General features: G+C 61.8%; 48 protein-coding genes. 27 read left to right on the top strand and 21 right to left on the bottom strand.

Going from position 1 to position 56,339, the window contains the following annotated elements; genetic code table 11:
* Positions 1 to 179: 179 nt before the first annotated feature.
* The 8 genes from HX855_RS24670 (at position 180) to HX855_RS24635 (ending at position 10,550) form a co-directional block, all read left to right on the top strand.
* A complete protein-coding gene (locus tag HX855_RS24670; RefSeq protein WP_177089148.1) occupies positions 180 to 785 on the top strand; it encodes an RNA polymerase sigma factor in 606 nt (201 codons plus the stop codon).
* A gap of 519 nt (positions 786 to 1,304) precedes the next feature.
* On the top strand, positions 1,305 to 2,615 hold the full coding sequence (gene tig / locus HX855_RS24665) for a trigger factor (protein WP_177089106.1): 1,311 nt from the start codon (positions 1,305 to 1,307) through the stop codon (positions 2,613 to 2,615).
* A gap of 92 nt (positions 2,616 to 2,707) precedes the next feature.
* Entirely contained in the window at positions 2,708 to 3,343 is a 636-nt protein-coding gene (clpP, locus tag HX855_RS24660) for an ATP-dependent Clp endopeptidase proteolytic subunit ClpP (protein WP_003174822.1), read from the top strand.
* Positions 3,344 to 3,455: 112 nt separating this feature from the next.
* The gene (clpX, locus tag HX855_RS24655) at positions 3,456 to 4,739 is read left to right on the top strand and encodes an ATP-dependent Clp protease ATP-binding subunit ClpX (RefSeq protein ID WP_003207856.1); all 1,284 of its coding nucleotides are present in this window, start codon (positions 3,456 to 3,458) and stop codon (positions 4,737 to 4,739) included.
* Between the two features lie 151 nt (positions 4,740 to 4,890).
* Positions 4,891 to 7,287: an endopeptidase La gene (gene lon / locus HX855_RS24650; RefSeq protein WP_177089107.1), complete on the top strand. Its 2,397-nt coding sequence runs from the start codon at positions 4,891 to 4,893 to the stop codon at positions 7,285 to 7,287.
* A gap of 146 nt (positions 7,288 to 7,433) precedes the next feature.
* A complete protein-coding gene (locus tag HX855_RS24645) occupies positions 7,434 to 7,706 on the top strand; it encodes an HU family DNA-binding protein (RefSeq protein WP_003174819.1) in 273 nt (90 codons plus the stop codon).
* A gap of 230 nt (positions 7,707 to 7,936) precedes the next feature.
* On the top strand, positions 7,937 to 9,811 hold the full coding sequence (locus tag HX855_RS24640) for a SurA N-terminal domain-containing protein (RefSeq protein ID WP_177089108.1): 1,875 nt from the start codon (positions 7,937 to 7,939) through the stop codon (positions 9,809 to 9,811).
* A 172-nt stretch (positions 9,812 to 9,983) separates the two neighbouring features.
* Positions 9,984 to 10,550 carry an AAA family ATPase gene (locus HX855_RS24635; RefSeq protein WP_177089109.1) on the top strand — a complete coding sequence of 189 codons (567 nt, stop codon included), beginning with the start codon at positions 9,984 to 9,986 and terminating at the stop codon, positions 10,548 to 10,550.
* Position 10,551: 1 nt separating this feature from the next.
* On the opposite strand, the gene nhaA is transcribed toward HX855_RS24635, so the two are convergent.
* The 3 genes from nhaA to HX855_RS24620 form a co-directional block, all read right to left on the bottom strand.
* Positions 10,552 to 11,886, bottom strand: a complete 1,335-nt coding sequence (gene nhaA / locus HX855_RS24630; RefSeq protein ID WP_177089110.1) for a Na+/H+ antiporter NhaA — start codon at positions 11,884 to 11,886, stop codon at positions 10,552 to 10,554.
* 112 nt (positions 11,887 to 11,998) lie between these two features.
* Positions 11,999 to 13,327 (bottom strand): chloride channel protein, encoded by a 1,329-nt coding sequence (locus HX855_RS24625; protein ID WP_177089111.1) that lies wholly within the window; start codon positions 13,325 to 13,327, stop codon positions 11,999 to 12,001.
* A gap of 89 nt (positions 13,328 to 13,416) precedes the next feature.
* Complete coding sequence (locus HX855_RS24620; RefSeq protein WP_177089112.1) at positions 13,417 to 14,613, bottom strand: MFS transporter; 1,197 nt, start codon at positions 14,611 to 14,613, stop codon at positions 13,417 to 13,419.
* A gap of 127 nt (positions 14,614 to 14,740) precedes the next feature.
* On the opposite strand from HX855_RS24620, the gene HX855_RS24615 reads away from it, so the two are divergent.
* Complete coding sequence (locus HX855_RS24615; RefSeq protein ID WP_177089113.1) at positions 14,741 to 15,640, top strand: LysR family transcriptional regulator; 900 nt, start codon at positions 14,741 to 14,743, stop codon at positions 15,638 to 15,640.
* Positions 15,641 to 15,729: 89 nt separating this feature from the next.
* Positions 15,730 to 16,566 carry a DUF2242 domain-containing protein gene (locus HX855_RS24610; protein WP_177089114.1) on the top strand — a complete coding sequence of 279 codons (837 nt, stop codon included), beginning with the start codon at positions 15,730 to 15,732 and terminating at the stop codon, positions 16,564 to 16,566.
* On the opposite strand, the gene aceE is transcribed toward HX855_RS24610, so the two are convergent.
* On the bottom strand, positions 16,567 to 19,236 hold the full coding sequence (gene aceE, locus HX855_RS24605) for a pyruvate dehydrogenase (acetyl-transferring), homodimeric type (protein ID WP_177089115.1): 2,670 nt from the start codon (positions 19,234 to 19,236) through the stop codon (positions 16,567 to 16,569).
* A 145-nt stretch (positions 19,237 to 19,381) separates the two neighbouring features.
* On the opposite strand from aceE, the gene HX855_RS24600 reads away from it, so the two are divergent.
* Positions 19,382 to 19,852 carry a MarR family winged helix-turn-helix transcriptional regulator gene (locus tag HX855_RS24600; protein ID WP_177089116.1) on the top strand — a complete coding sequence of 157 codons (471 nt, stop codon included), beginning with the start codon at positions 19,382 to 19,384 and terminating at the stop codon, positions 19,850 to 19,852.
* Positions 19,853 to 19,997: 145 nt separating this feature from the next.
* On the opposite strand, the gene HX855_RS24595 is transcribed toward HX855_RS24600, so the two are convergent.
* From HX855_RS24595 to HX855_RS24585, 3 genes are all read right to left on the bottom strand, one after another.
* Positions 19,998 to 21,017: a pyruvate dehydrogenase gene (locus tag HX855_RS24595; RefSeq protein WP_177089117.1), complete on the bottom strand. Its 1,020-nt coding sequence runs from the start codon at positions 21,015 to 21,017 to the stop codon at positions 19,998 to 20,000.
* Positions 21,018 to 21,317: 300 nt separating this feature from the next.
* Complete coding sequence (locus tag HX855_RS24590) at positions 21,318 to 22,352, bottom strand: AraC family transcriptional regulator (RefSeq protein WP_177089118.1); 1,035 nt, start codon at positions 22,350 to 22,352, stop codon at positions 21,318 to 21,320.
* Positions 22,353 to 22,356: 4 nt separating this feature from the next.
* Positions 22,357 to 23,487 (bottom strand): carbon-nitrogen hydrolase family protein, encoded by a 1,131-nt coding sequence (locus HX855_RS24585; protein ID WP_177089119.1) that lies wholly within the window; start codon positions 23,485 to 23,487, stop codon positions 22,357 to 22,359.
* Positions 23,488 to 23,699: 212 nt separating this feature from the next.
* Between HX855_RS24585 and HX855_RS24580 the strand changes: the two genes are divergently transcribed.
* On the top strand, positions 23,700 to 25,739 hold the full coding sequence (locus tag HX855_RS24580) for an NADPH-dependent 2,4-dienoyl-CoA reductase (protein ID WP_177089120.1): 2,040 nt from the start codon (positions 23,700 to 23,702) through the stop codon (positions 25,737 to 25,739).
* Positions 25,740 to 25,796: 57 nt separating this feature from the next.
* Positions 25,797 to 26,696 carry a 1-aminocyclopropane-1-carboxylate deaminase/D-cysteine desulfhydrase gene (locus tag HX855_RS24575; RefSeq protein WP_177089121.1) on the top strand — a complete coding sequence of 300 codons (900 nt, stop codon included), beginning with the start codon at positions 25,797 to 25,799 and terminating at the stop codon, positions 26,694 to 26,696.
* Between the two features lie 108 nt (positions 26,697 to 26,804).
* Here HX855_RS24575 and HX855_RS24570 read toward each other — a convergent pair whose 3' ends face one another.
* From HX855_RS24570 to HX855_RS24560, 3 genes are all read right to left on the bottom strand, one after another.
* Positions 26,805 to 27,365 carry a cytochrome b gene (locus HX855_RS24570; RefSeq protein ID WP_177089122.1) on the bottom strand — a complete coding sequence of 187 codons (561 nt, stop codon included), beginning with the start codon at positions 27,363 to 27,365 and terminating at the stop codon, positions 26,805 to 26,807.
* A gap of 123 nt (positions 27,366 to 27,488) precedes the next feature.
* A complete protein-coding gene (gene phnX / locus HX855_RS24565; RefSeq protein WP_177089123.1) occupies positions 27,489 to 28,316 on the bottom strand; it encodes a phosphonoacetaldehyde hydrolase in 828 nt (275 codons plus the stop codon).
* A gap of 143 nt (positions 28,317 to 28,459) precedes the next feature.
* Positions 28,460 to 29,569, bottom strand: coding sequence for a 2-aminoethylphosphonate--pyruvate transaminase (locus HX855_RS24560; RefSeq protein WP_177089124.1), 1,110 nt, complete (start codon positions 29,567 to 29,569; stop codon positions 28,460 to 28,462).
* A 112-nt stretch (positions 29,570 to 29,681) separates the two neighbouring features.
* Between HX855_RS24560 and HX855_RS24555 the strand changes: the two genes are divergently transcribed.
* Complete coding sequence (locus HX855_RS24555; RefSeq protein WP_177089125.1) at positions 29,682 to 30,539, top strand: LysR substrate-binding domain-containing protein; 858 nt, start codon at positions 29,682 to 29,684, stop codon at positions 30,537 to 30,539.
* 184 nt (positions 30,540 to 30,723) lie between these two features.
* Here HX855_RS24555 and HX855_RS24550 read toward each other — a convergent pair whose 3' ends face one another.
* On the bottom strand, positions 30,724 to 31,596 hold the full coding sequence (locus HX855_RS24550) for a LysR substrate-binding domain-containing protein (RefSeq protein WP_177089126.1): 873 nt from the start codon (positions 31,594 to 31,596) through the stop codon (positions 30,724 to 30,726).
* Between the two features lie 267 nt (positions 31,597 to 31,863).
* Here HX855_RS24550 and HX855_RS24545 point away from each other — a divergent pair, with 267 nt between their 5' ends.
* Entirely contained in the window at positions 31,864 to 33,177 is a 1,314-nt protein-coding gene (locus HX855_RS24545; RefSeq protein ID WP_177089127.1) for an MFS transporter, read from the top strand.
* Positions 33,178 to 33,286: 109 nt separating this feature from the next.
* Complete coding sequence (locus HX855_RS24540; RefSeq protein WP_177089128.1) at positions 33,287 to 33,994, top strand: YebC/PmpR family DNA-binding transcriptional regulator; 708 nt, start codon at positions 33,287 to 33,289, stop codon at positions 33,992 to 33,994.
* A 125-nt stretch (positions 33,995 to 34,119) separates the two neighbouring features.
* Here the strand turns inward: HX855_RS24540 and HX855_RS24535 are convergent, their stop codons facing one another.
* Positions 34,120 to 35,442 carry a leucine-rich repeat-containing protein kinase family protein gene (locus HX855_RS24535; RefSeq protein WP_177089129.1) on the bottom strand — a complete coding sequence of 441 codons (1,323 nt, stop codon included), beginning with the start codon at positions 35,440 to 35,442 and terminating at the stop codon, positions 34,120 to 34,122.
* 10 nt (positions 35,443 to 35,452) lie between these two features.
* Positions 35,453 to 36,568 carry a cell division protein ZapE gene (gene zapE, locus HX855_RS24530; RefSeq protein ID WP_177089130.1) on the bottom strand — a complete coding sequence of 372 codons (1,116 nt, stop codon included), beginning with the start codon at positions 36,566 to 36,568 and terminating at the stop codon, positions 35,453 to 35,455.
* A gap of 229 nt (positions 36,569 to 36,797) precedes the next feature.
* On the opposite strand from zapE, the gene HX855_RS24525 reads away from it, so the two are divergent.
* Genes HX855_RS24525 through HX855_RS24495 form a run of 7 tightly spaced genes read left to right on the top strand, consistent with a single transcriptional unit; the run spans position 36,798 to position 43,138 of the window.
* Complete coding sequence (locus HX855_RS24525; RefSeq protein WP_177089149.1) at positions 36,798 to 37,289, top strand: spore coat U domain-containing protein; 492 nt, start codon at positions 36,798 to 36,800, stop codon at positions 37,287 to 37,289.
* Positions 37,283 to 37,825: a spore coat protein U domain-containing protein gene (locus HX855_RS24520; protein ID WP_177089131.1), complete on the top strand. Its 543-nt coding sequence runs from the start codon at positions 37,283 to 37,285 to the stop codon at positions 37,823 to 37,825. The genes HX855_RS24525 and HX855_RS24520 overlap by 7 nt, the downstream gene beginning before the upstream one ends.
* 18 nt (positions 37,826 to 37,843) lie before the next feature.
* The gene (locus HX855_RS24515; RefSeq protein WP_177089132.1) at positions 37,844 to 38,380 is read left to right on the top strand and encodes a spore coat protein U domain-containing protein; all 537 of its coding nucleotides are present in this window, start codon (positions 37,844 to 37,846) and stop codon (positions 38,378 to 38,380) included.
* Positions 38,381 to 38,384: 4 nt separating this feature from the next.
* Positions 38,385 to 38,885 (top strand): spore coat U domain-containing protein, encoded by a 501-nt coding sequence (locus tag HX855_RS24510; protein WP_177089133.1) that lies wholly within the window; start codon positions 38,385 to 38,387, stop codon positions 38,883 to 38,885.
* 26 nt (positions 38,886 to 38,911) lie between these two features.
* The gene (locus HX855_RS24505) at positions 38,912 to 39,697 is read left to right on the top strand and encodes a molecular chaperone (RefSeq protein ID WP_177089134.1); all 786 of its coding nucleotides are present in this window, start codon (positions 38,912 to 38,914) and stop codon (positions 39,695 to 39,697) included.
* Between the two features lie 41 nt (positions 39,698 to 39,738).
* Complete coding sequence (locus HX855_RS24500; protein WP_177089135.1) at positions 39,739 to 42,132, top strand: fimbria/pilus outer membrane usher protein; 2,394 nt, start codon at positions 39,739 to 39,741, stop codon at positions 42,130 to 42,132.
* Between the two features lie 16 nt (positions 42,133 to 42,148).
* Positions 42,149 to 43,138 carry a spore coat U domain-containing protein gene (locus HX855_RS24495; RefSeq protein ID WP_177089136.1) on the top strand — a complete coding sequence of 330 codons (990 nt, stop codon included), beginning with the start codon at positions 42,149 to 42,151 and terminating at the stop codon, positions 43,136 to 43,138.
* Here HX855_RS24495 and HX855_RS24490 read toward each other — a convergent pair.
* Together HX855_RS24490 and HX855_RS24485 are read right to left on the bottom strand one after the other, a co-directional pair.
* Positions 43,135 to 43,887 (bottom strand): anti-sigma factor, encoded by a 753-nt coding sequence (locus HX855_RS24490; RefSeq protein ID WP_177089137.1) that lies wholly within the window; start codon positions 43,885 to 43,887, stop codon positions 43,135 to 43,137. The genes HX855_RS24495 and HX855_RS24490 overlap by 4 nt on opposite strands.
* Positions 43,884 to 44,390, bottom strand: coding sequence for an RNA polymerase sigma factor (locus HX855_RS24485; protein WP_177089138.1), 507 nt, complete (start codon positions 44,388 to 44,390; stop codon positions 43,884 to 43,886). Before HX855_RS24485 ends, HX855_RS24490 begins: the two co-directional genes overlap by 4 nt.
* 171 nt (positions 44,391 to 44,561) lie before the next feature.
* On the opposite strand from HX855_RS24485, the gene HX855_RS24480 reads away from it, so the two are divergent.
* Both HX855_RS24480 and HX855_RS24475 read left to right on the top strand, forming a co-directional pair.
* Complete coding sequence (locus HX855_RS24480) at positions 44,562 to 45,644, top strand: catalase family peroxidase (protein WP_177089139.1); 1,083 nt, start codon at positions 44,562 to 44,564, stop codon at positions 45,642 to 45,644.
* Entirely contained in the window at positions 45,641 to 46,180 is a 540-nt protein-coding gene (locus tag HX855_RS24475) for a cytochrome b (protein ID WP_177089140.1), read from the top strand. Before HX855_RS24480 ends, HX855_RS24475 begins: the two co-directional genes overlap by 4 nt.
* 56 nt (positions 46,181 to 46,236) lie before the next feature.
* On the opposite strand, the gene HX855_RS24470 is transcribed toward HX855_RS24475, so the two are convergent.
* Together HX855_RS24470 and HX855_RS24465 are read right to left on the bottom strand one after the other, a co-directional pair.
* Positions 46,237 to 47,388, bottom strand: coding sequence for a carboxypeptidase family protein (locus tag HX855_RS24470; protein ID WP_177089141.1), 1,152 nt, complete (start codon positions 47,386 to 47,388; stop codon positions 46,237 to 46,239).
* A 469-nt stretch (positions 47,389 to 47,857) separates the two neighbouring features.
* Complete coding sequence (locus HX855_RS24465; RefSeq protein WP_177089142.1) at positions 47,858 to 48,220, bottom strand: DUF6124 family protein; 363 nt, start codon at positions 48,218 to 48,220, stop codon at positions 47,858 to 47,860.
* Between the two features lie 128 nt (positions 48,221 to 48,348).
* Here HX855_RS24465 and HX855_RS24460 point away from each other — a divergent pair, with 128 nt between their 5' ends.
* The gene (locus HX855_RS24460; protein ID WP_177089143.1) at positions 48,349 to 48,996 is read left to right on the top strand and encodes a LexA family transcriptional regulator; all 648 of its coding nucleotides are present in this window, start codon (positions 48,349 to 48,351) and stop codon (positions 48,994 to 48,996) included.
* Here HX855_RS24460 and HX855_RS24455 read toward each other — a convergent pair.
* From HX855_RS24455 to HX855_RS24440, 4 genes are read right to left on the bottom strand one after another with little or no spacing between them, the layout of a single operon-like run.
* The gene (locus HX855_RS24455; RefSeq protein WP_177089144.1) at positions 48,993 to 50,930 is read right to left on the bottom strand and encodes an acetyl/propionyl/methylcrotonyl-CoA carboxylase subunit alpha; all 1,938 of its coding nucleotides are present in this window, start codon (positions 50,928 to 50,930) and stop codon (positions 48,993 to 48,995) included. The genes HX855_RS24460 and HX855_RS24455 overlap by 4 nt on opposite strands.
* Positions 50,927 to 51,733 (bottom strand): gamma-carboxygeranoyl-CoA hydratase, encoded by an 807-nt coding sequence (locus tag HX855_RS24450; protein ID WP_177089145.1) that lies wholly within the window; start codon positions 51,731 to 51,733, stop codon positions 50,927 to 50,929. Before HX855_RS24450 ends, HX855_RS24455 begins: the two co-directional genes overlap by 4 nt.
* A gap of 15 nt (positions 51,734 to 51,748) precedes the next feature.
* Positions 51,749 to 53,356, bottom strand: coding sequence for a carboxyl transferase domain-containing protein (locus tag HX855_RS24445; protein WP_177089146.1), 1,608 nt, complete (start codon positions 53,354 to 53,356; stop codon positions 51,749 to 51,751).
* 14 nt (positions 53,357 to 53,370) lie between these two features.
* The gene (locus tag HX855_RS24440; RefSeq protein WP_003212472.1) at positions 53,371 to 54,534 is read right to left on the bottom strand and encodes an isovaleryl-CoA dehydrogenase; all 1,164 of its coding nucleotides are present in this window, start codon (positions 54,532 to 54,534) and stop codon (positions 53,371 to 53,373) included.
* A gap of 146 nt (positions 54,535 to 54,680) precedes the next feature.
* On the opposite strand from HX855_RS24440, the gene HX855_RS24435 reads away from it, so the two are divergent.
* On the top strand, positions 54,681 to 56,318 hold the full coding sequence (locus HX855_RS24435) for an AMP-binding protein (RefSeq protein WP_177089147.1): 1,638 nt from the start codon (positions 54,681 to 54,683) through the stop codon (positions 56,316 to 56,318).
* The last annotated feature ends 21 nt before the right edge of the window (positions 56,319 to 56,339 follow it).

The raw sequence follows: 56,339 nt of genomic DNA, 5'->3' as shown, positions 1-56,339 counted from the left end.
TCCGTGAAGAACCTTTTTTTTTGCGCTGTTTTTTATCTCCTCGATTAAGTCGCGGGCCTGCTGCATCCGAAACCTGACGTGATGCGTATCTATCTGCGGGGGATGGTCTTGCGTAGGCCCGGGCCCCTTCATCCGTCGAGGGCGAATAAATGAGCGCGCTACAGCAGAATGAAAGCCGGTTGGGTGCCAGGGATGATGCGCAGTTGGTCAGCCGTCTTCTGCAGGGTGAGCGAATGGCCTATTGCGACCTGGTCAGCACTCACCAAGGGGCGATGCGGGCGGTCGCATCGGCCATCGCCGGGCATCGGCATGTCGATGACGTGGTTCAAGATGCGTGGCTGGCGATCGTCAGGGGGCTTGGCGGTTTTCAGGGGCGATCAAGCCTCAAGACCTGGATGTTGACGATTACGGCGAACAAGGCGAAATGCCGGTATGGCCTGAATCGACGGGAAATTTCCCTGGATGATGGGTTTTGTGGTTTTGAAGCCGAGCGTTTTTGTGCGGTCGACGGGCAGTGGCAGGAAGGGTTGTTGAGCTGGCATGAGGACACGCCGGAGGCGCTGGTCAGCGAAGATGAGTTGCGGCAATGCATCGAGCAGGCGTTGCAGGGGCTTTCGGTGCTTCAAAGCAGTGCGTTGGTGCTGCGAGAGCGAGTAGGGCTTGAATTGGAGGAAATTGCCGAGTTGCTGGGGGTTTCCTTATCCAATGCCAGGGTGCTGCTGCATCGCGCGCGTATCCGGGTGTTTGAGGCGATTGAGAAGTACCAGGCCTGCGGGGAACGCTAGTGCCCGCGGCAGGTCAGAAAAAACAAGCATTCTCAATGCCTTGGCGTTAGAATCGTTGCCGGTTTTGAACGCGTAGAGCTGATCCGGCTGCAGAGGGTCAGTGCAGCTATTTAATAGCAGATCACGGCGCAGCACCTGCAAAGGGCTGTGCCGTTTTTGTTTGAGTGCTTTGAGTTTTAAGTGCGGCCGCCAGTTTCGGGCCGCAGGGGCAGGACGCTTCGTCGTATTTATGTTTCTCGATGCTGCTGCTGTGCCCGTCGATCCCGGTTGCGGGGTCGACCGCCAGGTAAGGATTGGCCGCTCCTTCTATATATAGAAGGGTCGGCCCAGAGCCTTGGCGTGATGAGCTGTATTTGCTACCGGGATGAAGTGCATCCGTGCATTTGTACCTATAAATGGCCTGCTGTTTTTTTACCCGTTTTCAGTAGGGTGACTTCTTGAGTTTGACCCACTAGAATGCATGCCCTTGATTCTGGGGTCGGAAACGGCCGGCTAACGTCTGTGCAACGAGGAATATCCATGCAAGTTTCTGTTGAAAATACTTCTGCTCTTGAGCGCCGCATGAGCATCACCGTGCCGGCTGAGCGCATCGAGACTCAGGTCAACAAGCGTCTGCAGCAGACTGCCCAAAAGGCCAAGATTGCCGGCTTCCGTCCGGGCAAGGTGCCAATGAGCGTGATTCGTCAGCGTTATGAAGCTGATGCACGCCAGGAAGCGGTAGGCGATGTCATCCAGTCTTCCTTCTACGAAGCTGTGGTTGAGCAGAAGCTGAACCCGGCCGGCGCTCCTTCGGTTGAGCCGAAAGTGCTGGAAAAAGGCAAGGACCTGGAATACGTCGCCACCTTCGAAGTGTTCCCTGAGTTCACCGTTGCCGGTTTCGAATCCATCGCTATCGAGCGCCTGAGCGCTGACGTAGCCGATTCGGACCTGGACAACATGCTGGAAATCCTGCGCAAGCAGAACACCCGTTTTGAAGTGGCCGATCGTGCTGCCCAGAACGAAGACCAGCTGAACATTGATTTCGTTGGCAAGGTTGACGGCGAAGCATTCGCTGGCGGCTCCGCCAAGGGCACCCAACTGGTGCTGGGTTCCAACCGCATGATCCCTGGCTTCGAAGACGGCCTGGTTGGCGCTAAAGCTGGCGAAGAGCGCGTTCTGAACCTGACGTTCCCGGCTGACTACCAGAACCTGGACCTGGCTGGCAAAGCCGCCGAGTTCACCGTGACGGTCAACACCGTTTCCGAGCCTAAGCTGCCAGAACTGAACGAAGAGTTCTTCAACCAGTTCGGCATCAAGGAAACAGGCATCGAAGGTTTCCGCACCGAAGTTCGCAAGAACATGGAGCGTGAGCTGCGTCAGGCCATCAAGTCCAAGGTCAAGAACCAGGTGATGGACGGTCTGTTGGCTGCCAACCCGATCGAAGTGCCGAAGGCCCTGCTGTCCAACGAAGTTGATCGTCTGCGCGTGCAGGCTGTTCAGCAGTTCGGTGGCAACATCAAGCCTGACCAACTGCCGGCCGAGCTGTTCGAAGAACAAGCCAAGCGCCGCGTTGTACTGGGTCTGATCGTGGCTGAAGTGGTCAAGCAGTTCGACCTCAAGCCTGACGAAACCCGCGTTCGCGAAATGATCCAGGAAATGGCGTCGGCCTACCAGGAGCCTGAGGCTGTTGTGTCCTGGTACTACAAGAACGACCAGCAGCTGAACGAAGTGCGTTCGGTTGTGCTGGAAGAGCAAGTTGTGGATACTGTTCTGCAGAAGGCTAAGGTGACCGATAAAGCGGTCTCTTACGAAGAAGCAGTCAAGCCGGCTGAAGCAGCACAAGCCGACTGATCGCTCAACTCGTTTGAAAATACACCCATAAGCCAGCCTCGCGCTGGCTTATGCGTATTCAAGACATGACTATTTGGGAGTAACTGCAGAGCATGTTCCGTAATTCGTATATTCAGCAGAACTCTGATATCCAGGCCGCTGGCGGCCTGGTCCCGATGGTTGTCGAGCAATCTGCTCGTGGCGAACGCGCCTACGACATCTACTCGCGCCTGCTCAAGGAGCGAGTGATCTTTCTGGTTGGTCCGGTAGAGGACTACATGGCCAACCTGATCTGTGCGCAGCTGCTGTTCCTTGAAGCGGAAAACCCGGACAAGGACATCCATCTCTACATCAACTCCCCGGGCGGTTCGGTGACAGCGGGCATGTCGATCTACGACACCATGCAGTTCATCAAGCCGAACGTATCGACCACCTGTATCGGTCAGGCGTGCAGCATGGGTGCTTTCCTGCTGACCGCTGGTGCTGAGGGCAAGCGTTACTGCCTGCCGAACTCACGTGTGATGATTCACCAGCCACTGGGCGGTTTCCAGGGCCAGGCGTCGGACATCGAAATCCACGCCAAGGAAATCCTCTTCATTCGTGAGCGTCTCAACACGCTGATGGCCAAACATAGCGGGCATACCCTGGAAGAGATCGAGCGCGACACCAACCGCGATAACTTCATGAGCGCCGAAGCCGCACGTGAGTACGGGTTGATCGACGCAGTGATCGAAAAGCGCCCCGCTTAATATAAGCCGCTCAAAATAAGGCTGGTCGGCAGGTCCGACCACCAGTGGGCTTGAAAAAGCCCTCAATAGCCTTCATCTTGTGTTGCAAGCCTATCGGATTTGGATCGAACGAATGACTGACACCCGCAACGGCGAGGACAACGGCAAGCTGCTCTATTGCTCCTTCTGTGGCAAAAGCCAGCATGAAGTACGCAAGTTGATTGCCGGCCCCTCGGTCTTTATCTGCGACGAGTGCGTCGACCTGTGCAATGACATCATCCGTGAGGAGGTGCAGGAAGCCCAGGCCGAAAGCAGCGCGCATAAATTGCCTTCGCCTAAAGAAATCAGCGGCATCCTTGATCAATACGTGATTGGTCAAGAGCGTGCAAAGAAGGTTCTGGCCGTAGCGGTGTACAACCACTACAAGCGTCTGAACCAGCGTGACAAGAAAAGTGACGATGTCGAGCTCGGCAAAAGCAACATCTTGCTGATCGGTCCTACAGGTTCGGGTAAAACCCTGCTTGCAGAAACCCTGGCTCGCCTGCTGAACGTTCCCTTCACCATCGCCGACGCAACCACCCTCACCGAGGCCGGTTATGTAGGTGAAGACGTCGAGAACATCATTCAGAAGCTGCTGCAGAAATGCGATTACGACGTGGAAAAGGCCCAGATGGGCATTGTCTACATCGATGAAATCGACAAGATTTCGCGCAAATCCGACAACCCGTCGATCACCCGGGACGTTTCCGGTGAAGGCGTGCAGCAAGCGTTGTTGAAACTGATCGAAGGCACGGTTGCTTCCGTACCGCCACAAGGCGGCCGCAAGCATCCACAGCAGGAATTCCTTCAGGTTGATACGCGCAACATCCTGTTCATCTGTGGCGGTGCGTTCTCCGGTCTGGAAAAGGTTATTCAAAACCGTTCCACCCGCGGTGGCATTGGTTTCAGTGCAGAAGTACGCAGCAAGGAAGAAGGCAAGAAAGTCGGTGAATCCCTGCGTGAAGTCGAGCCTGACGATTTGGTCAAGTTCGGTCTGATCCCGGAATTCGTTGGCCGTCTGCCGGTCCTGGCGACGTTGGACGAGCTGGATGAGGCTGCGCTGATGCAGATCCTCACCGAGCCGAAAAACGCCCTGACCAAGCAATACGCCAAGCTGTTCGAGATGGAAGGTGTGGACCTCGAGTTCCGTGCTGACGCGCTCAAATCGGTGGCCAAGCGGGCACTGGAGCGCAAGACCGGCGCCCGTGGTTTGCGCTCGATCCTCGAAGGCGTACTGCTCGACACCATGTACGAAATCCCCTCGCAGTCCGAGGTGAGTAAAGTGGTGATCGACGAAAGCGTTATAGAAGGCAAGTCCAAGCCACTGTATATCTACGAAAACAGTGAGCCGGCTGCCAAGGCTGCGCCAGACGCGTAAGCGTTGCACCGCCGAGCTGTACAAAATAAAGGGGCCTTAAGGGGCCCCTTTGTTTTTACTGCGTTTAACTGATGCCATTACGCTTGTTTTTTTTGCAGGCAGCCCCCATCTTGGTTTCAAGCTTACTTTCATCTGTCATAGAGGCGAAATCATGAAGACAACCATCGAATTGCCTCTCCTGCCGTTGCGTGATGTCGTCGTCTATCCGCACATGGTTATCCCGCTGTTCGTGGGGCGCGAGAAGTCTATCGAAGCCCTCGAGGCCGCGATGACGGGCGACAAGCAGATCCTGCTGCTGGCCCAGAGAAATCCTGCTGACGATGATCCGGGCGAAGATGCCCTGTATCGCGTCGGTACCGTTGCAACTGTCCTGCAACTGCTCAAGCTGCCTGATGGCACCGTCAAGGTGCTGGTGGAAGGCGAGCAGCGCGGTGCGGTCGAGCGCTTCATGGAAGTGGACGGCCACCTGCGTGCCGAAGTGGCGCTGATCGACGAAGTCGACGCCCCTGAGCGCGAATCTGAAGTGTTCGTGCGCAGCCTGCTGTCCCAGTTCGAGCAATACGTGCAACTGGGCAAGAAAGTCCCTGCAGAAGTCCTCTCTTCCCTCAACAGCATTGATGAGCCAAGCCGCCTGGTCGACACCATGGCCGCGCACATGGCGCTGAAAATCGAGCAGAAGCAGGACATTCTCGAAATCATCGATTTGTCGGCCCGGGTCGAACACGTCCTGGCGCTGCTGGATGCCGAAATTGACCTGCTGCAGGTTGAGAAGCGCATTCGCGGCCGTGTCAAAAAGCAAATGGAGCGCAGCCAGCGCGAGTACTACCTGAATGAGCAGATGAAGGCCATTCAGAAAGAGCTGGGTGACAGCGAAGAAGGCCATAACGAAATCGAAGAGCTGAAAAAGCGCATCGATGCCGCCGGCCTGCCGAAAGACGCCTTGACCAAAGCCACCGCCGAGCTGAACAAGCTCAAGCAAATGTCGCCGATGTCGGCCGAAGCCACCGTGGTTCGTTCGTATATCGACTGGTTGGTGCAAGTGCCGTGGAAGGCCCAGACCAAGGTTCGACTGGACCTGGCCCGCGCTGAAGACATTCTCGATGCCGATCACTACGGCCTCGAAGAAGTCAAAGAACGCATCCTCGAATACCTCGCCGTGCAAAAGCGCGTGAAGAAGATTCGCGGCCCGGTGTTGTGCCTGGTCGGTCCTCCTGGTGTGGGTAAAACCTCGCTGGCGGAGTCGATTGCCCACGCAACAAACCGTAAATTCGTGCGCATGGCCCTGGGTGGTGTGCGTGACGAGGCGGAAATTCGTGGTCATCGCCGGACTTATATCGGTTCGATGCCAGGAAGATTGATTCAAAAGATGACAAAGGTAGGGGTGCGCAACCCGCTGTTCCTGCTCGATGAAATCGACAAAATGGGCAGCGACATGCGTGGCGATCCAGCCTCTGCCTTGCTGGAAGTACTCGACCCCGAGCAGAACCACAATTTCAACGACCATTACCTGGAAGTCGACTACGACCTCTCCGACGTCATGTTCCTGTGCACCTCCAACTCGATGAATATTCCGCCAGCATTGCTGGACCGGATGGAGGTGATTCGTCTGCCGGGTTACACCGAAGACGAGAAGATCAACATTGCTGTCAAATACCTCTCGCCCAAGCAGATTGCGGCCAACGGCCTGAAGAAAGGCGAGATCGAATTTGAAGCCGACGCGATCCGCGACATCATTCGTTTCTACACCCGCGAGGCCGGTGTACGGGGCCTTGAGCGTCAACTGGCGAAGATCTGCCGCAAGGCCGTGAAGGAACATGCGCTGGAAAAACGCTTCTCGGTGAAGGTCACTGCCGACCTGCTGGAACACTTCCTGGGCGTGCGTAAATTCCGCTACGGCCTGGCTGAGCAGCAGGACCAGGTGGGTCAGGTCACAGGCCTGGCGTGGACCCAGGTGGGCGGCGAATTGCTGACCATCGAGGCCGCCGTGATCCCGGGCAAAGGTCAATTGATCAAGACCGGTTCCCTGGGTGACGTGATGGTCGAGTCCATCACCGCCGCGCAGACCGTGGTGCGCAGCCGCGCCAAGAGCCTGGGGATCCCCCTGGACTTCCACGAGAAGCACGACACCCACATCCACATGCCGGAAGGGGCGACCCCGAAAGACGGCCCTAGCGCAGGCGTAGGCATGTGCACGGCACTGGTATCAGCCCTGACCGGCATTCCGGTGCGCGCCGATGTGGCCATGACCGGGGAAATCACCTTGCGTGGTCAGGTGCTGGCCATTGGTGGCCTTAAAGAGAAATTGCTCGCGGCACACCGTGGTGGTATCAAGACCGTGATCATTCCTGAAGAGAATGTTCGCGACTTGAAGGAGATTCCTGACAATATCAAGCAGGATCTTCAGATTAAACCGGTTAAATGGATTGACGAGGTCCTGCAAATTGCGCTGCAATACGCGCCGGAGCCCTTGCCGGATGTGGCTCCGGAGATAGTTGCAAAGGACGAAAAACGCGAGACTGACTCTAAGGAAAGAATTAGCACGCATTAATACGTTTAAGCCTGGGGGCTTCCTTGACAGCTTTTTAGAGCCCTTGTTATAAAGCGGCTCTTAAGTGTCTGTAGGCCATTCAGCACTGGTTTTTGCTTTCACCAAAAAACTTAGAATCATACTCAATAGATATAAGGGGACTTAGAGTGAACAAGTCGGAACTGATTGATGCTATCGCCGCATCTGCTGATATCCCGAAAGCCGCTGCTGGCCGTGCGCTGGACGCAGTAATCGAATCCGTCACTGGCGCTCTCAAGGCCGGCGACTCTGTGGTACTGGTTGGTTTCGGTACTTTCTCTGTGACCGATCGTCCAGCTCGCACTGGCCGTAACCCACAGACTGGCAAGGCTCTGCAAATCGCCGCTGCCAAAAAGCCAGGCTTCAAAGCCGGTAAAGCCCTGAAAGAAGCCGTTAACTAAGCTTCGCTCAAGCCTTACCCATCCGGGTCGGACGCAGGTCTGACCTGGCAGCGGAGCGGCAGCTGACCCAAGTATCCATCGGGTCGCCACGCCGGGGGTGTGGGTTCAAACCCCCGTCCGCTCCGCCAGTTACGAGAAGGCGCATCCTCGGATGCGCCTTTCTTCTATCCGGACTCTACCCACGCTCCACGGTTGCCTAATTTTGAAGTTCAACCGTTTCTGGGGGACGCATGCTGCAGAATATCAGGGACAATTCACAAGGCTGGATTGCCAAGACCATTATCGGGATCATCGTCGCATTGATGGCGTTCACCGGTATCGAGGCTATTTTTCAGGCTTCGACCAACAACAAGCAGGACGTGGCCAAGGTCAACGGTGAAGAAATCACCCAAAGCGAACTGGGCCAGGCCGTCGACATGCAACGTCGTCAACTGATGCAACAGTTGGGCAAGGACTTCGATGCTTCCTTGCTGGACGAAAAACTGCTGCGCGACGCCGCTCTAAAAAGCCTGATCGATCGCAAGCTGCTGCTGCAAGGCGCGGCCGATTCGAAATTTGCTTTCTCCGAAGCGGCACTGGATCAAGTGATCCTGCAAACACCGGAATTCCAGGTGGATGGCCAGTTCAGCGCTGAGCGTTTTGACCAGGTGATCCGTCAACTGGGCTATACCCGCATGCAATTCCGTCAGATGCTGAGCCAGGAAATGCTGATCGGCCAGGTTCGCGCAGGCATTGCCGGCAGCGGTTTTGTCACCGATGCCGAAGTGCTGGCTTTTGCCCGTCTGGAAAAACAGACCCGCGATTTCGCCACCGTCAGCGTCAAAGCCAACCCGGCAGCGGTGAAACTCACCGACGACGAGGTCAAGGCTTACTACGACCAGCACGCCAAAGAGTTCATGACCCCGGACCAGGTGGTCATCGACTATCTGGAATTGAAGAAGGCTTCCTTCTTCGACCAGGTCACCGTGAAGGACGATGAGCTGCAGGCCCTCTATCAGAAAGAAACCGCCAACCTCGCTGAACAGCGTCGCGCGGCACACATCCTGATTGAAGTGAACGACAAGACCACTGACGCACAGGCCAAGGCCAAGATCGAAGAGATCCAGGCACGCCTGGCCAAGGGTGAGAAGTTCGAAGCCCTGGCGAAAGAGTTCTCCCAGGACCCGGGTTCTGCGAACAACGGCGGTGACCTCGGTTTCGCCGGCCCTGGCGTCTACGACCCGGCCTTTGAAACAGCGCTGTACGCGTTGAACAAGGATCAGGTCTCGGCCCCCGTGCGTTCCAGCTTCGGCTGGCACCTGATCAAGCTGTTGGGCGTTGAAGCACCCGAAGTGCCAACGTTTGCCAGCCTGAAAGACAAGCTGACCCGCGAGCTCAAGACCCAGCAGGTTGAACAGCGTTATGTCGACGCGACCAAGCAACTGGAAGACGCTGCATTCGAAGCTTCCGACCTGGCCCAGCCGGCGTCGGACCTGAAGCTGACCGTGCACACCTCCGCGCCGTTTGGCCGTGAGGGTGGCGAAGGCATCGCTGCAAACCGTGCCGTGGTGACCGCCGCATTCAGCCCTGAAGTACTGAATGAAGGTGCCAACAGCACCGCCATCGAGCTGGATCCGGAAACCATCGTGGTGCTGCGTGCCAAAGAGCACCTGAAGCCAACCCAGCTGCCACTGGAAAGCGTTGCCACGGCCATCCGTGCCCAGTTGACCAAGGAGCGCGCAAGCGCTACGGCGAAGACTCACGCGGACGAGCTGATTGCCAGCCTGCGTGATGGCAAGACACCGCTGAACCAGCCGGTTGATGGCCAGGCCTGGAAAGTCACCGAAGCGGTCACCCGTAGCCAGGAAGGTATCGAGCCTACCGTGTTGCAAGCCCTGTTCCGCATGCCAAAGCCTGCGGCCAAGGACAAGCCGACCTTCACCAGTGTGACCCTGCCAGACGGCAGCCTGATGATCGTGCGGTTGAACGCGGTCAATGAAGCCGCGGCCCCCACCGATGACGAGAAGGCTCAGTACCGCCGCTTCCTCGCCTCCCGTGTCGGCCAGCAAGACTTCGCCGCCTATCGCAAGCAGTTGGAAACCAAGGCTGAGATCAAGAAGTTCTGATCCCGTTAGAGCCTGAATAAAAAGACCCCGGCCTGAAGAGGCCGGGGTTTTTTTTTGTGATCATTCCCACGCTCCGCCTGATCATTCCCACGCTCTGCGTGGGAATGCAGCCAGGGACGCTCCGCGTCCCGCGTTATAGAATATTCAGGTGGGTCGTTCAGGAGACCAAACCATGAGCCAACGGATTTATATCAGCGGCGCCTCGGGGGCAGGGGTGACTACCCTGGGCGGCGCCTTGGCTGACAGGCTTCACCTGCCTCATGTGGATGTCGATGATTACTATTGGTACCCCACCGATCCTCCCTTTGAGCAATCACGCCCGCCAGAAGAGCGGGTCGTGCTGTTGAGTCAAGCGCTGGCAGACTCCCCTTGGGTGCTGTCCGGATCAATGGATGGCTGGGGGGCCGAGGTGATTCAAAACGCTGGCCTGGTGGTATTTATTGAGACGCCAACGGCCCAGCGAATCGAGCGCTTGAAACTCCGCGAGTCACAACGCTTTGGCCCGCGGATTTTGTCGGGCGGCGATATGCATGAGAACCACCAGAAGTTTCTCATCTGGGCCGAGAGCTACGAGGTGGGCAACCGGGCCGGTCGCAGCCGGCCCAGGCATGAGCGTTGGCTCAAGCAGCTGACGACTCCCTTCATTCGACTGAACGGCGAAATCCCGGTCGCAGCCATGGTGACACTGGTCGTCGCCGCGATTTCCGATTTGACTCAACCGCAATCCCCCCGCGATTGAGTCAACGCGCAAACTTGAACTTGCCCCACGTCAGGCCAATCACCGCCGCCAGGGACGAAGCCGTCAGCACGCTCAGCTTGGCGGCGGACAGCAGCGCCGGATCAGAGAAGGCCAGGGATGAGATGAAAATCGACATGGTAAAACCAATCCCCGCCAGCAGGCCTACCAGGGCGACGCCGTTCCAGGTCACGCCCTCCGGCAGTTTGCAGATGTTCAGTTTGACCAGCACCACGCTCGCCAGCATCACACCCAGTGGCTTGCCGAGCACCAGCGCCAGGATGACGCCCATGAACACATTATGGGGCAGCGGGTCGTCCAGGTTGAACCCTTGCAGGCTGACCCCGGCGTTTGCCAGGGCAAACAGCGGCATCACACCAAAGGCAACCCACGGGTGTAGCCCGGCCTGAATGCGTTGCACCGGCGGCAACATTTCCCGTTGGGCCTGCCTCAACTGCTGCAACGGTTTGGCGACCTGATGGGCACTGTCTGTCGATTGCGAGAGCCGGTCCATCAGCTCGTTAAACGTGCGCCCGATGGTGTCCAGGGGACGCTCCCGGGTGGGCCTGGACGTGACAGGCGTGATCAGGCCGAGCATCACCCCGGCGAGGGTAGGATGCACGCCGGTCTTGAGCAGGCCAAACCAGACAATTGCCCCCGGCACCAGGTACACAACGGCCTTGCCGATGCCCATCCGCTGAAAAACCAGCACCAGCGCCAACCCGCAGGCCGCGATCACCAGGCCCATGTAGTCCAGGCTGGCGGTGTAAAAGATCGCAATGATCAGGATGGCGACAATGTCATCAATGATCGCCAACGCCAGCAACAGGATGCGTACCCCAGCCGGAATGGATTTACCCAACAGCGCCAGCACCCCCACGGCAAACGCGATGTCGGTGGCGGTGGGCACCGCCCAACCGCTGGCTGCGGCAGTGCCATGGTTGAGCAGGGTGTAAATCAGCGCCGGCATCAGCACGCCACCCAGTGCCGCGCCCAAGGGCAGGGTGGCCAGCTTCAGGTTGGCGAGTGCGCCGTCCCTGATCTCCTGGCGAATCTCGGCGCCCACCACCAGGAAGAAGATGGTCATCAGCCCGTCGTTTACCAGGAAGTGCAATGAGCGTGAGACGGTGAAGTCCCCCAGCCCGATGGTGAGTGGGGTGTTCCAGAAGTGTTCGTAGGAATCGGCGACGGGGCTGTTGGCCCAGATCAGCGCCACGATGGCCGCCAGCAGCAATACGATGCCGCTGACTGCCTCGATGCGTGAAAACCGCTCCAGCGCCGACAACGCGCCTTCGACCAGAACCTGGGGGCGAGGAATAGCAGGGTGTTTATCAGGCACGACAACTCTCCATTGGCGGCCCGACCAATGCTTATTCTTTAACCTGCGTTGTACCGTATGCAGCAACGCACCCGGTGCGATGATAGGAACCTCGCGGGCAATATGTAAACAATCATGTCGCCGACTTGGCCTTTTCAGCCGCAGCATCGGGGCTGGGAGGGTGTAGAAAGCCGCGCGCCAACTGCTGATACAGCTCAGGGCCCATCCTTGAACTCACGGCTTTGGCCAGCAGTGCAACGGCCATCAGGCTGATCACCATCCCGTGGCTGTCGATCATCTCCATCACGATGATTGCCGAGGTGATCGGGGACTGTGTCACCGCGGCCAGGAACCCCACCATGCACAGGGCGATCATCGGTTGAGTGGCCAGGCCGAACAGGTCGGCGGCGTTGGCACCGACAGCGGCACCGACGGCCAGGGACGGGGCAAAGATGCCGCCGGGAATTCCGGAAAAGTAAGTCACCACCGTCGCCAGAAAGCGCGTGACCGGCGCATGCCAGGGCAGGCCGACATCGGAAACGATGATGTGCGAGGTGATGCCGTAGCCGCTGCCAAACGACATGCCGCCGCTGAGCCAACCCAGAATCGCCACCACCATCCCACAGGCACCGGCGAACCAGACCGGATGAGCGCGGCGCCATTCCCACAGCACAAACCGGTGATGACGCTGAGGCCAAAGCAACATTCGGCTGAACAGGCCACCCAGCAGCCCACAGCCAATGCCGGTGGCCAGCACCGGAATGATGATGTCGAGCTTGATCGCCTGGACGTCGAAGTGGCCGAAGTAGTTGTAGTTTCCCTGCAAGGCAATAGCAACCATCCCCGACAGGATAATGGTGCTGAGCAGAACGCCACTGGTGCGGGTTTCGAGCTTTCGCCCCAGTTCTTCGACCGCAAACGCCACGCCCGCAAGCGGCGTATTGAACGCCGCCGCGATGCCTGCCGCGCCGCCGGCCAGAATCAGGTCTTCGCTGCGGATGATGCGGGCGTTGGGCAGATAGCGGTGAAAGAAATGCATGATGGACGCCGCGACTTGAACCGATGGCCCTTCGCGCCCGGCTGAAAAGCCGCCGGTCAGCGCCAGTGTGCCAAGGCCTATCTTGGCAAAGGCAATTCGCAGCGATACCAGTTTGTTGACGGGCATGCCTTTGTGGGCCAGGCGGGTGGCGGCGATGACCTGCGGAATGCCGCTGCCTTGGGCGCCGGCAAAAAAACGCGTGGTCAGCCACACCACCAGCATGCCCACCAGGGGGGTGTAGATAAACGGCAACCAGGAACGGTCGGCGGTCTGCTGGGCAAATTGTGTCAGTGCCAGGTCGGCCAGCCTGGCGAACATCACGACCAGCAACCCGGCAATCGTAGCGGCCGCCCACAGTGTTACGCGAGTGCGCCAGCGGATGGAGGTAAAGCGACGGCGCAGCAAAATTCTCGGCCTGATCACCTGAGCGAGCCCCCGTTAAGTATTGGCGTGGTAGAGGGGGCAAGACTAACCGGCTACGGGGCGCTGTCCAAATCTCTTTTGCCGGGTGTTCATGAAGAAGTGCCTGTGGCAAGCGCAGGCGCCTTCAACGTCGCGGCCAACGCCAGCAGCAATAGCCCGACGACGGCCCCTGGAAACGAAGCGACTCCCCACCCTTGCAGCAACAGGCCGCCCAGCAGCCCGCCACCGGCGATGCCCAGGTTCCACACCGTTACCAGCATCGACTGTGCGGCATCGGCTGAATCCCCGGCCGACTTGGCCAGCGCCGTTTGCAGCAAAGCCGGCAGGCCGCCAAACGCCAGGCCCCACAACGCCACCGTGGTGTAGATCACGGCCGGGGAGGTGAGCCAGAACGCCAGCGCCAGGGCCGACAGCGCGAACATTCCGCAGCTGATCACCAATAAGGCGCGCAGACGCTGATCAATCAGCGCGCCGACCATCCAGATGCCCAGCAGCGCCGCCACGCCAAACACCAGCAACACCTGGTCGATGTCTGCGGCAATCCCGGCAGGGACCAGAAGCGGGGCAATATAGGTGTAGAGAATGTTATGGGCCAGCACGTAAGTGAAGGTTACGAACAGCACCGGACGAATCCCCGGCAGTGTCAGCACCTGAAGCAGGCCCAGGCGTTTTTGCGCTTGTTGCCCGGCAAAGTCCGGGACTTGCCAGCGCACCCAGGCCAGCAGCACCAGGGTCAGGCCGGTCATGATCGCAAAGCTCAGGCGCCAGCCCACCGTGGTGCCCAGGAATGTCCCGGCAGGTACCCCCAGTGATAGCGCCAACGGCGCGCCGAGCATGGCCACGGCAATCGCCCGGCCCTGCAAGTGTGGCGCGACCATGCGGCTGGCGTACCCGGCCAGCAGCGCCCATAGCAGTCCCGCGAACACCCCGGCGAAGAACCTGGCCACCAGGGTCAACAGGTAGTCGCTGGAAAACGCCGTCACGCTATTGACCAAGGCAAAGCCGCCGATGGCAATCATCAGCAAAGGCCGCCTGCGCCAGCCACGGGTGGCGATGGTCAGGGGAATGGCCGCCAGCAGCGAGCCGAGGGCGTAGACGGTCACCAGTTGGCCCACCAAGGCGTCGGAAACGCCGAGGCCGGCGCCCATCTGCGGCAGCAGGCCCGCCGGCATGGCTTCGGTGAGGATGGTGATGAAGCCGGCGGTGGCCAGTGCCAGCAGACCGGCCAGGGGCAGCCGTTCACGGTTCGCCGCAAGGCGTGGGGACGGTAGGGCGCTGTCGCTCATGGTGCTGGGCTCCGGTTTTCAGAAGAAAGGGCAGGGCGCCAGAGTAGGGTGCTGCGCGGTGGAGAAAAACAGGCTAAGGTTCCGAACTTATCGGACGCCAACGTCCGCAATCCTCGGGAGCGAGACGATGGACAGCCTCGGCAGTATTTCAGTGTTTGTGCAGGTGGCGGAAACCCGCAGCTTTACCGAGGCTGGCCGACTGTTGGGGGTGTCTTCCTCGGCCATTGGCAAAAGCATCGCACGCATCGAAGAACGCCTGGGTGTACGGCTGTTCCACCGCAGCACCCGCAGCATCACGTTGACCAGCGAAGGCGCGCTGTTTCTCGAACGCTCCCGGCGCATCCTGGCCGAGGTCGAGGCCGCAGAACAGGAGCTGAGCCAGGCCTCTGCCACGCCCAGGGGCAAGCTGCGCATCAGCCTGCCGCAAGTGCGCGGCCTGTTGATGCCGGTGCTGACGGATTTCATGCGGGCTTACCCGGAGATCGAACTGGACGTGGACTTTTCCGACCGCATGGTGGACGTGATCGAGGAAGGTTTCGACGCGGTGGTCCGCACCGGCAAGCCCGAGGACTCGCGCTTGATGGCGCGTCACCTCGGGTATTACCGCCTGGTGCTGGTGGCCGCCCCGGAATACCTGCGCCTGCACGGCACGCCGCGCCAGCCCCGGGACTTGAACAACCATGCTTGCCTGCGCCACAAGTTCTGCGCCACCGGCAAGCTGGAAGCCTGGCCACTGCGCCCGGAACCGGGCATGCCGGAGCCGATCCTGCGTGCGCCCTTGGTCTCCACCACCATCGAATCCCTGATGCACGTGGCCCACGAAGGCCTGGGCATTGCCTGCCTGCCAGACTTTATGGTCCGCGAATCGGTAGAACAGGGCCGGTTGCAGCGGGTGCTGGACTATTACCTGGAGCACAGCGGCAGTTTCTGGATGCTCTGGCCATCCAGTCGGCATGCCTCGGCGAAATTACGGGTGTTTATCGACCATATGGGCGAGCGGCTTTTTCCTGCAGACACCGTCCCGTAAGGCTGTGACGTTTTACCGACAGGAATCCGCGCGCCAAGGCCACGTTCTGTTGCACAATACCGCCCTGACCGTTTTCCTCAGGATTTTCAATGTCGACATCATTTCACTTGCGTAGCCTCGGGGTGGCGCTGGTGCTGGCGGGCGCTGCGGGCTGCTCGTCACCCAAGACCGCTATATATGAACATGAGAATTTCGACGACTCCGGTACGTTTTCCCGTGATTACCCGGTCAGCGACACCGCGGCCTGCGAAGCGGCGCGGCGTGCGCTGCTGAGCCAGGGTTACATCATCACCAGCAGCGATCCGAAGCTGGTGGTGGGTAACAAGAGTTTCCAGCAGACCGGCGAGACTCACCTGCAAATCAGTTTCAACGTGGTGTGTGCCGACGATGGCAGTGGTGATCATCACTCAACGATGTTCGCCAACGCCCTGCAGGACCGCTATGCGCTGAAAAAGGTCAACAACTCCGCCAGTTTGGGCGTGGGGGTGTTGGGCTCGGTGTCGATGCCGATTGGCTCCACCGACGATTCGATGGTCAAGGTGGCCAGCGAGACGGTGTCTGCGCCGAAATTCTATGAGCGTTATTTCGCGCTGGTGGATGTTTTCTTGCCCCAGGAAGTGAAAAAGGCTGCGCATATTCCGGAAAAACCCAAGGCTGACCTGGGCATCCCGGAACCGAAGGCGGCTCCGGCGGCCGATAAGGTTGAGGCGCCTAAAGAAGCGCCAAAAGACCTGCCCGCCACACCGGCAGCCCCAGTGACACCGGCGGTTACGCCGGCGGCATCGGAGCCGGTTGTACCGCCGGCAGAACCTGCGCCGATTGCGCCCAAGGAAACCCCGGCCCCAACCCCGGCGCCGGAGGCCACCAACCCGGCGCTGCCGGCGCCGACCGAAGCGATTCCGCCTCTGCCGACGCCTGCGCAGTAACTACACCGCTACGGGGTTGGCCTTGTCGACGTTGATCCCGTAGCGACTGATTGCCTCGCTCACCTTGGCGCGGCTGATCAGCTCGTCATCCGCCAGCGCCTTCAGGGCCGCCAGTGCGATGAAGTAACGGTCCACCTCGAAGAACTCGCGCAAGGTTTCCCGGGTATCCGATTGCCCGAAGCCATCGGTGCCCAGTGCCACAAAGCGCCGGCCCGGCACGAACGGGCGGATCTGGTCGGCAAAGATCTTCATGTAGTCGGTGGCGACCACCACAGGCCCGGCCTGGCCCTCAAGGCACTGCTCTACATAGCTGGTACGGGGTTCGCTTTCCGGGTGCAGCAGGTTCCAGCGCTCCACGGCATGGCCTTCACGGCGCAGCTCGGTCAGGCTGGTGACGCTCCACACGTCGCTGGCCACGGCAAAGTCATCCCGCAACAAGTCCGCCGCGGCGATGACCTCCCGCAGAATCGAACCGCTGCCCATCAGTTGTACCCGTGGTTGCGCGGTGTCTTCAGCCGCCTTCAACCGATACATGCCTTTCAGAATCCCGTCCTCGACGCCCTCGGGCATTGCCGGGTGCGGGTAGTTTTCGTTGAGCAGGGTGATGTAGTAGTAAATGTCCTCTTGCTCGACGTACATCCGGCGCATGCCTTCGCGAATGATCACCGCCAGTTCGAAGGCAAAGGTCGGGTCATAGGAAATGCAGCACGGAATCACTGATGACAGCACATGGCTGTGGCCATCGTCATGTTGCAAGCCTTCGCCCATCAACGTCGTGCGCCCGGCGGTGGCCCCCAGCAGGAAACCCCGCGCCCGCGCATCACCCGCAGCCCAGGCCAGGTCGCCGACCCGCTGGAAGCCGAACATCGAATAGAAGATGTAGAACGGCACCGTCATCAAACCGTGGTTGGCGTAGGACGTACTCGCCGCGATCCATGAAGAAATGGCACCGGACTCATTCAGGCCTTCCTGCATGATCTGCCCGTCCTTGCTTTCCTTGTAGTAGGAAAGCTGGCCCGCATCTTGTGGGGTGTAGAGCTGGCCGACAGCGGAGTGAATGCCGATCTGGCGGAACAGGCTTTCCATGCCGAAGGTGCGGGATTCGTCGGGCACGATGGGCACGATCAGTTTGCCCAGGTTCGGGTCCTTCAGCAGGGTGCCGAGGATGCGCACAAAGGCCATGGTGGTGGAAATCGAGCGCTCGCCGGTGTCCTTGAGCTGGGTGGAAAAGGCTTCCAGCGCCGGGATCTTCAACGACTCGACCGCGCTATGGCGAGCCGGTACGTAACCGCCCAATGATTGACGGCGGGCGGCGAAATAGCGGGCTTCCTCGCTGTCGGTGGTGGGTTTGAGATAGGGGATCTCGGCGAGTTGATCGTCGGCCACGTCCAGCCCGAAGCGATCGCGAAAGGCTTTCACGGCCTCGGCGCCCATCTTTTTCAGCTGGTGGTTGATGTTCTGGCCTTCGCCGGCTTCGCCCATGCCGAAGCCCTTGACGGTTTTCGCCAGGATCACCGTCGGTTGCCCGCTGTGGCGCACGGCGGCGGCATAGGCGTTGTAGACCTTGTCGGGGTCATGGCCACCCCGTGAGAGTTTCCAGATATCGTCGTCGGACATATCTGCCACCAGCGCCAGCAACTCCGGGTACTTGCCGAAGAAGTGTTCCCGCACGTAGGCACCGTTTTGCGACTTGTAATTCTGATAGTCGCCGTCCACGCACTCCATCATGCGTTGGCGCAGCAAACCGCTGTTGTCCTTTTCCAGCAGCGCATCCCAGCCACCGCCCCAGATCACTTTGATCACGTTCCAGCCGGCGGCGCGGTACAGGCTTTCGAATTCCTGGATCACCTTGGCATTGCCGCGCACCGGGCCGTCCAGGCGCTGCAGGTTGCAGTTGACCACGAAGATCAGGTTGTCGAGTTTCTCGCGCCCGGCCAGGGAAATGGCCGCCAGGGATTCCGGCTGGTCCATCTCGCCATCGCCGAGAAACGCCCATACCTTGCGGCCCTGGTGCTGCTTGAGGGCGCGGAATTCCAGGTAGCGCATAAAGCGCGCCTGGTACGCGGCGGTGATCGGCCCGAGGCCCATGGACACCGTAGGAAATTGCCAGAAGTCCGGCATCAGCCGTGGATGCGGATAGGACGACAAACCGTCGCCACCGGCTTCCCGACGGAAATTGTCCAGCTGCGCCTCGCTGATCCGGCCTTCGAGGTACGCACGGCCATAGATGCCCGGCGCCGAGTGGCCCTGGATGTACACCAGGTCGCCGTCGAAGCTGTCGGTGCGGCCACGGAAGAAGTGGTCGAAGCCTACGTCATACAACACTGCAGCCGACGCATAGGTCGCGATATGCCCACCCACGCCGGAATGTTTACCGGCACGCAATACCATGGCCATGGCGTTCCAGCGGATAAACGCATTCAGCCGGCGCTCGGTGGCCAGGTTGCCGGGGTAGGGCAACTGACGGTCCACCGGGATGGTGTTGACGTAAGGCGTGGTCACCCGCCCGTAGAAGTCGCCATGCCGCGCCACGTCGAAATCCAGCAACTGATCGATCAGGTAATGCGCACGCGGGCGGCCTTCGGTGGACAACACCGATTCGATGGACTCCAGCCATTCGCGGGTTTCCTGTGGGTCGTCGTCGAGGCGTACTGCAGTGTTCGGGGTCATGTCAGGCTCCAGGGTGGACGGATTTCAGCGTGTGGGCTCCTTGTGGGAGCTTTGCGAATGTAGTTGCAATTGCAACTACATGGCTGAATCTAGCGCGGGATGAGCTACTATTGCAACCTTCTTGAAATTCCCCGGATGGTGTTGCATGTCGTCGAAAGAGCCTGATGTCTGGTTCCGTTTTGTTCGGGCCCACAGGACGGTCATCCGTGAAATCGAACGGCGCCTGGCCGATGCCGGGTTGCCGCCTTACGCCTGGTACGACGCCTTGTGGGGCCTGGAAAGCGGCCCCGATGGCACCCGGCGCATGCACGAGCTGGCCGATGTGCTGGCCATCGAGCGCTACAACCTGACGCGCCTGGTGGACCGCCTGGAAAAGGACGGCCTGGTGGTGCGTTCACGCTCTGACGGTGACGGGCGGGCCGCTTTTGTCTCGATCACCGAAGAGGGCCGGGTGTTGCGTAAAAAAATGTGGAAAATCTACGAAAGCAGCGTGGATGAATTGTTTTTGTCCCAGCTCGACAGCGAGCAGCGCCGGGGCTTTGCCGAGGCGCTGGAGCGCACCGCGGGGTTGGCGATGGAGGCGGGCGTGCAGACCCGGGCGCGGCGTAAACCCTGAAGCAACCACTCCAGGCGACGCAGATCCAGTGTGGGAGCGGGCTTGCTCGCGAAAGCGGTGGATCAGTCAACCTGTCCAGCGACTGACACACCGTATTCGCGAGCAAGCCCGCTCCCACATTTGATGTGTGATGGATCACAGATCGTCATTTCAGGTGATACCGATGCAGGGCGGTCTCGACCTGTTCTGCATCGATGCGGCCGTCATCCGCCAGTGCCTTCAACGCCAGCGTGGCAATCCAGTAACGACTCGGTGCTGACGCCTCCACCGAGCCTGCACCCAATGCCACAAACCGCCCATCCACGTGCCCCGCCAATTGATCAACAATCGGCTGCGGATAGCCCGTGACCGCGATCACCGGCGTGCCAGCCCCGGCCAGGCACTGCCTTAGATGGCAGCTGCGCTTCGCTAGCAAAGGGTGCAGCCGATTCCAGCGCTGGGCTGCCTGCGCCTCACGGGCCAGGCGTGTGTAGCTGGGGCAGCTCCACAGCTGCACCTCGACCTTCCAATCGGTTTCGAGCAGTTGTGCTGCGTGCACCACCTCGTCAAACGCCCGACCCGCGCCCAGCAGGTGCACGCGCAATTCGCTGGTGTACGCGCGCCGTACCCGGTACATGCCTTTGAGCGCATCTTCACGGTCCAGCGGGCTGAGCCCCGGCCCGTCGTTTTGATCATGCAGCGCCAGGTAGTAAAAGCCCGGCTGGCCCTCGACATACAGCGCCTGCAATCCCGCCAGCACAATCGCCCGGGCTTCCTCGCCGGAGGCCGGGTCATACGGCGTACAGAGGGGATTGCTCGCCAGCCACAAGGGCAGCGAAGGTGAGGCGCGGCTTTTGCTGTCGTTGCACAAGATGGCCCGCTGGCGGACCTCGCTGGACAACGCCCGCAACTGCGCCGATGAAGCCGCCGTGTGCAGGTACAACAGGGGCTTTTCCCCGGTATTGCGCGCAAACCAGGCGGGCCAGCTCACCGCACGGCGAGCGCGCGACTGGCCGCGAATCACCCACGCCTGTCGGCTGGACTCCAGGGTGTTGGCCATGGTCATCACGCTGGACAGGGGCGAGCAGCGGGGCTGCTGCACTGCGTTCAGGGCGTCGATACAGATCAGTGCAGCGCGTTCGGTGCTGGCAGTCATGAGCAGGGTCGCTTGGCTACGGGTGCTCATACCCTAATGGAATGTGGTGCGTGATTGCAATTGCAATGATTGCAATTGCATCTAAAATTCCTTCGGCTAAATCCGCCCAACACTGCTACGTTTAATCTTGAAGTGCAGGAACGTCATGCCCCGGACATTTTTTCGTCATGACGGCACTTTAGGCTGGTTGTGCAGGTCATTAAGCAACCCCTTTTCATAAAACAAGGAGTCAACAATGGACGATTACCAGGAAGAACTGCTCGAGTACCACGCCTTTGAACTGGATCCGCTGGATCCGGCCGATGATGCCACCGAGCTGTAAGACAGACGTCAGGCGGAATGCCGCTGACTGCGGCGAAATTCCCCTGGGGTCTGGCTGTTCCAGCGCTTGAAGGCCCGTTGAAAGGCTTCCGCTGACGCAAAACCGAGCAAATAGGCAATTTCACCGAACGCCAGTTCGGTATCGCGAATGTAAGTCATGGCCAGGTCGCGGCGAGTGTCGTTGAGAATCGCCCGGAACTGCGTCCCTTCTTCCGCCAGCTTGCGCCGCAAGGTCCAGGTCGGCAGTTTCAGACGTGCCGCCACTTCTTCCAGGTCGGGTTCCCGGCCACCATTGAGCATCGGCCCGAGCAACCGGGTAATGCGCTCGCGCAGGCTGCGGGTGCGCGTCAACTGCTCCAATTCCCGTTCACACAACTGCACCAGTAATTGCCAGGTACTCGGGCAATGTTCCGGGTTGCGCAGCGCCAGGGTCTGCTGGCTCAGGCGCAGCTGATTGTGCTCGGCGCCAAACTGGATCGGGCAGTCCCCCAGCACGCTGTAGCGCTCGCTGTAGTCGGGGGCCTGGAACTCGATTTCGATACGTTGCGCCTGCACCGGTTGCAGGCTCAGGCTCGACAATTGGTGCAGCCAGCCGGCGATGATCGAGTCCACCACAAAACGGTTGTAGGCGTTGTAGGGGCTGATGGAATAGAAGCGCAGCCAGGCGCCGTCCGCGTCCTCGTGAAAGCTAGACTGGCCGCGATAGTTGGCGCCGTACAAGGCTTCGAAGCGCGTCAGGGTGCGGGCCGCTTCGCGCACGGTGGGCGCCTGGGCCGCGGTAACACCGGCGAGGCCCGCCTGGCTCAAGCGGCTGAGCTGGCCCATGCGCAGGCCCAGGCCGGGGTCGCCGGTGAGCTGGATGGCAGCGTGGCCCAAGCGCATGTAGCGCGGGATCGACAAGCGGGCGCCGGCCTCGGCCAGGCGCGCCGGGTCCAGGCCGTATTGCAGCAGCAGCGGTTGCGGGTCCAGGCCATGGCTGTGGATGGCATCGGCCAGGGTGTGGACAAAGCCCACCGATAAATCCCCCAGCCGCACCGGCTTCATCGTCTTACAGCCACACGTTCAGCAGACGGGCGCCACGGGCATTGCCGTCGGCGAACACCTGGCCGTTGCTGCTGAGGAAGCTTTGCCCGGCGCCGCTCATGTCAAAGAACTGCCCGCGCAGGAACACGCTCATGCCGGCAGTCGCCTGGCTGATGGGTTGTTGGCTGATCAGGGTCAGGCGGTGCCAGGCTTCGCCTTCGCTGAGTTCTTCGGGCTTGAGGCTGATCTCCGGTGGCGTCGACACGCTTTTGAAGCCGCGCCACGGCTTGTCCCAGGTCTCGCGGCCAATCACGAAGGCCGGCACCGCCACCAACTGCGCGCCTTGCTCATTGAGCTTGCGGTAGTTGTCGGGGTACCAGCTGTCGCTGCCGATCAGGATGCCCAGGCGCCCGGCCGGGGTGTCGACCACGCTGACGGTGTTTTCGTCGCCGGGTTCGATAAAGCCGCGCTCGTCGAAAATCGGGTACAGCTGGCGTTGCGGCTGGCCCACCGGCAAGCCATCGCGGTCGAAGACCACGCTGGTGTTGTACAGCGCGCCATGGCCGATCTGCAGTTGGCCCTGGCTGATGCTCGGGTTGGGCAGGGCAATGGAGCCGGCCACCAGGGTCACGCCGAACTCCTTGGCCAGGCCGCCGAACAGCACCTGATAGTCGCGGGCCATGGCCGGGGCCTTCATGCGCAGGTAGGCGTCGTCGAGGCGGTCATTGCCCTTGGCGCTGATCAACGCCCGCAGGAACAGCAACGGGTTGCTCGCCGACAACCAGTTCATCGCCTCCTTGAGATTGGTGGCTTGATACAGCTCGTTCTTTTCGCCGCTGACCATCAGCCAGGTGCCGATATGTTCCGGCAGCACCACGATGGTCTTGTCGTTGATCAGGCCCTGGTCCCGGGCCTTTTGCAGATAGGCCGCGAGTTTCAGGTGCAGGCGTTCCACGCTCTGGTAGTCGGCGGGGAACAGTTCCGGCTGGATGCCCAGCAGGTTGCCGCGGTCGGCGGGCACGCCCTGGTCGACTGCGAGGTTGATTCGCAGGTCGGACAGGTAATGGCCCACGGGGCGCTCCTGGGTCCAGACCAGATAGGCGGAAACGGCGGCAACCAGAGCCATGATGAGGGTGAAAGCTAGAAGTTTACGCATGGGAAACAGACAACGGACCGGGTGCAGGGTTCGATGCCTAGGGTAGGGCCCATGTACACGATTGCCAAGGGGGTGCTGCGCATTTGGATCAATAACTTGTCACTTACAGTCATTGAGCGGTAACCGGCAGGCTCTTAGTCTGTGGGACATAAACCGATGGAGTGCCATTCGAGCGCTCCACGTCCCGTGATGATCCGTTGTGGAGCTGTACCATGACCGCTGCTGCCTACCCGCACCTGCTGGCCCCGTTGGACCTGGGTTTTACCACCCTGCGTAACCGCACCCTGATGGGCTCGATGCACACCGGCCTGGAAGAGAAACCCGGCGGCTTCGAGCGCATGGCGGCCTATTTCGCCGAGCGCGCCCGTGGCGGCGTGGGCCTGATGGTCACCGGCGGCATTGGCCCGAACGATGAAGGCGGGGTGTATGCCGGTGCAGCCAAGCTGACCACCGACGAAGAGGCGCAAAAGCACAAGATCGTGACCCAGGCGGTGCACGAGGCGGGCGGCAAGATCTGCATGCAGATTCTCCACGCCGGGCGTTATGCCTACAGCCCGAAGCAGGTGGCGCCGAGCGCGATCCAGGCGCCGATCAACCCGTTCAAGCCCAAAGAGCTGGACGAAGACGGCATCGAAAAACAGATCAATGATTTTGTCACCTGCTCGCTGCTGGCCCAGGTCGCCGAGTACGACGGCGTGGAAATCATGGGCTCCGAAGGTTATTTCATTAACCAGTTCCTCGCCGCCCACACCAACCACCGCACCGACCGCTGGGGTGGCAGCTACGAAAACCGTATGCGCCTGCCGGTGGAAATCGTGCGCCGGGTGCGTGAAGCCGTAGGCCCGAATTTCATCATCATCTTCCGCCTGTCGATGCTCGACCTGGTGGAAGGCGGCAGCACCTGGGAAGAGATCGTGCAGTTGGCCAAGGCCATCGAGCAGGCGGGTGCGACCCTCATCAACACCGGCATCGGCTGGCACGAAGCGCGCATTCCGACCATCGCCACCAAGGTTCCACGCGGTGCATTCAGCAAGGTCACGGCCAAGTTGCGCGGTGCGGTGCAGATCCCGCTGATCACCACCAACCGCATCAACACCCCGGAAATCGCCGAGCAGATCCTGGCCGAAGGCGATGCCGACATGGTCTCGATGGCTCGCCCGTTCCTGGCCGACCCGGACTTCGTCAACAAGGCTGCTGAAGGTCGCGCTGATGAAATCAACACCTGCATCGGCTGCAACCAGGCGTGCCTGGACCACACCTTCGGCGGCAAGCTGACCACCTGCCTGGTCAACCCCCGTGCGTGCTACGAGACCGAGCTCAACTACCTGCCGGTCAAGCAGATCAAGAAAATCGCCGTGGTCGGTGCCGGCCCTGCAGGCCTGGCCGCTGCCACCGTTGCCGCCGAGCGTGGGCACCAGGTGACCCTGTTCGATTCGGCCAGCGAGATCGGTGGCCAGTTCAACATTGCCAAGCGCGTGCCGGGCAAGGAAGAATTTTTCGAAACCCTGCGCTACTTCAAGCGCAAGTTGCAGACCACCCATGTCGAGCTGTGCCTGAACACCCGGGTCGACGTTGAGCATCTGGTGGCAGGCGGTTACGACGAGATCATCCTGGCCACCGGCATCGCGCCGCGCACGCCGGCGATCCCGGGCGTGGAAAATGCCAAGGTGCTGAGCTACCTGGACGTGATCCTGGAGCGCAAGCCGGTGGGCCATCGGGTGGCGGTCATCGGTGCCGGCGGTATCGGTTTTGACGTGTCGGAATTCCTCGTGCACCAGGGCGTGTCCACCAGCCTGGACCGCGACGCGTTCTGGAAAGAGTGGGGCATCGACACCCACCTGGAAGCCCGCGGCGGTGTGGCCGGGATCAAGCCCGAGCGTCATGCCCCGGCGCGTGAAGTGTTCCTGTTGCAGCGCAAGGCTTCCAAGGTCGGCGATGGCCTGGGCAAGACCACCGGCTGGATCCACCGCACGGGCTTGAAGAACAAGCAGGTGCAAATGCTCAACAGCGTCGAGTACCTGAAGATCGACGATGAAGGCCTGCACATCCGCCTCGGCGCCGAGGGTGAACCGAAGGTGCTGGCGGTGGACAACATCGTCATCTGCGCCGGCCAGGACCCGCTGCGGGAACTGCACGACGGCCTGGTCGCGGCCAAGCAGAACGTGCACCTGATCGGCGGTGCCGACGTGGCGGCCGAACTGGATGCCAAGCGCGCCATCAACCAGGGTTCGCGCCTGGCGGCCGAGCTGTAAACACGCAAAAGGGGCGGTGGTAGACTACCGCCCCTTTTCTTGTGCAGAACCGCCCTCATGGGTCCTTTCGACTGGCTTCCCCACGCGCCCCTTGAACCCCTGAAGCTGGATTGGATGGGTTCGGTGGAGGTGGCTGTGTTGCGCCTGGACCGTATCGACCCGCTGATCAGCGGCAATAAGTGGTTCAAGCTCACCGAGCACCTGGCCCAAGGCCGGGCGGCGGGTGCCAGCGGCATCATCAGCCTGGGCGGGGCCTACTCCAATCACCTGCATGCACTGGCGGCGGCCGGGAAACGCTTCGGCTTTCCGACCGTTGGCCTGCTGCGTGGCCATCCTCAAGACACGCCCACGGTTCTCGACCTGAAAGCCTTCGGCATGCAGCTGCATTGGCTGGGGTATGGCGGCTATCGCGCGCGCAATGAGCCGGGTTTCTGGCTGCCGTGGCGCGCGCAGTATCCGCACCTGCATCCGGTGCCCGAAGGCGGTGGTGGCTTGGCCGGTGCGTTGGGTTGCGGCGTTTTGGTGAACCAGGCGCGGGCGCAATTAAACGGCCTGGGCTGGGCGGACTATCACGGTTGGTGGCTGGCGGCGGGCACCGGTACGACGTTGGCGGGATTGGTGCTGGCGGAGGCGGGCGCGCATCCGGTGTATGGCGCGCTGGCGGTGCCCGATGACCACGGGGTGGCTCAGCAGGTACAGGCGCTGGTGCAGGCGGGTTATGAATGGCTGGACGCCAGCCGGGGCGGCTTCGCCAAGGTGGATCCAGAGTTGCTGGAATTTATCGACGCCACGGAGCACGCCTGTGAGTTGCCGCTGGAGCCGCTGTACACCGGCAAGGCGTTGTTGGCGTTGAAGCAGCGGATTGAAGCGGGGTACTTCGCTCCCGGCACCCGCCTGATCTTCGTCCACACCGGCGGCTTGCAAGGTCGCCGGGGTTTCCCTGTTGCACCCGGTTAATGTGGGAGCGGGCTTGCTCGCGAAAAACGTCAACGATCACGCAGCGCTATCAGGTTGCCCGTGTCGCCTATTCGTTTTTCGCGAGCAAGCTCACTCCTACAGTGAGCGTCACCCATGATTTCGCTCGCGCCCCGGCATCATTCGCAGCGCCGTGTTGTCGCGCAGGATGTAATGGTGAACGATCGCCGCCAACGCATGCAGCCCGATCAACCAGTAACCGATCTTGCCGAACAGCACATGCCAGCTTTCAATCTCTTTGGCCAAGGCCTTGTTTTCCGCAATCAACGGCGGCAACTCGATGCCGTAGAACATCACCGAATGCCCCTCGGCACTGACGATCAGCCAGCCGGCGATGGGCATGCCGATCATCAAGGCGTACAGCGCCATGTGCATCAGGGTGGCGAGGAGGGTTTGCCATTGCGGCGGGGCCGGTACGATCTTCGGCGCCACGCCCAGGCTGCGGGCGAACAACCGTAGCCACACCAGCACAAACACGGTCAGGCCGAACATAAAGTGCATTTCCACGATCAACGTGCGTGCGCCACTGCCTTTGGGAAACTGCCCGCGCAACTCAATGCAGGCGTAGACCACCGCCAGCAGCACCACCATCAGCCAGTGCAGCGCAATCGACATGGTGCTGTAACGCGTATCGGAATTTTTCCAGGGCATCGCTTTCTTCCTCACTCATCAGGGCAAACCTCCGTTCTTTCGCGACGGAGTCCTTTCAATGTAAGCCTGTTTTACGAGGTTTGCCCGTGAGAGGAGGGTGTAGACGCGATCTTTTGATCCCAATCAGTTGCCTTGGGGCATTTCACCCCGTGCCAGGCGCTGGTTGATGTCGGCAATCACCGCCGGCAGGTCGGTAATGGTGTCGATCATATAGTGCGGGCGCGAGCCTTCGAACATCGCTTCGATGCGCGTGCGTTCGCTGGCGAGTGTGCCGGCGTCAAGCGCGCGGAACTGTTCGTAGGTCAGGCCCAGGGCGTTGCCCGAACAGGTCAGCGCCACGGTCCACATCCCGGCGCGGCGGCCTTCGAGGATACCCGGCACGGTGTCGTCGATCTTCACGCAGGCCGCCACATCATCAATGCCCAGGGCGATCACGTTGGCCAGGGCCTGGGCCGGCCATGGGCGGCCGTTGGGCACTTCGTCGGTAGCCACCACATGGTCGGCGACATAGCCGTTGGTGGCGGCCAGTTCGACCACCTTATCCATCACCTGCTTGGGGTAGCCGGAGCAGGAGCCGATCTTGATCCCTTGCTGGCGCAGGTTGGCGATGGTTTCCAGGGCGCCGGGGATCAGGGCCGAGTGTTCGGCGATTTTTTCGATCTGCAGCGGCATGAAGCGCTGGTAGATGGCGGTCACGTCTTCATCGGTGGGCGTGCGGCCAAAGGCCTTGCGGTAACGCTCGGCCACCTGCGGCTGGTCGCACAGGGTGCGGATGTGGTCCCACTTGCCCATGCCCATCGGGCCGCGGGCTTCTTCAATGGAGACCTGCACGTCGAACTCGGCGAAGGCCTCGACAAAAATCTGCGTCGGCGCGAACGAGCCGAAATCGACCACAGTGCCGGCCCAGTCGAGGATCGCGGCTTGCAGTTGGGTTGGGTTTGCGTAGTTCATGGTTCAGATCCTGTTTAAAGGGGCTTCATGTAGGAGCGAGCTTGCTCGCAAAGGTCGTTAACGATGACGCTGGCAGGCTGGATGAACGCGGCGCCCTCAGGTTTTTCGCGAGCAAGCTCGCTCCTACAGGGGGCAGTTCAGTCTCAGATGTCGAGTACGTTCATTTCTTGCAGCACCTCGGCCACCGCCGCGACAGCGGCTTGCATGTCGGCCCGGTGTACATGGCCGATGCAGCCCACGCGGAAGGTTTCCACCTGAGTCAATTTGCCGGGATAGAGGATGAAACCCTTGGCCTTGACCCGCTCGTAGAATTCCTTGAACTGGTAGCGCGGGTCTTTCGGCGCGTGGAAGGTGACGATGATCGGCGCCTGGATCGCGGCGGGCAGGAAGCTGCGCAGGCCCAGTTCGGCCATGCCGTCCAGCAGCGCCTGGCAGTTGTCGGCGTAGCGCTGGTGGCGGGCGGGCAGGCCGCCTTCTTCGTGGTATTGCAGCAGGGCTTCGTGCAGCGCGGCGACTACGTGGGTCGGCGGGGTGAAGCGCCATTGGCCGGTCTTGGCCATGTAGCTGTGCTGGTCGAACAGGTCCATCGCCAGGGAGTGACTGTTGCCTTGGGCAGCCGCCAGCGCCTGCTTTTCAGCGAACACAAACCCCATCCCCGGTACGCCTTCCAGGCATTTGCCGGAGGCGGCGATCAGCGCGTCGAACGGCACTTCACGGGCGTCGATCGGCAGCGCGCCGAAGGAGCTCATGGCGTCGATGATCAGGCGCTTGCCGTGGCGGGCGATGACCTGGGCGATGTCGGGCAGCGGGTTGAGAATCCCGGTGCTGGTTTCGCAATGGATCAGTGCGACGTGGGTGATGCCCTTGTCGGCCTGCAACAGGCGGTCGACGTCGGCGGCGGTGGTGGGTTCGTCTTCAGCGGTTTCAAAGGTGCTGAACGGGCGGCCGAGCACTTCGCAGATCTTCGCCAGGCGCTTGCCGTAGGCGCCGTTGATCAGCACCAGCACCTTGCCGTCCCGTGGCACCAGGGTGCCGATGGCCGCTTCTACCGCGAAGGTGCCGCTGCCTTGCAACGGCACGCAATGGTGGCTGTCGGTGCCGTTGACGATCGCCAGCAGTTGCTCGCACAGGCTGGCGGTCAGTTGATTGAAGCGGTCATCCCATGAACCCCAGTCGACCATCATGGCCTGGCGGGTGCGGGCCGAAGTGGTCAAGGGCCCGGGGGTCAGCAGGATCGGCGCGGCAGTGCTCATTCTTGTGTCCTCGCAAAACAATGGGATGAATGTACGGGGCCTAAATTGCAGTTTGGCTTGCCATCAATCAAATTGTTTGTTGTTATGCGAGCTATCAGTGAGGCCGATAGCTATGAACCTGTTTCAGTTGCGTGCGTTTGATGCCGTGGCCCGGGAGGGCAGTTTTACCCGGGCGGCCGAGCGGCTGTTCATCAGCCAGCCGGCGGTGACCGGGCATATCAAGGCGCTGGAGGAGCACTACCAGATTGCGCTGTTCCGACGTACCGCGCGGCAGGTGGCGTTGACCGAGGAGGGCACCAGGCTGGCGGCCATCACCCGGGCGATCTTCGGCCTGGTGGAAGAGGCGCAGACCTTGCTGGAGGCCAACCGGCAACTGCTCACCGGGCGCCTGGAAGTGGCGGCGGACGGGCCGCACATGGTCATGCCGATGCTGGCTCGCCTGCGGGAACGGTACCCGGGGATTACCGTCAATCTGCGCCTGGGCAACGCCCAGGAAACCCTCGCCGCGCTGCTGTCCGAGCGGGCCGACGTGGCGGTGTTGACGGAGCTGGAGCCCCATAAGGGGCTGTGCCTGCAACCGTTGATCGAATCACGGATTTGCGCGTTGGTGCCGGCCGGACATCCGTGGTTGGCGCAGCCTGAGGGCATTCGGCTGGAGCAGTTGGATCAGGTGATCATGGTGCTGCGTGAGCCCAGTTCGATCACCCGGCGTACCTTTGATGATGCCTGCGTCCAGGCGGGCGTGAAGCCCAAGGTGTTGCTGGAACTGGACAGCCGTGAGGCGGTGACGGAAGCGGTGGCGGCTGAATTGGGGGTGGGCGTGGTGTCTTCGATGGAGGTCAGCCGCGATCCACGGGTGCATGCGATTCCGATCCAGGGGGACGGGCTGGTGAACCGGCATATGATCGGGTGCATGGCGCGGCGGCGGGAGTTGCGGTTGATTCAGGCGTTTTTCGAGTTGGCACCTTAAGTGGATGTTGGCTGAAGACCGAGGTGGCCCTTTCGCGAGCAAGCCCGCTCCCACAGTTGACCGAGTTCTACCTATGGAATGCGGTCGAATGTGGGAGCACGCCCACTCCCACAGTTGACCGGGTTCTACCTATGGAATGCGGTCGAATGTGGGAGCGGGCTTGCTCGCGAAGAGGCCCTCAAATTCACCGCAAACTTTCCCGCACAATCTCCAGAAACGTCGCCACCACCCGCCGCGAACTCTGTTCCTTCAAGCACACCAGTGTCTCCTTCATCCGCTGCGTACAGTCACGGATCGGCATCGCATACACCCGCGAATCTGCCCCAAACTCCGCAGCCGACACCACCCCCACGCCAATCCCCACCACCACCGCCTCCCGCGCCGCTTCCCGGCCTTCTACCTGAATGGCCGGGCGAATCCGTAGCCCGGCCTGGTGCATTTCCTGCTCAAGGGTCTGACGGGTGACGGAGCCGATTTCCCGCAATACCAACGGCGTGTCGTCCAGGTCCGCCAGGCAGATCGACTCGCGACCGGCCCACGGATGGTTGCGAGAAACAAACGCGAGCAATTGATCGTCGGGCAACGGCAATGACAGCAGCCGCTCGTCATCCACATCGCGCCCCAGCAGCGCCAGGTCGGCCTGGTAGTGGTACAGGCGAAACAGTGATTCGTCGGTGTTGCCGGTTTCGATCTTCACACGGATGCCCGGGTACAACTGGCAGAAACGCGCAATCTGCGGCAGCACATGCACGGGCGCATCCACCGCCAGGGTCAGGGTGCCGGTCTGCAAGGCCCGGGAGTCCTGCAACAGCTCTTCGGCTTCGGCCGCGACGGCAAACAAACGCTGGGTGATGCTCAACAGGCGTTCCCCCAGGTCGGTCAACCGCACCGAGCGTTTGTTGCGATGGAACAGCAGCACGCCGAAGCGCTCTTCCAGCTTGCGCACCTGGTCGGAAATAGCCGGTTGCGTGAGGAACAAGCGTTCGGCGGCGAGGGTAAAACTGCCGTGTACGGCCACCGCGTGGAAGGCTTTGAGTTGGGCGTGGGACACCGACATCGCGAATCCTCTTACAAGCTCAGCTTATATTTGAAATACGATAAATCGATTTTACCTATTAGTCAGCCATTGCTTTGATAGCCCTCAGTCGCCGTAGGTTGAGTCCTACAACTTCGGCGGCCATGGGTCTTTTGCGTACTTACCCGCAGGACTCATCTGACCAGTACCGCGCCCCTCCCGGCGCCGGTACTGCAGTGCTCAACAATAAAAATACAGGCGTTTGCTTTTCATTCTGCCGGCACACTCACACCCGAGGTCAGAACCACCATGAATACTCCCTTGAGTCACATCAAGCGTTGGCGCGTGCAGATTTTCGCCATCACCTGGCTGGCGTACGCGGCCTTCTATTTCACCCGCAAAGCTTTTTCGGTGGCCAAACTGGGGATCGTCGACGACCCGAGTTTCCCGCTGGACAAGATGATGATGGCCAACCTGGACGGCCTCTACCTCGCGGCCTACGCCGTCGGCCAGTTCACCTGGGGCATGCTTGCCGACCGTTTCGGGCCGCGTGTCGTGGTGCTCGGCGGGTTGCTGATTTCAGCCGCCGCCGCGCTGGTGATGGGGACATTCGCCACCTTGCCGATCTTTGTCACCTGCATGCTGATCCAGGGCCTGGCCCAGTCCACCGGCTGGTCGGGGCTGTGCAAGAACCTCGGCAGCTTCTTCCCGGCGCAGCAGCGAGGGCGGGTACTGGGCTTGTGGAGTTCGTGCTACGCCTTTGGTGGCCTGGTGGCGTCGCCGTTTGCCGGATGGTGGGCGTATACGCTGATCGGCACCTGGCATGCGGCGTTTATCTCCAGTGCGGCCGTGGTCTTCGTGGTGGCGGTGCTGTTCTTCATCTTCCAGCGCAACACGCCACAGGACGTGGGGTTGCCGGCGGTGGAGCCGGAACCGGAACAGACGGCCGCCGAGAAGAACGCCAGCGTGCTGGAACCGCTGCGGGCCATTTTGCGCAACCGCACCGTATTGACCCTGGGCCTGGCGTACTTTCTGTTGAAACCGGCGCGCTACGCGATCCTGTTGTGGGGGCCGGTGATTGTGTATGAGCAGATGCCGTCGGTGGGTAAGGTGGGTGCGGCGATTGTGCCGACGGCGTTCGAGTTGGCGGGGTTGCTGGGGCCGATCATGATCGGCATGGCCTCCGACAAACTGTTCGGCGCCCGGCGCATGCCGGCCTGTGTCCTCAGCCTGCTGGCGCTGACCGTGGCCCTGGCACTGTTCATGGGCGCCTTGCACACCGGCAGCGTGATGATGGTGATGGCGCTGCTGTTTGTGATGGGCCTGACCCTGTACGGGCCAGACTCGATGATCAGCAGCACCGCCGCCATCGACTTCGGCACCGCCAAGGCCGGCGCCACCGCGGCGGGGTTCGTCAACGGTTGCGGCTCGGTGGGAGCGGTGCTTGGCGGCCTGCTGCCGGGCTACTTCGACACCGTCACGGTATTTATCGTGTTTGCCGGCGCCGCGCTGTTTTCCTCGCTGGTGTTGATGCCCTACTGGAACGCCAGGCCCGCCGTGTTGGCGCAGGTCGGCGACTTTGTGCCGGACCGTGAGCGCGCCATCAATCCCTTGCGCACCTGAGGGGCATGGCCGGTTTTTTGGTGGATTAGAGTGTTTCAGCGCTATAAACTCTGCCCCCAAAGCGCCGGCCAGTAGACGTCTCGGCGCGATGGATAGAAGAGAGTGAGTCATGGGCGCACAGTGGAAAGTCAAACATAAAGAAGCGGCATCCAATGCCAAGGGCAAGATCTTCGGCAAGCTGGTGAAAGAGATCACCATTGCTGCCCGCAACGGTGCCGACACCGCCACCAACGCACATTTGCGCCTGGTGGTGGAGCAGGCCAAAAAGGCCTCGATGCCCAAGGAAACCCTGGAACGCGCGATCAAGAAAGGCGCCGGTCTGCTCGGTGAGACCGTGCAATACCACCGTGTGACCTACGAAGGGTTTGCCCCGCACCAGGTGCCGCTGATCGTTGAATGCGTGACCGACAACATCAACCGCACCGTGGCGGAAATCCGCGTGGCATTCCGCAAGGGCCAACTGGGCGCTTCCGGCTCCGTGGCCTGGGACTTCAACCACGTGGGCCTGATCGAAGCCTCGCCGGACAGCCCGGACGCCGATCCGGAAATGGCCGCCATTGAAGCCGGTGCCCAGGATTTCGAGGAAGGCGAAGAAGAGGGCACGACCCTGTTCATCACCGAGACCACCGACCTGGACGCCGTGCAGAAAGCCTTGCCGGAGCAGGGCTTCACCGTGTTGTCGGCCAAGCTGGGCTACATTGCGAAGAACCCGGTGAGCGGTTTGACCGACGAGCAAATGGCCGAAGTTGAAGCCTTCCTCGAAGGTTTGGACAACCATGATGATGTGCAGGACATGTTTGTCGGGTTGGCGGGTTAACGCTCATTTGATGTGAGAACCCGATCTAAATGTGGGAGCGGGCTTGCTCGCGAATACGGTGTACCAGCCAAGTATGTATTGACTGACACACCGCATTCGCGAGCAAGCCCGCTCCCACATTTGGTTTAGCGGAGTTTGGAAGACTGCAACAAGCTTGTGATTTCCTCGAACCCAGGCCGGGCAAGCACGTCCGGCTGGCAGCAGTTATCCCGCAAGGCTTCCAGCGCCACGCGTTTCTCCTCGCTCAAGCCTGTATCAATCCTTTCGAGCAATTCCCCCAGCAACACCCCGAACGCCCGCACTTCGATGCGCTGCAACGCCCGGGTTTCCAGGCTGTCGACCGTGGCGTGAAACGACGCGGCGCCAAAGTCTCCCAGCAGACACTCCCCGGCTTCATTCCACAGAATGTTATGGCCATACAGATCGCCATGGGTGATGCCTTGCTCGTGCAGGTGCGCCGCCACCGAGGCGATGCCCCGGGCCAAGCGCAGCGCCACGTCCGCACTGAAGCGGGTAGTGGGTTCGTAGATGTCACGGGTGCACGACGCCAGGCTCGGCAGGGCGGCGAGGTTGCGGTAGCTCGGCTCGATCAGTTGCATCACCAGGGCCGCCTGGCCTTCGGGATGGTCGACCACCCGGCCTTCTACCTTGATCAGGTTGGCGTGCAACCCGGCGGCGATGCAGGCGTGCATTTCGTGCAGGGGCGAGCCGTCGCTGGTGATGCTGCCTTTATACAGCTTGACCGCGACCGCCTTGGCCGGCCCGCTGGATGGGGTCCAGGACGCCTTGCGGATGATCCCTGAAGCGCCTTCGCCCAACACCTCGCCCAGCACCAACTGCGACCAGGGAATGTTCGGCGTCGCGTCATCGCGAGCCACTTCCACGGCCATTTCCACCGGGTTGCCGGCGTAGGCCAGCCAGGTCAGGCTCGGCAGGGTCAGCAACCAGTCCGGCAGGCGGGTCAGGCGGTTGGAGGCGATGCGGATCAGTTCGAGGTTCTTGCACTGGGCCAGGCTGGGCGGCAAATGCTCCAGGTGGTTGCCGGCCAGCATCAATTTTTGCAGCAATGGCCGTTCACCCAGTTCGCTCGGCAACTGGCTGATGCGGTTGTCGGTGAGGATCAGCCAGCGCAGCAGGGGCGGCAAGGCGGCCGCCGGTACGCGGCTGATCTGGTTCGACTTGAAGCCGATCATGCTCAACTGTGCGCACTGGCCCAGGCATTCCGGCAGTTCGGTAAAGGCGTTTTCCGAGCAGAACAGCACCCGCAGATGGGGCAGGCGGTGCAGGTCATCCGGCAGGCTGCTGAGGGCATTGCCGGTGAGGTTGAGGATTTCCAGGGAGTCGGCCAGGTCGAAGATTTCCCGGGGGAACTCGGTCAGCCCGCAGCGCAGGTCCAGGCGTTTGATACCGGCCAATTGGCCGGCCTTGAGTTGGGCAAGGGTATCCATGAACAGCGCGTCACTCGGCAATAGGGGCGTGAATGGCGCTCATGATAGCGGGTTGTGGGCCGATCTTCTGCAACTGCCCCAGACGGCTGGCGGTGCGCGCCAAATCAATCGCCTGGCCACTCAGGGCGTGCTCCAGCGGCTGTTCGCCGATCAGCACCAGTTGCTTGTCCTGGTCGTAGAGCACGTCCACCAGGTTGATAAAGCGTTGCTGGGCGGCAATCGGGCAGTCCGCCAGGTGCGGCAGGCCGTCGATGATCCAGCGGTCGTAGTCGCGGCACAGCTGCAAATAGTCCATGACGGCGGTCGGTTGCTCGCACAGGTCGCTGAAGGTGAAGGCGATGTGGCGGCCTTCATGCCAGCGGGCTATCAACTGTCGGGCACCGACGGTCAGGCTGATCGGCGCGTGATCTGCTGACGGCAGCGCCAGGGCTTCCCGTTGCGCGGCGGTACCCGGCCAGACGAACTGGCCTGCGGTGAAACGCTGCTCACTATTGGCCTGGGCCAGGCCGCGATAATCCTGGGGCGCACTGACCTCCATGACGTCCATGCGGGCACTGATCAGTTCGATCACCGGCTTGAAGCGCTGGTGGTACAACGGGTTCGGCAACAGGCCGGCGGGCGGGTAGTTGGACGTCACCAGCACCCACACCCCGCGCCGGAACAGGGCCTTGAACAGGCGGCTGATCAGCATCGCGTCGCCGATGTCGTGCACGTGAAACTCGTCGAAGCACAGCACGCGACAGCCCTCGAGCAGCTCATCCAGGGTGACGGCCAGGGCATCGCGCTGCTGACGATGGGCAAACATGCCCCGGTGCAGGCGGGCGAAAAAGTCGTGGAAGTGCACGCGCTGCTTTTCGGTCATCGGCAGCGCGTGGAAAAACCCGTCCAGCAACCAGCTTTTACCCCGGCCCACCGCGCCGTGTAGGTAAAGGCTGCGGACAGGGCGCCCGGCCAACAGGTGGGCGGTTTGCCCGGCCATGCTCTCGATGACCTGCAACTGGCTGGGGCTGAGGGTGTAGCCCTGTTGAAGGGCCTTGTCCCGGAAAAATGCCGCAATGCCGGGGTCGGCGTCGGGCGCCGCAGGTTTACCCAGCAATCGTTTGAGCAGGGGCGGTAACGCAGCCAATGTCAGTCACTCTGTGTGTCGGGGGTCGCTCACTTTAGAGCGCCGGTTGTGGTTTGACCAATACAGAAGCACGCCGCCCGCTATCTGGAAAAGGCATGGCTGAATGGATCCAAACGGATGACCTGACTGGCGTATTCCCCTTGAGTGACTAACCTCATACACAGCAGTCACCCCTGTACAAGGATTTGGGGCAGTGAAAGGACAAGCAGTCTTGGCAATCATGAGCGCGATGCTCTGCAACACGGTTTATGGTGCTCAGCTTCAGGTTGAAGTGCGTATCGACGTGCAGCGCGGTTGCCAGTTGGTCGGCACTGCGCGTGAGGCCGGCATCGAGCAGCTCGGCGTGCTGGATTTTGGCAGCGGTCCGCGGCTGGATGACCCGGCTGGCCCCTTGAGCGCTGCCTTGATCAGCCAGCGCCAGCCACGGCTGGAGTGCAACCCGGACACCCCGTATCAGATGCGCGTCGACGGCGGCCTGCATGGCGGTGTCGGCGAGGTGCGTTACCTGGGCGCCGCCGCCCCGTCGATCAAACCCATTCCGTATCGCATTTATGCCGATGCCGCGCGCCGCATCCCCTTGGCCGTGGACGTGCCGGTCAGTGGCCGGGTGCCTGATTCCGGCACGGTGGACTTGCCGCTCTACGGGCGCATCGAACCCCTCAAGGATATTCCGGCGGTCGGGCGCTACTCCGACCTGCTCAAAGTGACCGTGACATGGTAGCCCGGGCCCTGGCCTGCATCGCGCTGGGCGGCTTGTTGCTGCTGGCTGAAGATGCCCAGGCGGCGGTCACCGGGCAAATTCACGCGCGGCTGGTGATCACCGCCAGTTGCCAGGTGAGCAAAGGCACCGACAGCGCGCCGGTCAGCCCCGACGGCGGCTCGGCCTTGCTGGATTTTGGCAGCCACGGGCCCACTTGGGACAACCGCCTGGGTGCCAGCGTCAGTGACGGCGACAAGGCAGCGCTGGCGGTGACTTGCAACCCTTCGGTGGTCAGCAGCTTCACCGTGACCATCGACGGCGGCGCCCATGGCGACGGCACCACCCGGCGCCTGAGCAATGGCCGGCAAACCATACCGTATCGGCTATCGGCCGATCCTGCGGGCCTGAGCACCTACAGCATCGGCCAGCAACGCAATTTCGTCGTGACCAAGGGCGCGCAGGTACCGATCCCGGTATTCGGCTCGGTGGTGGCGAATACCAGGGCCGTACCGGCCGGCATCTACACAGACACCCTGACGGTGACTCTGGATTGGTAAATCATGAGGATGGACATCATGCACGCACGTGTCTCTAAAGCAGTTTTTCCATTGATAGCGCTGGTGTGGGTGTCGGGCGCCCAGGCGGCCACCACGGTCACCGGGCAGATCAGCTCGACGCTGATCCTGACCAACAGTTGCCTGGTCAACGGCGTGGGCGGTACCACCGGTTTGAACTTCGGTACGATCAATTTCGGTACCACCAACAGCCAGTTCACCACGCAGTCGGGCCAGGTGCTGGGCGGCGGCGGGGGCGCCTTGTCGATCCAGTGTTCGTCGGGCACCTCGCCGGTGATCACGGTGGGTGCCGGGTCCCATGACGGCCAATCCACCGGCGGCACCCGCGCGCTGTACGACGGCGTGGCCAACTATGTGCCCTACGACTTCTACACCGACACCGGGCATTCGACGCTCCTGGCCATCAACGGAACCATCAACGTGGGCGCGAGCACGGGCGTGGCGCAAACCGTGAATATCTACGGCCAGGCCGTGGGCAAGACGGGACTGCCGGCCGGGACCTACACCGATACGGTGTCCGTGCAACTGACGTTCTAGTGCCATGAAGCGGGTCTGCTGCGCGGCGCTGGCGGTCATGGTTGGTTGGGGAATGCCGCTGTCGTTGCTGGCGGTGACCAGCCAGAACATCCAGGTCAGCGCGACGATTGCCGCGGGCTGCCTGGTGGTGGGTGGTGGCTCGAACTACGGCAGCCTCGCGTTCGGCAGCTACTCGTCGTTGTCCACCAGTACGGTGTCGGTGGCGCTGAGCGGCGGGGTAACCCTGCAATGCACGCCGGGGGTCACCCTGAACATGACGGTGGATGGCGGTTTGCACAACGTCAGCGGTCGGCGCATGCAGCTCAATAGCGGCAGTGCCCAAGTGGCGTATCAATTGTTTCAAGACGCGGCCCTGAGCCAGAGCCTGGGGATCAGCCAAAGCGTCAGCGTGGCCTACAGCAACGCTAACAATATAACCCTGCCGATTTACGGCCGGGTGGTGTTACCGGGCAATCAGCCTGGGGGGACATACAGCGATGTGCTGCAGGTGCAGCTGTCCTGGTAAGGCGATTGGCATGAGGAGAGGAATTTATGGATGCAGCTTCCCGGCGGTATTGGGTCGCGGGTTTTGTCAGCTTGGTGGCGATGGCTGCGGGGCAGGCCCAGGCCGCCAGTTCGGTGCTGATCTGGCCCATCGACCCGGTGTTGGAGGCCGATCAACAGGCCAGCGCCTTGTGGTTGGAGAACCGCGGTACAGAGACCGCCAACCTGCAAATCCGGGTGTTTGCCTGGAGCCAGGGCGGGTTTGACGAGCAGTACCAGAACCAGCGTGACGTGATTGGCAGCCCGCCGGTGGCGAAGATCGAACCGGGGCAGAAGCAATTGGTGCGCCTGACCCGTACCCGGGAGGTGCCACCGGGCCAGGAGTTGGCGTATCGGATCATCATCGATGAAATCCCGTCCGCCACCCCTGAAACCCCCGCTGCCGACGGCAAGACGGCCGCGGCCATCCGCTTTCAGATGCGTTATTCGGTGCCGTTGTTTGCCTACGGCGCAGGCCTGTGGAGCAAGGAAGACGCCACCCGCCAGCGCGACCCCAAGGGCGCGGGCAAGCCCGACCTGAGCTGGAAGAAAGTCACGGTGGGCGGGCGCAACTATGTGGAGATGCGCAACCAGGGCGCCGTGCATGCGCGGCTGACGGATGTGGCGTTCAAGCAGGGCGGGCAAACCCGGCCGCTGGTGGACGGCCTGCTGGGCTACGTGCTGCCGGGCGCAACCATGCGCTGGCCGGTGCCGGACGGGGTACCTGGCGATCAGCCGTTGCAGGTGCGGGTCAATGGTGCAACGCAACTGGAGAACCTCGCCCCGGGACGGTAGAGCAAAGGAATCGGGCATGGAGTAGCCCCTGATGTTAACGGATGGAGATGTCCATTGATGGGCACAAAGCCTTGGTGAGCCATGATCGGGCTCGTAGTCGATGGCGATCTGTGTGGGTGGTGGGCGGCCTGTCTGGCCTGGCGCTTGCGCCGCTTGGCCTGGCCGCGACATTGCCGCCGCCCCCCAGCAGTATGGAGGCTGTTGCCGATGCACAGTTGTTCCTGGAACTGGTGGTCAACCAGATGGACACAGGCCGGGTGGTCGCTGTCGATCAGCGCGCCGGCGGCTTGTTTGTGCCGGCGGCTACCTTGCGGGACGTGGGCATGAAGCTGCCGGCGGAAGTCACCAGCGAGGTCGCCCTGGACCACGTGCCCGGCCTGCACACCGATTACGACAGCCAGGGCCAGCGCTTGATGCTGACGGTGCCGCCGGCGTGGTTGCCGGAGCAGTTTATTGGCAGTCGCAATAACTATCCACGCACCCAGGCGCTCACCAGTTTTGGCGCGTTGCTCAACTATGACGCCTACCTGAATGACACCGATGATGCCGGCACCTACCTGGGCATTTTCAACGAAGTGCGGCTGTTCGACACCTGGGGCACCTTGTCCAACACCGGCCAGTACCGCACTACTTTTGGTGGCCAGACCAGCGGCAGCACCCTGAACAATGGCTACCGGCGCTATGACACCACCTGGCGCTTTTCCGACGATGAACGGCTGCTGACCTACGAGGCGGGCGATGTGATCAGCGGCGCCTTGCCGTGGAGCAGCTCGGTGCGCCTGGGCGGGGTGCAAGTGTCGCGGGACTTCGGCATACGCCCGGACCTGGTGACCTACCCCTTGCCACAGTTTGCCGGCGAGGCGGCCGTGCCGTCCTCGGTGGACCTGTTTATCAACGGCTACAAATCCAGCAGCGCCGACTTGCAGCCGGGCCCCTACACCCTGACCAACGTGCCGTTTATCAACGGTGCCGGCGAAGCGGTGGTGGTCACCACCGATGCCTTGGGCCGGCAGGTGTCGACCACGGTGCCGTTCTATGTCACCAGCACGTTGCTGCAAAAAGGCCTGTCGGACTTTTCGGTGGCGGCGGGTAATTTGCGGCGGGACTACACCATACGGGATTTTGGCTACGGGCCCGGGGTGGCCAGCGGTACCTTTCGTTATGGGATGTCGGATTACGTCACCCTGGAGAGCCATGCCGAGGCGTCCGGTTCCCTGACCCTGGGCGGGCTGGGCGGCAACGTGCGGCTGGGCAACTTCGGGGTGCTCAACACCGCCCTCAGCCAAAGCCAGTTTGAGGGCGAAAGCGGCCAGCAACTGAGCCTGGGTTATCAGTACAGCAACCAGCGCTACAGCCTGTCTTACCAGCGGGTTGAACGGCGGGACCAGTACGCCGACCTGACCCTGGTCGACACCCCGTACGCCAGCCTCAGCAAACGCAGCGAACAGGTCACCCTGAGCCTCAACCTCAACGAGTTCGGCAGCCTCGGTGCCGGCTATTTTGACGTGCAGGCGGCGGACGACTCGCGTACCCGGCTGTTGAACCTTACCTGGAGCAAGCAGTTGTGGCGCAACACCAGTTTCTACCTGTCGGCCAACCGCGAGGTCGGTGACAGCAATTGGGCGATGCAGGCGCAACTGGTGATCCCGTTCGACGTGTACGGCAGCCTGGCCCTGAGCAACGAACGCAGCCAGGCCGGCGCGAGCCGCCAGCGGGTCAACTACAGCCGTGCGGTGCCGTCCGAAGGCGGTGTGGGTTACAACCTGGGTTACGCCAGCGGCGACGGGCCGGCGTATCGCCAGGCCGACCTGACCTGGCGCATGCAGTCAGTGCAATTGCAGGCGGGCGTGTACGGCAGCAGCGACGCCGAGACCCGCTGGGCGGACGCCAGCGGCTCGTTGGTGTGGATGGACAAGCAATTCTTCAGCGCCAACCGGGTCAATGACGCGTTTGTGGTGGTGAGCACCGACGGTTATGCCGGCGTGCCGGTGCTCTACGAAAACCAGCGGGTGGGCGAAACCGATCGCAACGGGCACCTGCTGGTGCCATGGAGCAGCGCTTACTACCGTGCCAAATATGAAATCGACCCGCTGAACCTGCCGGTCAACGTGCAGACCCCCAATGTCGAACAGCGCGTGGCGGTGCGTCGCGGCAGTGGCTATTTGCTGGAGTTCCCGGTGCGCCGGGTGATCGCGGCCAGCATCACCCTGGTAGATGCCCGGCACCAGGACCTGCCCCTGGGCAGCCAGGTGCGCCACGAGCAGACCGGGGCGCGGGCGGTGGTGGGGTGGGATGGCCTGGTGTACCTGGAGAACCTGGCGGCCCACAACACCTTGCAGGTCACCGTGGGTGAGGGCCGTACCTGCCAGGCAACGTTCGACCTGGATATCAACGAGGAGCAGGTACCGCTGATCGGGCCACTGGTTTGCCAATGACATAAGGAGTGTGGGTGTGCGGGTCAGGGAATGGAGCGTTGGACTGTTGGTGTTGGCCAGTCTTGGGTGTTCGACGCAGGCGATGGCCGCGTGTTCGGTGGGCACGACTTCACCCGCCAGCTTTGGCACGGCGGTCAGTTCGATCAGCGTGCGCACCACGCCCCAGACCAGCTCGACGGCGTCAGGCGGCTTGAACTGCACCTCGGCACTGATTTCGTTGTTGGCCTCCAACGACCACTTTTACGGCACCATCACCGGCTCCTCCCAAGGCGGCATGGTGGGGCCTACCGGTGATGTGATCAGCTATACGGTCTATGCCAACAACACCGCCAGCTTTCCGATGACCCGAGGCACCGCATTCGACTTTGGGGGCCCTGGCGGCATTGCGCAAACCGCCGGGCTGATCGCCGGGCCCGGCACAAAAACCTTGCCGCTCTACCTGAGTACGACTATCGGCAGTAACGTGGCGGCGGGCACCTACAGCGAGACCTTGAGTATTTTCTGGAACTGGAATTATTGCTCGGGTATTGGTATCGGCGGCATTTGTTTGGGGCGGGACATCAACAGCGGCACCACGACCTTGACCGTCAGCGTCACGGTGGCTAACGACTGCACCATCAATGCACCGAATATCGCCTTTGGCAGCGCCCCGGTGATCAGTGGTTTTACCCCCGTGACCGGGCAAGCCAGCATTGCCTGCACCAAAGGCACGGCCTACACCGTGGGCATCAGCGACGGCCAGAACCCGGTCAGTGTGGGTGGGCAGCGGCGGATGATCTCCGGGAGCAACTTCCTGAATTACGACATCTTCAAAAGCGCCACCACCACCCGCTGGGGCAGCGTGACCACCGCCCGGCGCGCCAGCTCCACGGCTGAGGTGAACCCCGGAAATGGCCTGGGCACCGGCAGCCAGGTGTTCAACTTCAACGCGGCGATCTACACCAACCAGGCCACACCGCCGGCCGGCACCTACATCGACAACGTGGTGCTGGATGTGGGCTTCTAGAACCGAATCGTTTGCTTGAGCATCTGCGTGGTCGAGGCGTCTTGCGGGCTGACCATCGCATAGTTGTAGCCCGCCCCCGACCAGTATTCGGCCTGCAGCCCGTTGGCACTGCGGCTGCCCCGGGGCAGGAATTTGTTTTCCGGGCCCGGCGGGCGGATGTAGAAGCTGATGCGCCGTCCTTGGGGGTCTTCATACAGCACCATGGCCGCCGCGCCTTGCTCGGTGCTGAGCAAGCGCCCGCTGACGGCCTTGAACCCGGCCTGGCTCAGGTCCGGCAGGCGATAGGCCTGGTTAAAGTAACGGTCGAGCCAGCCTTGCATGTCGCCATCGCTTTGCACGTGGTAGTCGGCGGGCAGAATGCCGTCCTGGGCAAACAGGCGGTAGGCCTGCATGGCGTCGCTCATGGGCAGCACGTTCTCGGCGAATGTGGCTTGCCGGGCCTGCCAGCCGCCGAGGCCGCCGACACTGACGGCGATCAACAGCACCGCAGCGGTCGCGAGGTGACGGCGTGACTGGCGTTTGACCCGCTGGCGAATCAGGGCCGGGTCCAGCTCGGGGTTGGCCGGCTGTTGCAGTGCGCCGCTCAGGGACGCCCGCAGGTGCTGCGCGTCCTGTTGCCAGGCGTGCACCTGGGCGGCGACGTCCGGATGGGCCGCCAGCCAGGTTTCGAGCTGGCGGCGGTCGGCGTCCAGCAACTGGTGGTCGACGTAGGCATGCAAATCGCGTTCGCTGGGGGGCAGGCTGATCATTTGAGTATCCGCAGGGCAGGGGTGGTGATTTCGCCGTCGCTGAGCTGGCGCAGGGCCTGGCGCGCGCGCGACAGGCGAGACATCACGGTGCCCACGGGCACCTCAAGGATGTCGGCGACTTCTTTGTAGCTCAAGCCTTCCACCGAGACCCACAGCAGCAGGGCGCGCTGTTCGGTGTTCAATTTGTCGAAGGCTTGCAGGGTCGATTGCGCGATGACGGTGCGCTCGACCGACGGCTGCGAGTCATCGCGGCCGGTGAAGAATTCCAACATGCGCGTGTACCGCCGGGAACGCCGGTGGGCGTCGAGAAACTGCCGGTAGAGAATCGAGAACAGCCAGGCGCGCAAGTCGCCTTCGAGGCGTTTGTCGGCCCAACTGATGATCGCGCGTTCGAGGCTGGCCTGCACCAGGTCGTCGGCGCTGCTGCTGTTACGCGTCAGGGACACGGCAAAACGCCGCAGCCTGGGGATGAGTTCACGTAACTGTTCGTCGAGTTCGTGCATGGGATTCTGGCTAGTCACTACGCTGGGACTAGGAAGACGTCCGGCGTTGCAGGTTATTCCAGGCCAATAAAAATAAACAGCCGGCCAGGGAATAGAGTGCGCTGGCGTTCGTCCCAAGTGTTCCGACCTTATGTTTCACCCACTCAAGGCCTCTGGCCCTGGAGTTATTTCATGGTAGATCACTCATCACCGCCCCGTCCGCCGCTGAGCACCGCAAGCCTGATAATCCGGTTGGCCAGCATCGGCGTGGTGGTTGCGGTTGTGGCCGGGGCTTTTGCCTACGTCAACGGTACCCTTGACCCACAGCGGTTGCGGCCTAAGACCTTCGTCAACGCCCTGGAAGCCAACAATGGCCTGCACCCGGGCTACCGTCGCAACCATGCCAAGGGCGTGTGCGTGGCCGGTTATTTCGAGAGCAGCCCCGAGGCGCGCCAGTACTCCAGTGCCCAGGTCTTCAGCGAAGCGCGCACCCCGGTGATCGGGCGTTTTGCGCTGCCCAGCGGCAACCCGTATGCGCCGGACAGCAGTGTGCCGATCCGCAGTTTTGCCCTGCAGTTCAGCTTGGCCAACGGCCAGCAATGGCGCACCGGGATGAACAGCATGCCGGTGTTCCCGGTGGGCACGCCCGAGGCTTTTTTCGCGATGCTCAAGGCCGGTACACCGGACCCGGCCACCGGCAAGCCGAACCCTACCGCCATGCCCACGTTTTTCGCGGCACATCCTGAAACTGCGCAGTTCCTGGCCTGGGTCAAGACCGCCAAGCCATCCGCCAGCTATGCCACTGAAACCTATAACGGCATCAATGCGTTTTACCTGGTGAACGCCAGCGGCCAACGTCAGGCCGTGCGCTGGGGTGTCGTGCCACAAACCCAGGATGCAGCGGGCGCCACCGCGCCGGCCGGCAGCGATTTCCTCGAAAAAGACCTGACCCAGCGCCTGCTGGCCGGCCCGTTGCGCTGGCAGTTGAACGTGACCCTGGCCAACCCGGGCGACCCGGTGGATGACGCCAGCAAGGCCTGGACCGGCGAACACAAGGTGCTGAATGCCGGGACGCTGGTGCTGCAAAGCAGCCAGCCGCAAATGGACGGTGACTGCCGCGACATCAACTTTGACCCTCTGATTCTGCCCAGCGGTATCGAAGCCTCGAATGACCCACTGCTGGCCGCCCGTTCGGCGGCGTACGCCAGTTCTTACCTGCGTCGCACCAGCGAAGTCAGCCAGCTGCACAGCGCCCCTCAGGAGTCGAAGCCATGAATGCTCAACCACGGTTTTTCGCCCCGCTGGCGCGCCTGCTGCACTGGCTGATGGCGTTGATGGTCATCGCCATGCTGTTTATCGGTGCGGGCATGGTGGCGTCGGTGTCGGAGCGCCATGAATGGCTGATCCACCTGCACAAGCCGTTGGGCATCGCCATCCTGGCGCTGGTGATCGTGCGCTTGATCGTGCGTTTTTCCACGCGTCAGCCGCCGCTTCCCGCGGATTTGCCGCTGTGGCAAGTGCTGGCGGCCAAGGCGTCCCATGTGGTGCTGTATGCCTTGATGCTGGTGTTGCCGCTGCTGGGCTGGGCGATGGTGTCGGCGGCCGGCGATCCGGTGATGCTCAGCAGTTCGGTGCAGTTGCCGGCGCTGGTGGGGGCCAATGCGCCGTTGTTTGCGGTGTTGCGCAAGGCTCACGGGTATCTGGCGTATTTGCTGTTTCTGACGGTGCTGTTGCACCTGGCGGCGGCGCTGTTCCACGGTTTGATCCGGCGCGACGGGGTGCTGCAAAGCATGACCGGCACCAAGGACTGATGCCTGGCCCGGCGACGGCGGCAGTGGTGCCGCCGTCGCCGGGGACAGTCGAAGGGTTAGCGCAGTACGCCGACGATATCCGCCACAGTGCTCAACACATCCTTGCCCAACTGCATCGAGCGTTTGCCTGACCAGCCGGTGTGCGGGTTAGGGGCGTCGTCGTTGTCCTTGAAGGGCATTTCCAGGGTCAGCGACAGGCAATCGTACTTCTCGCCGACGCTGTTGCACGCCAGCGTCATGTTGGCTTCACCCGGCAGGTCGCGGGTGTAGCCGTGGGTGGTCTGGAAGTCCCGGGTGAGGCCGCTCAGGTGGCTGCGGAAGTGTTTCTCCAACTGCTCGATGCGCGGCGTGTAGCCGGGGTTGCCTTCGCAGCCGGCGGTGAACACGTAGGGGATTTCTTCGTCACCGTGGATATCCAGGAACAAATCAACGCCATACTTTTCCATTTGCTGCTGGACGAACAGCACTTCGGGGCTGATCTCCTGGCTAGCGTTCTGCCAGGCGCGGTTGAGGTCCTGGCCCATGGCGTTGGTGCGCAGATGGCCATGGAAGGCACCATCGGGGTTCATGTTCGGCACCAGGTACAGGTCGGCGGCGGCCAGCAGCTTTTTCAGCTCGGCGTCACCGTCCTGTTGCAGGCGTTCGATGATGCCTTCCATAAACCATTCGGCCATGTGCTCGCCGGGATGCTGCTGGGCGATGATCCAGACCTTGCGCTTGTTGGCCTCGCCTTTGCCGCGGCGCAGCAGCGGGATATCACGGCCTTCGACACTTTTGCCGGTGGCCAGCAATTGCGTGCCGGCGCGGTTCAGCGCCTGGTCGATCAGCCAGTCGTGGCGTTCGCGGCTGTAGGGTTCGAAGTAGGCGAACCAGGCCTGTTTTTCGCGGGTTTCGAGGGTGATGTGCAGGGTCTCGCCATCAAAGCGGGTGGGCACCCGAAACCAGTTGATATGGTCGTAGGACGCCACGGCGTTGTAGCCACTCCAGGCGTGCTTGTAGGAAGAGTGGCCAGCGTTGCTCAAGCGGAAGGTGTGGCTGTGGCCCACGTGCATGCCTTCGGCCTTGAAGTGGAACCACTGGAAGTGCTGGCTGCGTGTATCGGGCTTGATGGCCAGCAGCAACTGGTGGGCATCACTGGCGTCAAGCACCTGGATGTTGCCGCTGTCGAAGTCGGTGCTGATCTTGATGGAGGTCAAGGCCACGGTCATAGTCTGATTGCCTGAATATGAGTGTTGTGGCGGGCATTTTACACCGCGGCGGGGTAAAGCCTGGGTGCAATTTTTTGCGGGGGGGAAGGTGGGGGCGTCGTCCTTGACGCCGCAGCAGCTTAGAATCTATGAGATTGAGTCTCAAGTGCTATTTTTGAAAGAACCGGCCTAGAGCGCCCGATCGACTTTCTTTTGGCGATAGTCTTTTGCTACCATGCGCGCCATCAAGCAACACACAGTCTTCATTAGCCTGAAGCCACGCCAGAAAAAACTGGCAAAAAAAAGACCCGGCCAAAGAGCCGGGTCAAAAACCGTGATTAGCCTGATGAGGAGATATTCCAAGAGTCCGACCTAAGGTCTCTTGGGCTATCGACTGATCTCGCGATCAGCTAGGTCCAATAATAATCATTATCATTTGCAAGTCAAATGTTTTTATCCCTCAGATAGAAATATTTTTCCTTCGCGTCTGCTACATCCTGGCCGAGTGTTCGGTGTCCCTGGCCGAAAGCCGCAGCGATCGCTCCACCATCACCTTCGCCATATCAATCAAATAGACCACTGAAAACGCCAGGTCCCGGCTATTGCCGTGGGCGCTGTTTGCCGATTCGTACGCGGTGGCCGCAGCGCTGCGCAGCAGGTCGGAGGCGTGGACGAGTGCTTCCTCATCGCTGATGCCGGGCTTGGCCTCGAACAAGGTGTCGTCGGCGGGCGTCGGCGTGATGTCCTCTTTCAAGTAATAGTCCAGTGCGCGCTGGGCGGCGCCACTGCTGCGCATGAACAGCACCTCGTCGTCATCGCAGGTTTCGGGAAGGGGATACGGGGTTGTCGTCATAAGGTCGGTGCTCTGGTGGGTGTCGAAAGCCTGCAACCGATATTAGTACGAATCGTATTTATGGCGTTTTATTGATTACTACAAACTGTTTATTGTCGTGGGGAGTACACAACGTATTGTCAGGCCCCATGGATAAATGGATAGCGTTGGTCAAGGCCAGCATGAAAGACCGCAAGGTCACGCAGGATCAATTGGCCACGCGGCTGGGCATGTCCCAGGGCGGGGTCGGCCATTGGTTGAACAAGCGCCGGGTGCCGAGCCTCGCCGACATGAACCGGGTGATGGAGGAACTGGGCCTGGGCTACCTCGAGGTGGCGCTGGTGGTTCGCGAGAAGGCGGTCGCGCCGGTGGAGGAAGAGTTGGAGCCGACGCCGCACTACAACCTGAATTACCGTTACCCGGTGAGTGAAGGGAAAGGAGGGTATCTGTTGCAGGAAGAATCTCGGCCTTACGGCGTTGCCCGTTTCCAGATGAGTGACTATCACGCCCGTGGCAAGGCGTTCTGGCTACGGGTGATTGGCGATGCCATGACGGCCCCCAGCGGCTTGAGTATCAGTGAGGGCATGATGGTTCTGGTGGACCCGGCCGTCCGGCCCGAGCCTGGCAAACTGGTGGTGGCCCAATGGGCGTTCAATCCCCAGGCGACCTTGCGCAAATGGGTGCAGGAAAGCGGCCAGTTTTACCTAGTACCGCTCAACCCGACTTACCCGAAAATGCTCTTCAGCGCTGAGTGCCGGATCATCGGCGTGGTGGTGCAGGCGGTCACGCAGTTTTAGCTCGCGGCTTCCAGCTCCACCAGTGCGCTGCCTTCACTGACCATTTCACCTTCCTGGCAATACAGTGCCTTGACCGCCCCGGCGTGGGGCGCACGGATGCTGTGTTCCATCTTCATGGCTTCCAGCACCACCAATTGCGTCCCGGCTTCAACCGTTTGCCCGACCTCCACCAGCACCCGCACGATGCTGCCGTTCATTGGCGCGGTCAGGCCGCCCTGATGGGACTGGCTGGCGTCGACGGCGGCGATCGGGTCAAACAGGCTGACGCTGTGTACCTCGCCGTCCCAGCGCAGAAACAGGCTGTCGCCCTCGCGTACGGCCAGATGAGAGCGGCGCACGCCTTGCTGGTCGATCAGCAACTGCTCGCCGCGCAACTGGGGCGGGTTGACGCCGGGTTGCAGCGTTACCAGGCGCTCCTGGCCATTGCAGCTCAAATGCAGGGAAACCTCGGCCGGCAACCCGGCGCGAAAGCCACGGGTGTCTGCCCAGGGCGAACGGGGATCATTGCTCGGTTGGGTTTGCATGAACCCCTGGCCTGCCGCCTGCCAGAACTCATCGCTTAACTCGCCGGGCGCGGGCAGCAGTTCATCCTGATAACGCGGGATAAACCCGGTGTCCAGCTCGGCAGCCGCAAACGCCGGATGGCCGATGATGCGCCGCAAAAAGCCCAGGTTGGTCTTCAGTCCACCCACGGCAAATTCATCCAGCATGCCCAGCAGCCGCAGGCGTGCCTGCTCGCGGTCTTCGCCCCAGGCAATCAGCTTGCCCAGCATCGGGTCGTAGAACGGTGACACGTTGTCGCCTTGTTCGACGCCGCTGTCCACCCGGCGCCCCGGCCCGGGCGTGGATTCGCGGTACAACGCCAGGTGCCCGGTGGCCGGCAGGAAATCATTGGCCGGGTCCTCGGCATACAAGCGCACTTCAATCGCATGCCCCCGCAGCGGTACTTGCGCCTGGGTCATCGGCAACGGCTCGCCCTGGGCCACACGAATCTGCCAGGCCACCAGGTCCAGGCCGGTGATGGCCTCGGTCACCGGGTGTTCCACCTGCAGCCGGGTGTTCATCTCCATGAAGAAAAACTCGCCCCGTGCGTCCAGCAAGAACTCCACCGTGCCCGCACCCACATAACCGATGGCCTGGGCCGCACGAACTGCCGCCTCGCCCATGGCTTTGCGCTGCTCGACACTCAGGCCCGGCGCCGGTGCTTCCTCGACGACTTTCTGGTGGCGCCGCTGGATCGAGCAATCGCGCTCGTTGAGGTACAGGCAATGCCCATGCTGGTCGGCGAACACCTGGATTTCCACGTGACGCGGCTTGAGCAAATACTTCTCCACCAGCATCTGCGCATTGCCAAACGAAGACAGCGCTTCGCGTTGGGCCGAGGCCAGGGCTTCGGCCAGTTGGCTGACGTCTTCGACCACTTTCATGCCCTTGCCGCCACCGCCTGCGGTGGCCTTGAGCAGCACCGGGTAACCGATGCGCTCGGCCGCCTGGCGAAAGGTCTCCAGGTCTTGGGCGTCACCGTGATAGCCCGGCACCAGCGGCACGCCGGCGGTTTCCATCAGCGCCTTGGCCGCCGACTTGCTGCCCATGGCATCAATGGCCGAGGCGGGCGGGCCGAGGAAGATCAACCCGGCGGCTTCAATAGCACGGGCGAACCCGGCGTTCTCCGACAGAAAGCCATAACCCGGGTGAATCGCCTGGGCGCCGCTGGCATGGGCCGCGGCGATCAGCTTGTCGATTTGCAGGTAGCTGTCGGCGGCCTTGCTGCCGCTCAGGTCCACGCGAATATCCGCCTCGCGGGCATGCCGTGCGTCACGGTCCGTGGCGCTGTGCACGGCCACGGTGGTCAAGCCCATGGCTTTGGCGGTCCGCATCACCCGGCAGGCAATTTCGCCGCGATTGGCCACCAATACAGTGGTAAGCGTCTTCATGAACGCGGCTCCTGAGACTGCCAGTTGGGTGCGCGTTTTTGCAAAAAGGCCCGTAAGCCTTCCTGGCCTTCGGCGCTGACGCGGATTCGGGCGATGGAGTTTTCGCAGTAGCGACGCAGTGCCGGTGTGAGCGCCCCATGACCGACCTCGCGCAACAAATCCTTGCTGGCACGCATGGCCGCCGGGCTGTTGAGCAGCAGGTTGGTGATCCACTGTTCAACCTGTGCATCCAGATCGGCGCTCGGATAACTCTCCGCCAGCAGCCCGATTTCCCGGGCGCGCTGGCCGCCAAAACGGTCTGCCGTGAGGGCATACCGACGGGCTGCCCGCTCGCCGATCGCTTGCACCACGAACGGGCTGATCACCGCCGGCGCCAGGCCAATGCGCACCTCCGACAGACAGAACTGTGCCTCATCGCTGCCAATCGCCATGTCGCAGCAACTGATCAACCCGAGGGCACCGCCGTAAGCGGCGCCCTGAACCACGGCCAGCGTCGGGATCTTCAGCTTGGCCAGGTTGTACATCAGCTCTGCCAGTTCCCGGGCATCGTCCAGGTTGGTGTGGTAATCCAGCTCGGCCGATTGCTGCATCCAGGCCAGGTCGGCGCCGGCGCTGAAGTGCTTGCCGCGCCCGCGCAGTACCAAAAAACGCAGGGCCGGATCGCCCTGGACCTGGTCGAGGGCGATGATCAGTTCGCGGATCATTTCGGCGTTGAACGCATTGTTCTTGGCTTCGCGACTGAGCCACAGGGTGGCAAAGCCACGCGGGTCGGTGACCAGTTCGAGGGTATTGAAATCGCTCATGGGGTGCAGCTCCATTTACATGCGGAACACGCCGAAGCGGCTCGGCTCGATGGGGGCGTTCAGCGCGGCGGACAAGGCCAGGGCCAGCACGTCGCGGGTCTGCAACGGGTCGATGACGCCGTCGTCCCACAGCCGTGCGCTGGAGTAGTAGGGGTGGCCCTGGGTTTCGTACTGGTCGAGGATCGGCTGCTTGATCGCGGCTTCCTCATCGCTGCTGAAACCCTGGCCCGCGCGCTCCGCCTGCTCACGCTTGACCTGCACCAGCACGCCGGCGGCCTGTTCGGCGCCCATCACGCCGATGCGTGCGTTGGGCCACATCCACAAGAAGCGCGGGTCGTAGGCGCGGCCACACATGCCGTAGTTACCGGCGCCGAAGCTGCCGCCAATGATCACCGTGAATTTCGGCACTTTGGCACAGGCCACGGCGGTCACCAGCTTGGCGCCGTGCTTGGCGATGCCGCCGGCTTCGTATTTCTGGCCGACCATAAAGCCTGTGATGTTTTGCAGGAACAGCAGCGGAATCCCGCGCTGGCAGGCCAGCTCGATAAAGTGCGCGCCTTTCTGCGCGGCTTCGGCGAAGAGAATGCCGTTATTGGCCAGGATCGCAATCGGGTAGCCGTGCAGGTGGGCAAAGCCGCACACCAGCGTGGTGCCGAACAACGCCTTGAATTCATCGAACACCGAACCGTCCACCAATCGCGCGATCACTTCGCGCACATCGAAGGGTTGCTTGGCGTCGGCCGGGATCACGCCGTACAGCTCTTCACTGCCATATAACGGCGCCGTGGGCGTGCCCTGTTGCAACTGGCCGAGCTTGCGCCAGTTGAGGTTCGCCACACTGCGCCGGGCCAGCGCCAGGGCGTGCTCATCGCTGTCGGCGTAGTGGTCGGCCACCCCGGAAATCTTGCAGTGCACATCGGCACCGCCCAGGTCTTCGGCGCTCACCACCTCACCGGTCGCGGCCTTCACCAGCGGCGGGCCGGCGAGGAAGATGGTGGCTTGCTGGCGGACCATGATTGCTTCGTCCGCCATCGCCGGCACATACGCGCCACCGGCGGTGCAGGAACCCATCACCACAGCGATCTGCGGGATGCCCTGGGCGCTCATGTTGGCCTGGTTGAAGAAGATTCGCCCGAAGTGCTCGCGGTCCGGGAACACTTCATCCTGGCGCGGCAGGTTGGCGCCGCCGGAGTCCACCAGGTAGATGCACGGCAGGCGGTTCTGCTCGGCGATGGTCTGGGCGCGCAGGTGTTTCTTGACGGTCAGCGGGTAGTACGAGCCGCCTTTTACCGTGGCATCGTTGGCGACGATCATGCACTCGACACCTTCCACCCGGCCAATCCCAGCAATCACCCCGGCCGCCGGCACGTCTTCGCCGTACACCTGATAGGCCGCCAGTTGGCTGAGCTCAAGGAAGGGCGAGCCCGGGTCGAGCAGGCGATTGATCCGCTCGCGAGGCAACAGTTTGCCTCTGGATGTGTGACGCTCCTGAGCCTTGGCGCCGCCGCCTTGCTGCACCTGGGCGAGCAGGGTGTGCAGGGCGTCGACCTGTTGGCACATCGCCGCACTGTTGGCGGCGAATTCCGCCGAGCGCGGGTTGAGCTGGGTGTGCAGGGTAGCCATGGGGCGCGCTCCGTTCAGCGGGTTTCGTTAAACAGTTCGCGACCGATCAGCATGCGCCGGATCTCACTGGTACCCGCACCGATTTCATACAGCTTGGCGTCACGCAGCAGACGGCCCGCCGGGAATTCATTGATGTAGCCATTGCCGCCGAGAATCTGGATTGCGTCGAGGGCCATCTGGGTGGCGCGTTCGGCGCTGTAGAGGATCACCCCGGCAGCGTCCTTGCGCGTGGTTTCGCCGCGCTCGCAGGCCTGGGCCACCGCATACAGGTAGGCACGGCTGGCGTTGAGTTGGGTGTACATGTCGGCGACCTTGCCCTGGATCAGCTGGAACTCGCCGATGCTCTGGCCGAACTGCTTGCGGTCGTGGATGTAGGGCACGATCAGGTCCATACAGGCCTGCATGATCCCGGTGGGGCCGCCGGAGAGCACCACGCGTTCGTAATCGAGGCCGCTCATCAGTACCTTCACGCCGCCATTCAGGGCGCCGAGGATATTTTCTTCCGGCACTTCGACGTCATCAAAAAACAGCTCGCAGGTGTTGGAGCCGCGCATGCCGAGCTTGTCGAACTTGTTGCTGCGGCTGAAGCCCTTCGAATCGCGCTCGACGATAAACGCGGTGATGCCGTGGGCGCCCTTTTCCAGGTCGGTCTTGGCGTAGATCACGTAGGTGTTGGCGTCGGGGCCGTTGGTGATCCAGGTCTTGCTGCCGTTGAGCACGTACACACTGCCGCGTTTATCGGCGCGCAGCTTCATGGAGACCACGTCGGAACCGGCATTCGGCTCGCTCATGGCCAGGGCGCCGATGTGCTCGCCGCTGATCAGCTTGGGCAGGTACTTGAGTTTTTGTTCGTGGGTGCCGTTGCGGTTGATCTGGTTGACGCAGAGGTTGGAGTGCGCACCGTAGGACAACGCCACCGACGCCGAGCCCCGGCTGATCTCTTCCATGGCCACCACGTGGGCCAGGTAGCCCAGGCCGGCGCCGCCGTATTCTTCCGGTACGGTAATGCCCAAAAGGCCCATGTCACCGAACTTGCGCCACATGTCGGCGGGGAACAGGTTATCGATGTCGATCTGCGCCGCTCGGGGTGCCAGTTCCTTGGCCACGAAGGACTGCACCTGGTCACGCAGCATGTCGATGGTTTCGCCGAGGGCGAAGTTCAGGGAGGGGTAACTCATGGACAGGCACCTTTATAGCGTTGTTTTTGTGTGGCGGAAGCGCCCGGGAAGGCGATCACCTTTACGTTAACGTAAACTTGCGTTGCAGGCCTGTCAATCGTAGTTTACGTTTACGTCAACCTACAAAAAAGACAACAGGGGTCGCTATGGATCAGCCGAATCAGAGTTACAGCCGTGGCAGTCAGGACAAGACCTTGCTGGCCATGACCATTGGCCAAGCCTTCGATAACACGGTTGCGCAGTACCCCGACGGCGAAGCGCTGGTAGTGCGCCATCAACCGCGGCGCTACACCTGGCGGCAGTTGGCCGAGACGGTTGATTTGCATGCGCGTGCGTTCCTGGCCATGGGCATGCAAACCGGCGACCGCCTGGGCATCTGGGCGCCCAACTGCGCGGAGTGGTGCATCAGCCAAATTGCCAGCGCCAAGCTCGGCGTGATCCTGGTCAATATCAACCCGGCGTATCGCAGCAGTGAGCTGGAGTACGTACTCAAGCAATCCGGTTGCCAGTGGCTGGTGTGCGCCGGGTCGTTCAAGACCTCCGATTACCACGGCATGTTGCAGGAACTGAAACCCGACCTGCGCGGCATCATCAGCCTCGATGCCAACCCGCCCCCGGGGTTCACGCCCTGGTCACACTTGGCGGCCCTCGGCGCAGGCGTCCCGCCCGAGCAACTGCACACCCGCCAGGCCAGCCTGCACTTTGATCAACCCGTCAACATCCAGTACACCTCCGGCACCACCGGCTTCCCCAAGGGGGCCACCCTCAGTCACCACAACATCCTCAATAACGGCTATATGGTCGGCGAAAGCCTGGGCCTGACCGCGCAAGACCGCCTGGTGATTCCGGTGCCGCTGTATCACTGTTTCGGCATGGTGATGGGCAACCTGGGCTGCATCACCCACGGCACCACCATGATCTACCCGAATGACGGCTTCGACCCACTGTTGACCCTGACTGCCGTCGCCGAAGAGCACGCCACCGGGCTTTACGGCGTGCCCACCATGTTTATTGCCATGCTCGATCACCCGCGTCGCGGCGAATTCGACCTGTCGCGTTTGCGCACCGGGATCATGGCCGGCGCCACCTGCCCGATCGAGGTGATGCGCCGGGTCATCAGCGAGATGCACATGGGTGAGGTACAGATTGCCTACGGTATGACTGAAACCAGTCCGGTGTCTTTGCAGACCGGGCCGGACGATGACCTGGAGCGGCGGGTGACCACCGTGGGGCGTACCCAGCCGCAGCTGGAAAGCAAGATTATCGATGAGGCTGGCAACACCGTGGCCCGGGGTCAGATAGGTGAGCTGTGTACTCGTGGCTACAGTGTGATGCTCGGGTACTGGAACAATCCTGAGGCCACCCACGGGGCCATTGATGAGGCGGGCTGGATGCACACCGGCGACCTGGCGACCATGGATGAGCACGGTTACGTGTGCATCGCCGGGCGCAACAAGGACATGATCATTCGCGGTGGCGAGAATGTGTACCCGCGGGAGCTGGAGGAGTTTTTCTTTACCCACCCGGCGGTGGCGGATGTGCAGGTGATCGGGATTCCTGATGAGCGCTACGGCGAAGCGATCGTCGCGTGGATCAAGTTTCACCCCGGGCATGTCGTCAATGAGCTTGAGCTGCAGACGTGGTGCAAGGGGCGGATTGCGCACTTCAAGACGCCGAAGCATTTCAAGTTTGTTGAGGAGTTTCCGATGACGGTGACGGGGAAGATTCAGAAGTTTCGGATGCGGGAAATTATGATTGAGGAGTTGGGGGTGGGGGGGGATTGATGGGGTACATATCCGTTGCTG

This window comes from Pseudomonas sp. IPO3778 (assembly GCF_013386825.1).
In the GTDB taxonomy this organism is placed as follows: domain Bacteria; phylum Pseudomonadota; class Gammaproteobacteria; order Pseudomonadales; family Pseudomonadaceae; genus Aquipseudomonas.
The sequence above is the reverse complement of the archived record's forward strand: the minus strand, read 5'-3'. Positions and strand labels throughout refer to the sequence as shown.

What these genes read in the sequence shown, in the direction of transcription:
- HX855_RS24455 (WP_177089144.1), bottom strand. Translation starts at nt 50,930, where the DNA reads ATGAAGACGCTTACCACTGTATTGGTGGCCAATCGCGGCGAAATTGCC.
- HX855_RS24500 (WP_177089135.1), top strand. Translation starts at nt 39,739, where the DNA reads ATGGAGATGTCCATTGATGGGCACAAAGCCTTGGTGAGCCATGATCGG.
- HX855_RS24615 (WP_177089113.1), top strand. Translation starts at nt 14,741, where the DNA reads ATGGACAGCCTCGGCAGTATTTCAGTGTTTGTGCAGGTGGCGGAAACC.
- HX855_RS24510 (WP_177089133.1), top strand. Translation starts at nt 38,385, where the DNA reads ATGAAGCGGGTCTGCTGCGCGGCGCTGGCGGTCATGGTTGGTTGGGGA.
- HX855_RS24525 (WP_177089149.1), top strand. Translation starts at nt 36,798, where the DNA reads ATGCTCTGCAACACGGTTTATGGTGCTCAGCTTCAGGTTGAAGTGCGT.
- HX855_RS24515 (WP_177089132.1), top strand. Translation starts at nt 37,844, where the DNA reads ATGCACGCACGTGTCTCTAAAGCAGTTTTTCCATTGATAGCGCTGGTG.
- HX855_RS24445 (WP_177089146.1), bottom strand. Translation starts at nt 53,356, where the DNA reads ATGGCTACCCTGCACACCCAGCTCAACCCGCGCTCGGCGGAATTCGCC.
- HX855_RS24480 (WP_177089139.1), top strand. Translation starts at nt 44,562, where the DNA reads ATGGTAGATCACTCATCACCGCCCCGTCCGCCGCTGAGCACCGCAAGC.
- HX855_RS24540 (WP_177089128.1), top strand. Translation starts at nt 33,287, where the DNA reads ATGGGCGCACAGTGGAAAGTCAAACATAAAGAAGCGGCATCCAATGCC.
- HX855_RS24620 (WP_177089112.1), bottom strand. Translation starts at nt 14,613, where the DNA reads ATGAGCGACAGCGCCCTACCGTCCCCACGCCTTGCGGCGAACCGTGAA.
- HX855_RS24460 (WP_177089143.1), top strand. Translation starts at nt 48,349, where the DNA reads ATGGATAAATGGATAGCGTTGGTCAAGGCCAGCATGAAAGACCGCAAG.
- HX855_RS24635 (WP_177089109.1), top strand. Translation starts at nt 9,984, where the DNA reads ATGAGCCAACGGATTTATATCAGCGGCGCCTCGGGGGCAGGGGTGACT.
- HX855_RS24585 (WP_177089119.1), bottom strand. Translation starts at nt 23,487, where the DNA reads ATGCGTAAACTTCTAGCTTTCACCCTCATCATGGCTCTGGTTGCCGCC.
- HX855_RS24440 (WP_003212472.1), bottom strand. Translation starts at nt 54,534, where the DNA reads ATGAGTTACCCCTCCCTGAACTTCGCCCTCGGCGAAACCATCGACATG.
- HX855_RS24450 (WP_177089145.1), bottom strand. Translation starts at nt 51,733, where the DNA reads ATGAGCGATTTCAATACCCTCGAACTGGTCACCGACCCGCGTGGCTTT.
- HX855_RS24580 (WP_177089120.1), top strand. Translation starts at nt 23,700, where the DNA reads ATGACCGCTGCTGCCTACCCGCACCTGCTGGCCCCGTTGGACCTGGGT.
- aceE (WP_177089115.1), bottom strand. Translation starts at nt 19,236, where the DNA reads ATGACCCCGAACACTGCAGTACGCCTCGACGACGACCCACAGGAAACC.
- HX855_RS24475 (WP_177089140.1), top strand. Translation starts at nt 45,641, where the DNA reads ATGAATGCTCAACCACGGTTTTTCGCCCCGCTGGCGCGCCTGCTGCAC.
- HX855_RS24435 (WP_177089147.1), top strand. Translation starts at nt 54,681, where the DNA reads ATGGATCAGCCGAATCAGAGTTACAGCCGTGGCAGTCAGGACAAGACC.
- HX855_RS24590 (WP_177089118.1), bottom strand. Translation starts at nt 22,352, where the DNA reads ATGAAGCCGGTGCGGCTGGGGGATTTATCGGTGGGCTTTGTCCACACC.
- clpP (WP_003174822.1), top strand. Translation starts at nt 2,708, where the DNA reads ATGTTCCGTAATTCGTATATTCAGCAGAACTCTGATATCCAGGCCGCT.
- HX855_RS24485 (WP_177089138.1), bottom strand. Translation starts at nt 44,390, where the DNA reads ATGCACGAACTCGACGAACAGTTACGTGAACTCATCCCCAGGCTGCGG.
- HX855_RS24505 (WP_177089134.1), top strand. Translation starts at nt 38,912, where the DNA reads ATGGATGCAGCTTCCCGGCGGTATTGGGTCGCGGGTTTTGTCAGCTTG.
- HX855_RS24465 (WP_177089142.1), bottom strand. Translation starts at nt 48,220, where the DNA reads ATGACGACAACCCCGTATCCCCTTCCCGAAACCTGCGATGACGACGAG.
- HX855_RS24545 (WP_177089127.1), top strand. Translation starts at nt 31,864, where the DNA reads ATGAATACTCCCTTGAGTCACATCAAGCGTTGGCGCGTGCAGATTTTC.
- HX855_RS24570 (WP_177089122.1), bottom strand. Translation starts at nt 27,365, where the DNA reads ATGCCCTGGAAAAATTCCGATACGCGTTACAGCACCATGTCGATTGCG.
- HX855_RS24560 (WP_177089124.1), bottom strand. Translation starts at nt 29,569, where the DNA reads ATGAGCACTGCCGCGCCGATCCTGCTGACCCCCGGGCCCTTGACCACT.
- HX855_RS24490 (WP_177089137.1), bottom strand. Translation starts at nt 43,887, where the DNA reads ATGATCAGCCTGCCCCCCAGCGAACGCGATTTGCATGCCTACGTCGAC.
- HX855_RS24555 (WP_177089125.1), top strand. Translation starts at nt 29,682, where the DNA reads ATGAACCTGTTTCAGTTGCGTGCGTTTGATGCCGTGGCCCGGGAGGGC.
- HX855_RS24550 (WP_177089126.1), bottom strand. Translation starts at nt 31,596, where the DNA reads ATGTCGGTGTCCCACGCCCAACTCAAAGCCTTCCACGCGGTGGCCGTA.
- HX855_RS24600 (WP_177089116.1), top strand. Translation starts at nt 19,382, where the DNA reads ATGTCGTCGAAAGAGCCTGATGTCTGGTTCCGTTTTGTTCGGGCCCAC.
- HX855_RS24535 (WP_177089129.1), bottom strand. Translation starts at nt 35,442, where the DNA reads ATGGATACCCTTGCCCAACTCAAGGCCGGCCAATTGGCCGGTATCAAA.
- phnX (WP_177089123.1), bottom strand. Translation starts at nt 28,316, where the DNA reads ATGAACTACGCAAACCCAACCCAACTGCAAGCCGCGATCCTCGACTGG.
- HX855_RS24470 (WP_177089141.1), bottom strand. Translation starts at nt 47,388, where the DNA reads ATGACCGTGGCCTTGACCTCCATCAAGATCAGCACCGACTTCGACAGC.
- clpX (WP_003207856.1), top strand. Translation starts at nt 3,456, where the DNA reads ATGACTGACACCCGCAACGGCGAGGACAACGGCAAGCTGCTCTATTGC.
- HX855_RS24595 (WP_177089117.1), bottom strand. Translation starts at nt 21,017, where the DNA reads ATGAGCACCCGTAGCCAAGCGACCCTGCTCATGACTGCCAGCACCGAA.
- HX855_RS24575 (WP_177089121.1), top strand. Translation starts at nt 25,797, where the DNA reads ATGGGTCCTTTCGACTGGCTTCCCCACGCGCCCCTTGAACCCCTGAAG.
- tig (WP_177089106.1), top strand. Translation starts at nt 1,305, where the DNA reads ATGCAAGTTTCTGTTGAAAATACTTCTGCTCTTGAGCGCCGCATGAGC.
- HX855_RS24520 (WP_177089131.1), top strand. Translation starts at nt 37,283, where the DNA reads ATGGTAGCCCGGGCCCTGGCCTGCATCGCGCTGGGCGGCTTGTTGCTG.
- lon (WP_177089107.1), top strand. Translation starts at nt 4,891, where the DNA reads ATGAAGACAACCATCGAATTGCCTCTCCTGCCGTTGCGTGATGTCGTC.
- HX855_RS24610 (WP_177089114.1), top strand. Translation starts at nt 15,730, where the DNA reads ATGTCGACATCATTTCACTTGCGTAGCCTCGGGGTGGCGCTGGTGCTG.
- HX855_RS24640 (WP_177089108.1), top strand. Translation starts at nt 7,937, where the DNA reads ATGCTGCAGAATATCAGGGACAATTCACAAGGCTGGATTGCCAAGACC.